Here is a 54,954-nt window from a genome sequence, read left to right as displayed (position 1 = left end):
ACTGCGCCGGCCCGTCGCTGAAGGGAACGATGCCCTGCTCCTCCGGCCGCCCCTCCAGCCAGGTTTCGGGCGCGAAGCGGTCCGCCTGCGGCAGGCGCGTGGCGTCGCGGTGGAAGAAGGGCGCGTAAATGATCAGGCCGGTGCCCTTCCGGATGGTACCGCCCTCCCATTCGACGGAGCTGGTGGCCTGGCGCAGCACGACCGGCGTGGTGGGCCAGAGCCGCAGCGTGTCGAGCAGGCAAGCGCGCAGGAACGGCAGTTCGGACGGGCCCTGAGCGGCCGCGGCTTCCTGGGTTGCCTTCGCGCCCTGGGCCGGATGCGTACCCAACAGGGCGAGTGTCCGGAAGCTCGCGCGGGCCGGGGCATCCAGAGCAAAAAGCCACTGCGGCACTTGCCCAGAGGGGTCCGTGAGCTTGGAGGACGGGGTGGATGCCATGATGGCGGCCAGGCTGCCCGGCTCGGCCTGACGCAGCCGGTCGTTCAGCTGCTCCATGAAGCGCGCCCGCAACTGCCGGCGGCGCGGCTGCAGGAAGGCCCAGTTCGCATCGGCACGCAGACGCGCGATGGTGTCAGTCAGCGCGTGATCCTCACGGGCCCCATCACCAAAGACGACGCGACGCGCCATGCGCCACCAAGCGGGGGCGTAGAGGCCCCAGTCCAACTCGCCTTTCGCCTCCGCAGCGGCGATCAGCTCCGCCGCTTCCTCCTGAACCACCTCGTAAAAGCGCGCGGCAAAGCGATGAAGTGGGCGGGGAAAATCCAGCACCGCCTCGTTGTAGGGACGACGAGCCGCGCGTGCCGCGCTGTCGGAGACGAGTACGCCATGCGGCTCGAAATGTGCGAGCGCAGCACGCTTCTCGTCGCTCGCGGTCGCGAAAGGCTCGGGGGAGCGCGCCAGCACGCGGGAGACATGCTCGGGTGAGAGGATGAGCGCGTAGGAATGGAAGGGAATGGGCAACAGCACCGGGCCGGGGCCGTGGCGGTCCCGCAGGCGCTGCACGGTCCGCACCGCGCCGCGATCCAGGCCGAGCCGCTGCGCCATGCCCACAACGGAAGGGCGCCGGAGGATGACACCCTTGGCAAGGAGCGGCAGCACCACCGAGGAGAGAAAGCCGAGGGCTTCCCCCAGGCTCGCGCGGGAGAGCGCGCCTCTTCTTTCTGCCCTGGCTACCGTCATGTCCTTCCGCACCCCGCCGTCCGTCCAGATCGTGCGGGCAGAGCGCGGGGCAAAAGGGCGGGTTGCACCGGACTCATCAGGCGGTCCCGGGTAACCAGATGCTTAGCCCAGGGCAGTGCAGGACGTTTCCGGCGGCATGCGGGCGGCAAGCTGGCCTCGGTGGGAAGTGGCTGACTGTTTCCGATTCCGCGCCGGTGTCCCGCCCGGCTGAGGCCCGCTGGTTCAGCCCCGGGCGCGGCGTGTGGCGATCATCTGCACCAAGAGGCGCAGCGCCGCACGCCCCGCAGGTGTCATGCCGCGCGAGCGCCGCGCGCGGAAAGGCTGGTGGGGCCTGTCTGCCATGATCCCTCTCCCTCGCTTAACCGGTATCGAGCCGGCCTGGGGCGAAGCGTTGGCTCTTCAGGCGATAAGAGCAAAGATAATGGTATTCTCAACTCGATAGGCGTTGCTTATGAAGGCCGCATGTCACTCGCTGGTCTCTCCCTCCGTGACCTTGAATACCTGCTGGCTGTGGCTGAACATCGCCATTTCGGGCGGGCGGCCGAGCAATGCGGTGTTTCTCAACCTGCGCTCTCCGCCCAGCTGAGAAAGCTCGAAGGGTTGCTCGGCACGCCAGTTTTCGAGCGGCTGCCCGGGCGCGTGCTGGTGACGCCGCGGGGCGAGGTATTGCTCGCCCACGCGGCGGCGGTGGTGCAGGCGGCGCGTGCACTCCTCCTTGCGGCACGGGCGGAGGAGGCGCCACTGGCCGGCCCGTTCCGGCTGGGCGCCATCCCGACGCTCGGGCCCTATCTGCTGCCGCACCTGCTGCGCCCGATGCGGGAAGCCTTTCCGGCGATGCGTCCCGTCCTGTCGGAGGCCCGCACGGCGGAACTGCGCGCCGCCTTGCGATCCGGTGCGTTGGACGCCGCGCTCTGCTGCTCTGGCTCGGCCGATGCGGCACTGCGGGCCGTACCACTCTTCACCGAACCCTTTCTCCTGATGCACGCGCCCGGCCGCGCGCCCTCCATCCCGGCGGCCGAGGAGCTGCTGCTCCTGGAGGAGGGGCACTGCCTCCGCGACCAGACGCTGGCCGCATGCGGCGTCGACACGCCGCGCGGCGCGCGCCATGCCACCGGGCTGGAGATGCTCCGGCACATGGTGGCGGCCGGGGAGGGGGTTTCCCTGATGCCGGCGCTCGCGGCGGCGGCTCTCGGGCCGGTGGGGGGCCTGGTCGCCTACACCCCGCTGCCCGGAGGAATCGGCCGGGATGTCGTGCTGCTGGTCCGCGCTTCGGATCCCCGGGCGGCGGCGCTGGACTCGCTCGCTGCCCTTATCCGCGACAAGACTCCGCATCCGACGCTCGCCGCATGATGGCAGGCTGTCACCCACGCCCGCCCGGCACGCTGCGCATCAGGAGCGGCGTGAGGCGCGTGGCCAAGGGGATGGTCATGGTACGATAGGCGTCCAGGCCGCGGCCGCGCTCGCCCGATGATCCGGTACCGGGCGTGGTGCCGGGCATGCGGATGACGGTCGGCGGCGGCGCGCCACGGATGCTCAGGCCGGGCATCGCGGCCGCGAAAGCCGGGCGGGGTGGGTTCGACCAGCCAGGCTGCCAGGCCGGCGCCGATCCGGCCCGGCGCTGCTCCTCCGGCCAGCGCAGCGCGACCTGGGCGCGATAGGTCTCGGCACGCCCAGGGGTCTGGCTGTGATAGTGCCCCGCCGCAACCATCCAATCGCCGCTCGCCGCCTGCAGCTCTTTCAGGAAGCGGGCAGCATACCGGGCATTCGCCAGGGGATCGAAGGCCTGCTCCAGCGAGGCGAAGGCGTCGGGGTGGTGGTGCAGGTTGATCTGCATGCAGCCCACATCGATCAGCCGCATGCCCCCGGCACGAAGCTGCCCCACGGCGGCAACCGCTTCCGCCTTGGTCGGGAAAAACTTGCCGGTTCCTTCCGCGTTCATGGTCCAGGGCCAGGATCCGGCCTCCCCGGTTTCCGGATCGCGCCGCCCCGATTCGACGCGCCCGATGGCGGCCAGAAGCCCTGTCGGAAGCCCATATTCCCGCTCCGCTGCGGCTATTGCGGCGCGGCACATTGCCACTGGCGTGGCCTGCGCCAGGGCGATGCCGGGCAGGAGTAGCAGGAGGAAGGCGATGAGGGGCATGGCCCGACTTGCTCAAGTGCCATGCCAGCCAGAGCCATCGCTTTTCCGTGATGGTGCATTGCAAAAAGGGGCTTGCAGAACCGGGGCGGGGTGACTAATTTGTGCATCGCAGCAACGCGATGTTGTCGCGCTGCTGTCTTTCTTGGACGTTTCCTCCCTAAACTCGGCGGTGCCTCTGGCACCGCCTCTTTTTTTGCCCGGATGCCAGCGGTCAGCTGGTCAGGCGCGGAGGAAGGACCAGTCCACCCCGACCAGCCCCGCCAGGAGCCGGTCCATATCCGCCCGCAGCGTGGTGAGGCCGGGCAGCCGCTGGATCTTTTGCTCGTCCATGTAGAGGCTGCGCGCGATTTCGAGCTGGATCACATGCACGCCTTCCCGCGGGCGGCCGTAGTGGCGGGTGACATAGCCGCCGGCATAGGGGTCGTTCCGTCGAAGCCGGTAGCCGAGCCGGCTCAGCGCTTCCTCCAGCAACCGCGTGGCGCGCGGCGCGGCTGCCGTGCCATGGGCGTCGCCCAGGATCATGTCGGCTGACCGCCCGCTCTCCCCGGGCAGGGTCGGCATGGAGTGGCAGTCGATCAGGAGGCAGGCGCCGAAGCGGCCCGTCGTCTCCTCGATCAGTCCGGACAGCGCGTTGTGATAGGGCTCCCAGAGCGCGCGGATTCGGGTCGCGGCCTCGTTGAAGGAGAGGCGGCGGCGATAGACTGCCTCGCCACTCGCGACCACCCGCGCAATCGTCCCGAGGCCGGCGCCCACACGCGGCGAGGCGCTGTTGACGAAATCCGGCAGCGGCCCATCGAACATGCCGGGGTCCAATTCCCACGGCTCGCGGTTCGCATCGCAATAAACGCGGGGGAAGGTCGCGGCCAGCAGCGGTACCCCGTGGGCGGGAGCGTCGGCGAAGAGCTCCTCCACAAAGCCGTCCTCAGAGCGCCGGAGCGACACGGGATCGAGGCGGCTGTCCGCAAGGAAAGCCGCGGGATAGTGGCGGCCCGAATGCGGAGAGGCGAGGACGATCGGCACAGTCTGCACGACGGGCCGCTGAAGGAAGAAGGGCGGCGGAGAGTCGGCCTCGGCGGGGGCGGAGATCGGAAGGTCCATCTGCGTGCGAATCACCACAGCGGCGCACGGCTGTCACGCGCATACGCGAAGGATTAAGACCGAAACGGTGCTTAGGGCGCACTCCGAGGGCTTGTCTGCGCCTGGGGGCCGCGCTAAACGGGCCGCCCAGCCACGACGTGGCTGGGAACCCGGCGGATGGGCGCATAGCTCAGCGGGAGAGCACCACCTTGACACGGTGGGGGTCACAGGTTCAATCCCTGTTGCGCCCACCATCCGCCTGCCTCGATCAATCACCGCGGCCGCTCAGCGACCCTCTCTTTCGCTCCGACGAGGCCTCGATGTCCCGATCGTCCGGCCAATCAAACTGATGCTGTTCCGTCGGAAGCTACGAATCCCGTCTTCTTCTGCAGACGGCCGGCTTCCGCGCGAAGCTGTCGCATGGGCCTTCCGCCTTCTGCTGGACCGCGAGCCAATAAATGAGGCGGAGCTCGAACGGCACCGAGATCATCCAACCCTCGAAGCGCTTCGCCGCGCGCTGCTGCCGGATCGCTATGCCGCGCCACTCTGGCTGCTGGCTCCGCCGGCCTCGCCGCTGATACCCTGGCGGCTGGAAACGCCACTTCTCGCACGCCCTATGAGCCAGCTCTGCACCGCCGGCCAGTTCGACGAACCGGACTACGGCGCCTGGTGCGCCGCCATCGGCGAGGCCCCAAGGCGGCACCGCAAGCAGTGGGAATTCTGCTGGATCCTATCTGTGCTGCGTGCGGCGGACCTGATCCGGCCGGGCCTGCGCATGCTGGGCTTTGGCGTCGGACAGGAGCCGCTGCCCTCGATGCTGGCCTCCCACGGGGTCTCCGTCCTGGCGACGGATGCGCCGCCGGAGGTGGTGGACGGAATGGGATGGGACAGCACGGGGCAGCACGCCGCCGGGCTGATGCAAATCCACCATCCGGCGCTGCTGGACGAGGAGAGCTTCCGCGCGCGCGTCGCCTTCCGCCCAGTAGACATGAACGCCATTCCGCCGGACCTGCGTGGCTTCGACGCCTGCTGGTCCTCCTGCTGCCTGGAGCATCTGGGCAGCCTGGAACACGGGCTGCGCTTCATCGAGAACAGCCTGGAAACGCTGCGCCCCGGCGGGCTGGCCGTGCACACCACCGAGTTCAACCTCTCCTCCAACGAGAGCACGCTGGAGACGCCCGGGATTTCCTTCTTCCGCCGTCGCGACGTCGAGGCGGTGCTGGAGCGCCTGGCGGTGCAGGGCCATGTGATCTGGCCGCTGAACCTGCATCCCGGCCACGCAACGCTGGACGCCCATGTGGATGCGCCGCCCTATGCGCTGCCTCATTTGAAGATCGAGGCGGCGGGCTACGTCACCACCTCGATCGGGCTCGTGGTCCAGAAGGCGGCGGCCTGATCCTCAGGCTGCGCGCACAAGAACGTGGCGCTTGCGGCCGGCGGAAAGCTTCGCCGCCCCATCCCGCAGATCCGCCGTCGTCACCTCCCGCGCAATGTCCGTCACGGGCTCATCGTTCAGCCGCAGGCCGGACTGCGCCACCAGGCGCCGCGCCTCCGCCTTGCTCGTCGCCAGGCTTGCCGCCACGGCAAGGTCCAGAATGCCCGCCGGCAGGCTGGCGGTGATCGAGGGGAGCGTTTCCGCCGCCTGACCCTGCTCGAAAGTGGCGCGGGCGGTGGCGGCGGCGGCCTCGGCGGCCTCCCGCCCATGCAGCAGGGCGGTGGCCTCGGTCGCCAGGATCTTCTTCGCCTCGTTCACCTCGGCGCCCTGAAGGGCGGCAAGGCGGTCCGTCTCTGCGATCGGCAGTTCCGTGAAGAGGCGGAGGAAGCGGCCGACATCGGCATCCTCGGTGTTCCGCCAGAACTGCCAGTAGTCATAGGGGGAGAGCCGGTCGGGATTCAGCCAGACGGCGCCGGAGGCGGTCTTGCCCATCTTCGCACCGGAGGCGGTGGTCAGCAGCACCGTGGTGGCGCCGAAAACCTCCGCATGGTCGGCGCGGCGGTTCAGCTCCACCCCCATGATGATGTTGCCCCACTGGTCGCTGCCGCCCAGCTGCAGCGCCACGCCGTGGCGCCGCCGCAGTTCCAGGAAGTCGTAGGACTGGAGCAGCATGTAGTTGAATTCGAGGAAGGAGAAGGCCTGCTCCCGCTCCAGCCGCATCCGCACGCTATCCAGCGTCAGCATGCGGTTCACGCTGAAATGCCGTCCCACCTCGCGCAGGAAGGGGATGTAGGCGAGCCCGTCCAGCCACGCCGCATTGTCCAGCATGATGGCGTCGGAAGCGCCGTCGCCGAAGGTCAGGAAGGGGGCGAAGCTGCGGCGGATGCCGGCCTTGTTCACCTCGATCTGCTCGTCGTTCAGCAACGGGCGCTGCGTGTCGCGGAAGGAGGGATCGCCGATCTTGGTCGTGCCGCCACCGAGCAGCGCGACCGGCTTGTGCCCGGTCTTCTGCAGCAGGCGCAGCAGCATGATGGGCAGGAGATGGCCAACATGCAGGCTGTCGGCCGTGCAGTCGAAGCCGCAATAGGCCGGAAGGACGCCCTGGGCCATGCGGGCGGAGAGGGCGGCCTCGTCCGTCACCTGGTGGATATAGCCACGTTCCCGGGCAAGGTGGAGGAAGTCATTCATCAGGGGTTACTCGGGCCTTGCAAAGCGCTCCGCGCCTAGCACAAGTGCCGTCATGCTGCGAACCATCGGGTTGATGAGCGGCACCTCCCTGGATGGGGTGGATGCCGCCTATGTCGAAACGGATGGGGAGCGGATCGGCCGTTTCGGCCCCTCCGTGACCATTCCCTATCCGCCCGAGTTGCGGCGGGACCTGCGTGCGCTCCTCTCCGCCGCGCCTGCGCTGCATGCGCAGGGCCAACTGGCCGAGCACCCGGCCGTGCTGGACTGCGCCCGGCGTCTGACTGAGCGCCATGCCCAGGCTGTGGAGAAGCTTGGCCTGCCGGCGGACCTGATCGGCTTTCATGGCCAGACTATCCTGCACCGCCCGGCCACCCGCCCAGGGGAGACCGGCTTTACCTGCCAAATCGGCGATGCCGCCCTGCTGGCGCGCCACACGGGGATGGAAGTGGTGCATGACTTCCGGTCCGCCGACGTGGCCGCCGGGGGGCAGGGGGCGCCGCTGGTCCCGGTCTTCCACCAGGTTCTGGCCGAAGCCCTGCCGAAGCCGGTGGCAATCCTCAACCTGGGCGGGGTGGGCAACGTCACCTGGATCGGCCCGAACGGGGAGTTGCTGGCCTTCGACACAGGACCGGCCAACGGCCCGCTGGATGACTGGGCCCGGCGGTCCCTTGGCCAGGATTACGACCGAGACGGCAAGCTCGCCTTGGCGGGCACCGCGGACGGTGCGGTGCTGGGCCGGCTGATGGCGCACCCGTATCTGGCCGCACCGCCGCCCAAATCGCTGGATCGGCTCGATTTTGAGGAGGCGCTGCGGGAAGCCGGCGCTGGCGACCTCTCCCCGGCTGATGGGGCCGCGACGCTGGCGACCTTCTGCGCCGTCTGCGTGGGCGCGGCGGCCCGGCATTTCCCCGATCCGCCCGTGCAATGGCTCGTGGCCGGTGGCGGGAGGCGCAACCCGGCCCTGATGAGGGGCCTGGCCAGCATGCTGGAGGCCCCGGTCCGCCCAGTGGAGGTGGTAGGCTGGGATGGCGACGGGCTGGAGGCGCAGGCCTTCGGGGTGCTCGCGGCCCGGGTGGTGCGAGGCCTTCCGCTGACCTTCCCTGGCACGACCGGTGCGCCCCATCCGCTGACGGGCGGACGGCGGGTTCCGGCCTACGCCTGAGGAACAACCCCGTTCCGTCCCAATGCTGTGGTTCGGTGCCGCGGCCGTCCTGTCGGGGCGGCGCAGCGGCAAGGGGCATGACCGGGATGAAGATGATCATCGGCGGCTTAAAGTCGTCGATGTGGCTGGGCCGGACTAAGCGGATATGAAAAAGGCGGCGCCCCTTTTGGGGGCGCCGCCCGTGTGATCGCGTCGGGGAAGCGGTCAGTCCGCCGCCATGGACATCCGCGCGCGGTTCAGCACCGTCATCACATGGTCCTCAGTGGCTTCGGCCACCTTCTCCGTCTGTTCCGGGGTGAAGACATGGCCCGCGCCTTCCATCACCCGGTAGTCGATCTTGATGCCCTTCTGGGTGTTCAGCTTGTCCACCAGCTTCCGTACCGAAGGCTCCGGCACCAGCTCGTCCGCCTCTCCGTGCAGGATCAGGCCGGAGCAGGGGCAGGGGGCCAGGAAGCCGAAGTCATAATGGCTGGCCGGGGCCGCGATCGAGACGAAGCCGCCCATTTCCGGCCGCCGCATCAGCACCTGCATGCCGACATAGGCGCCGAAAGAGTAGCCGGCGACCCAGAGCATGGAGGCGGCGGGGTTCACCGCCTGGAGGAAGTCGAGCGCAGCTGTCGCGTCGGAGATCTCGCCGATGCCGCCGTCATAACGGCCCTGGCTCTTGCCCACGCCACGGAAGTTGAAGCGCAGGGTGGAGAAGCCCATGCCGCGGAACCGCTCATACAGCGCATGCACCACACGGTTGTTCATGGTGCCGCCATGCAGCGGGTGCGGATGCAGAATTAGAGCGGTAGGAGCATTGGGCTGCTTGGCGTGGTGGTAGCGACCCTCGAGCCGGCCGTCAGGGCCGGCGAACATTACCTCGGGCATCATCACCTTCTGCCCCGTGGGGCATTCTTCTGGGGCGGGCCAGCCCCTGGGAAGGGGCCGCCCCGCCTGTTTCATCATTCACGGCATTCCGCACCGGCGGAACGGGTTCAGCCCGTGATCCCGAGGATCGGGGGCGGGCGGAACCCGTTCCGCCGGACGGAGGCGGCAGGAACCATCTGGTGCCGTGGGCCTCCCCGTGCGAAGGGAGGGCCTCGCGACGGCCGTGACGTTTCCGAACCGAAATCCGGGGATGCCATTTGTCCCGAACAGCCTTCCGGAGCACGAGACCGTGCCAATATAAGCGCCGCTGGGCGGATTTCATAACCAAATCATGGCATGGCCTCACGTTTCAGCACGCATGGCTGCCGGATGCACCGGCTCCGGCGTCCCTCCCGGTGCGATGGGACTAGGTTGAAATGCGCCTATCGACCCGGAGCCGCTACGCGGTGAAGGCACTGACAGAGATCGCGAAGCGGGAGGGCCAGGGATCGGTGACCGTGGCTGAGATCGGCGCGGCGCAGATGCTCTCCGTGGCATATCTGGAGCAACTGCTTGGCCGGCTCCGGCGGGCCGGGCTGGTGCGCTCCGCGCGGGGACCGGGGGGCGGCTACCGCCTCGCGCGACCGGCCGCCGCCATTACCGTGGCCGAGGTGGTGGATGCGGTGGACGACAGCATCGGCAATCCCACCTCGGAGTCGTCCGAGGTGGGGCCGGATCAGCGCGACCTCTGGCGGGAATTGGGGGAACAAGTGCGGCTCTTCCTTGCTGCCATCACCATCGCAGATGTGGTCGAGGGGCGGACCCTCGGCCGGGCCGTGCCAGTGCCCGGGGCTTCCAGCGGACCCGGAGAGGCCGCGGAATGAGCCTCTATCTCGACGCAAACGCAACAGAGCCCTTGCGGCCCGAAGCGCGCGCGGCGGCGATCGCCGCGATGGAACTCCTGGGCAATCCCTCCTCCGTTCATGCCGAGGGCCGGGCGGCACGGCGGGTGCTGGAGGAGGCGCGGGGCCGCGTCGCCGCCCGCTTCGGGGGAACGGCGCGGGATGTGGTCTTCACCTCGGGCGGCACGGAGGCCAATGCGCTGGCCATCGCTTCGCTGCGCCGGGGGAGGCGCGTCCTGGTAGGGGCGACGGAGCACCCGGCGGTCATGCGCGCTGCCGAGGGCGCGGCTGTTCTGCCTGTTTTGAAGGATGGAACTCTGGACCTTGCGGCGCTGGATTCGGCGCTGGCGGAAGGGGAGCCCGCCATGGTCTGCCTGATGGTGGCCAATAATGAGACCGGGGTGGTCCACCCAGTTGCCGAGGCCGCCGCCATTGCCCGGCGCCATGGCGCGGTCCTGCATCTGGATGCCGTGCAGGCAGCCGGGCGCATGCCGCTGGACTTCGCGGCCCTGGGGGCGGAGAGCATGGCGATCTCCGGCCATAAATTGGGCGGGCCCAAGGGGGCCGGGGCGCTGCTGCTGCGGCAAGGCGTGGATCTGGCGCCGCTGATTGCCGGCGGCGGACAGGAGCGTGGCCGGCGCGGCGGGACGGAGGCGCTGCCCGCCATCGCCGGGCTGGGTGCGGCGGCGGAAGCGGCGGAGCCCGGTGCTTCGGCACGACTCGCGGCACTACGCGACGCGATTGAGGCCGGGCTCGGCCTGCCGGTCGTGGGCCAGGGTGCGCCGCGACTGCCCAATACAAGCTGCGTCGTGCTTCCCGGGGCGGCAGCCGAGACGCAGGTCATCGCGCTGGACTTGGCGGGAACGCGGGTTTCCGCCGGCGCGGCTTGTTCCTCCGGCAAGGTTGCGCGAAGTCCGGTGCTGGAGGCCATGGGGCTCGGGGCAGCCGCAGGGGAGGCGATTCGCATTTCCCTGCCCTGGAACGCACCTGCCGATACCTCGGAACGCTTCCTGGTGGCCCATCGGGCGATGCGGGACCGGCTGTTCCGTGCGGCGGGCTGAACAGAACGCGGGCCGGACCTGCGGATGACGCCCTCGTCCGGGCGGCTTCGATCCCCCATCTTGGCGGCATGAGGGATGCCGCAAACCGCCCTGCCTATCTGGACAATCACGCGACGACACCGGTCGATCCGCGGGTGATCGCTGCCATGCGCCCCTGGTGGGAGGCGAATTTCGCCAATCCCGCCAGCATCGAGCACGCCATGGGCCGCGAGGCCGAGGCGGCGGTGGAGGAGGCGCGCGCCCATGTGGCCACGCTGATCGGCGCGGATGCGCGCGAGGTGGTCTTTACCTCCGGGGCGACCGAATCGAACAACCTGGCCATCAAGGGCGCGGCACGCTTCGCCGCCTCTCAGGGCACGGAGCGCCGCCGGGTCGTGACTGTGGCGACCGAGCACAAATGTGTCCTGGAAAGCGTGCGCGATCTGGCCGCTGAGGGGTTCGACCCCGTGATCCTGCCGGTGGGCCGGGACGGGCTGCTGGACCCTGAAGTTCTGCGGCAGGCGCTGCAGATCCCCACGCTGCTGGTCAGCATCATGGCCGTGAACAACGAGATCGGGGTGGTGCAGGACATTGCCGCCCTGGCCGCCATCGCGCGCGGGGCGGGTGCGCTGTTTCACACGGACGCAGCCCAGGCCGCCGGGCGCATCCCGCTGGATGTGGCGGCCATGGGGTTGGACCTTGTCTCCATCACCGCTCACAAGATCTATGGTCCCAAGGGAATCGGTGCACTCTATGTCCGCCGCCGCCCGCGGGTGCGGCTGGCTCCACTTCTCTCGGGCGGCGGGCAGGAGCGGGGACTGCGCTCCGGTACCCTGGCCGCCCCGCTGATCGTCGGCTTCGGCGAAGCGGCGCGGATCGCGCGCCTGGAAGCGACCCTGGATGAGGGGCGGATCGCTGGTCAGCGGAACCGGTTCCTGGCGGCGCTGGAGGCCGGTATCCCCGGGCTGCGGGTGAACGGCGACCGGGCGCGGCGGGTCGCTGGAAACCTCAATATTACTCTGCCCGGTGGGGTGGACGCCCAGGACGTGATGAAGGCCGCCCCGGGGGTCTGTGTCTCCACTGGCAGTGCCTGTTCCTCGGCCAGTGTGGAGCCTTCCTATGTGCTCCGCGCCCTCGGCCTGCCGGAGGCGGAGTCTCGCGCGACCTTGCGGATCGGGATCGGTCGCTTTACCTCGCCCGCCGAGGTGGACCGGGCGGCAGCCGAATTGGCGCGCGCCTGGCAGACGGTGCGGCAGCGGGAAGCGGCCGAGTAGGAGAGATCATGCCGAAGATGACCTTCGTCGAGCGGGACGGCACGCGCCGCGAGGTGGAGGCGCCGCTCGGGTTGTCGGTGCTGGAAATCGCGCACAAGCACGGGGTGGATATCGAGGGCGCGTGCGAGGGAAGCCTCGCCTGTTCCACCTGCCATGTGATTGTCGATTCCGACTGGTTCAACAAGCTGGAAAGCCCGACCGAGGACGAGGAGGACATGCTCGACCTCGCCTTCGACCTGCAGGAGACGAGCCGGCTGGGCTGCCAGCTGATCATGACCGATAAGCTGGACGGCCTGGTGGTGAAGCTTCCCGCCGGTAGCCGTAACGCGAGCTGATGGCCGGCCTGCCCGACGCCCTGGGCTCCGGTCCCTATGGGCGCGAGGGCGGGCTGTTCCGCGCCCTGCGCTCGGCCGCGGCGCGGGAATGGGATGCCTATTGCTGGCATCCCTTCGTACAGGGGCTGGCTGACGGAACGCTGCCGCTCGCGGCGTTTCGCCGCTATCTCGTGCAGGATTACCTCTTCCTGGTGCAGTTCGCCCGCGCCCAGGCACTGGCCGTGGTGAAGGCGGAAAGCCTGGAGGCCATGCGCGCCAAGGGCGCCGTGGTGCAGGCGATCCTCGATGAAACAAAGCTGCACCTCGTCTACTGCCGGGAATGGGGGCTGGACGAGGCGGCGGTGCTGGCTGAACCCGAGGCGCCGGAAACCGTCTGCTACACGCGCTGGGTGATGGATCAGGGCTATCGCGGCGATATCCTCGACCTTGAGGTCGCCCTGGCGCCCTGCACAATCGGCTATGGCGAGGTCGCCATGCGAATCGAGGCGCATCCCTCCCGCCGGCGCGACGGCAATCCCTATGAGAACTGGATCGTCCAGTATGCCAGCGCCGAGTATCAGGCCGTGGCCCGTGGGGCCGCGGATCGGCTGGACGCGCTGGGCGAGACCCATGGCGGCGCGGCGCGCCTGGCGTCATTGACGAAGCTGTTTGCCGAGGCGTCCCGGTTGGAGGCTGATTTCTGGCAGATGGGGCTGAATGCAGCCCGGAGCGACGCACGATGAGGATCATGGTCGCCATGTCCGGCGGCGTGGACAGCAGTGTCGTCGCCGGCCTGCTGGCGGAGCAGGGGCATGAGGTGATCGGCGCCACGCTCCAGCTCTATGATCACGGCGCCGCCGTGCAGAAGAAGGGCGCCTGCTGCGCTGGCCAGGACATCCATGACGCCCGTGACGTGGCGGACCGGCTGGGCATCCCGCATTACGTGCTGGACCGTGAGAGCCGCTTCCGCGAGGCGGTGATCGGCGACTTCGCCGACAGCTATGCCCGCGGCGAGACACCCATTCCCTGTGTCCGCTGCAATCAGACCGTGAAGTTCCAGGATCTGGTAGCACTGGCGCGCGACCTGGGCTGTGAGGCGCTGGCCACCGGCCACTACGCCCGCCGCGTGGAGGGGCCGGACGGGCCGGAGCTGCGCCGTGCGGCCGATCCGGCGCGCGACCAGTCCTACTTCCTCTTCGCCACGACGCGGGAGCAGCTCGCCTTCACACGCTTTCCCCTGGGTGACATGCCGGACAAGGCTGCGGTGCGGCGGGAAGCGGCACGGCTCGGGTTGGCCGTGGCGGAGAAGCCGGACAGCCAGGATATCTGCTTCGTGCCCGCCGGCCGCTATCACGACCTGGTCGCGCGCCTGCGGCCCGAAGCCGCTGAGCCCGGTGAGATCGTGGATGAATCGGGCCGTGTGCTGGGCCGACACCAGGGACTGGCGCGCTACACGGTGGGGCAGGCACGGGGACTCGGCCTGCCCGGCGAGGCAGGGCTGCGCGTGGCCGCGCTGGATCCGGTGCGGCGGCGGGTGGTCGTCGCGCCAGCGGCCGCGATTCCCGTGCCGGCGGTGCCGGTAGGGGAGGTGAACTGGCTGGCCGAGCCACCCGTTGGTTCCTTCCGGGCCGCAGCGAAGTTCCGGGCGAGGGAAGTGCCGCAGGCCGTGACGGTGGAATGGGATACGGCGACGCGGCGCATGACCGTGCGTCCGGACGCACCGGTAATCTCCGCGCCCGGCCAGGGCTGTGTGCTCTATGACGGGGACCGCGTGCTGGGTGGCGGTTTCATTCGCGCGGAGCGTCCGGCCCCCGTTGACGCGGAGGCTCCGGCAGCCTAATTCGCGCCTCCCGGCAGGCAGCCTCGCCCATGGCGACGTAGCTCAGCGGTAGAGCAGGGGAATCATAATCCCTTGGTCGGCGGTTCAAATCCGTCCGTCGCTACCATCTTTCACGGGGTTGCCTGCCGGTTCCCCGCCCTCCAGTGTCTAACGCGGCCCAGCGCTGGAAAGCTACGTACTCTGCCTGTTCACGGTGGGCATCTTCAGCCGCGTTGCGGCGTGAACTCCTTTCCGGCCTCCCGGCCGCGGTCGTACGGCGTCGCCGGTGCTCCTGCCGAGCCAAAGGACGCCGCCCCGGCGACCACAGCCTGCCCCGTAGAGCACGATCCGAATACCGCCCTCGTCCAGCTGTGGCGAGGACTGCTCAAATCCACCATTCACTCATCGGTCAGTATGCGAGGATGGTGTCGGGCTGATAATCGGCCGGCCGTGTTCGCTCTGACAGTGCCAGCAGCTTTCTCAAGACCGCCCTCAGCAACTCGAGAGAAGCAGTCTGGCCGAGCATGATCTTTATGGCCTTACGCCGGCCCGACAGGATTGCCGCCATTCGGCATGCCGTTCCTGCTCCATGACCGAGAAGAAATCACAGGTCCATGAGGAGGGCGGAAGGTAGAACGGATAAGCAAAGCGGAAATTAGAGGACTTCTGACCAGGGGACGAGAAGTTACGCATCGCACAGGATCATATGAAAGCCGCGTAATCAGGCCGATCAATTTTCCTGTGAGGCTCCCGGTCCGGGCTTCGAATGTCAGCCAGTTGTAATCTTCTGGGCGGAAATTCGTCTCATGCATTTGCCCATGCCTGTTCTCATGCTTGGCGCTGGCGCCATTGGCTACGTGGTCGGCAATCTCGCGGGAAATTCCTTCCTGCGAGACCTGGAGAGGTGGCTGTCCTCCCCCCCGAACCACCGGCCCGATTGGAACGATCGATAGGTCCGGCAGCCCCGCGATAGGGCGAGCATGTCCGGAAAACGGATGAACCTTCAGTAGCGGCGCCCCCGTCTCGTGGCCGAGGTGGGGATTGAGCGGCCGGTGGGCGGGATGCCCGCATACCAGCCGCTCTACGTTCGGAGCGGGACATCGGGGCCGGAAGCGTTCCCACCTCCGGGCGACATGCCCTCCGCCCCGAGTCTTACTCCGGGGAGCGTCGACTCAGCCGATCGACGCGATCCAGGCGAAGACGGCGAAGCCGCCGATCACCAGGACGCTGATGAGCCCCAGCACAAACATGGCCTCGGGCGCCCGCCTGACCGGTGCGCCCGTGCTGTCCGCGCGGCTGCTGCTCGTGTTTCCAGTCGCCATTTTTGCCTCCTCGGCTCGCTTGCGAACGGGCTAACGCGCGAACGGGCCGCCCGTTCGGGGGCTGACACCTCTCTCTTCGAGCGGCGTCGCGCTTGGCAACCGGCAGGAATCAAGCAAGTTCGGGGTAGGTGCCTCAGGGGAAGCGGCGGATGAAGGTTCTGGTTCTCGGCAGCGGCGTGATCGGGGTGACCACCGCCTGGTACCTGGCCCGCGCCGGGCATGAGGTGGTGGTGGTCGACCGGCAGGACGGGGCCGGGAAGGAGACGAGCTTCGCCAATGCGGGGCAGCTCTCCTATGGCTATTCCTCGCCCTGGGCGGGACCAGGCGTGCCGATGAAGGCGGTGAAATGGCTGCTCATGCATCACCGCCCCTTCGTCTTCTGGCCGCGGCCGGACTGGGAGATGCTCTCCTGGCTCGCCCGCATGGCGGCGAACTGCACGGAGGGCGCCTATCGCCGCAACAAGGGGCGGATGGTGCGTGTGGCGGATTACAGCCGCATCGCCCTTGCGGAGCTTCGGGCGGAGACGGGCATCGAGTTCGACCACCGCGCGCGGGGCACGCTGCAGCTTTTCCGCACGCAGAAGCAGCTAGACCATGTTGGCGACGATACGGCCGTGCTCGACCAGTATGGCGTGCCCTGGGAATTGCTGGACCCCGCAGGCTGCATCGCGGCAGAGCCGGCGCTGGAGCGGGTGAGGGGGCGTTTTGTCGGCGGGCTGCGCCTGCCACAGGACGAGACGGGAGATGCCTTTCTCTTCACGCAGCGCCTGGCGGAGCTGGCGCGGGCAAGGGGGGTGGAATTCCAACTCGGCGTCAGCATCGCCGCGATCCGCACCGAAAACGGGCGCGTGACCGCTGTGGAGACGGATCATGGCGACCTCACTGCCGATGCCTATGTGGCGGCGCTGGGCAGTCACACCCCGGCTATGCTGCGGCCACTCGGGCTGCATCTGCCCGTCTATCCCATCAAGGGTTACTCTCTGACCCTGCCAGTCACGGAGGAAGCGGCAGCGCCCGTCTCCACCGTGATGGACGAGACCTACAAGATCGCGATCACCCGGCTTGGCGACCGCATCCGTGTCGGCGGCACGGCGGAAATCGCGGGCTTCAGCACCAGCCTCCGCAGGCCGAGGCGGGAGACGCTGGAGCATTCGGTGCGCGACCTCTTCCCAGACGGCGGCGATGTCGCCGCCGCGCGCTTCTGGACGGGGCTGCGGCCCATGACGCCGGACGGCACCCCGGTCATCGGGAAGACGCCGTTGCCGAACCTCTTCACCAATACCGGCCATGGCACGCTGGGCTGGACCATGGCCTGCGGCTCCGGTCGCGTGCTGGCCGACATCGTCTCCGGCCGCCCGACGGAAATCGACACCACCGATCTGGGGATGGCCCGCTACGGATAGTGCCCCCTTGGCAGGCGGGCGGCGGCTGCCGACATGCCCTCTGAGGACGTCCAGAACCGCGTCAGCCGTGGGTGGAACCCCCTTCTACCCCGTGCTAGCGTCGTGAAATAGCCATAACATGGAGGACTGTCACATGACGCTGCAACTCGGGCAGACCGCCCCCGATTTCGAGGCTGAGACGACCCAGGGTCGCATCCGCTTCCATGAATGGCTTGGTGATTCCTGGGGTGTGATCTTCAGCCATCCGAAGGACTACACGCCCGTCTGCACGACGGAACTGGGCTACGCCGCCAAGCTGAAGCCCGAATTCGATCGCCGCGGCGTCAAGGTGATCGGCCTGTCCGTTGATACGCTGGACCGGCACGAGGGATGGAACGCCGACATCGAGGAGACGCAGGGCACTGCGGTGAACTTCCCGATGATCTCCGACCCCGACAAGAAGGTGGCCAATCTGTACGGCATGATCCATCCCGAGGCGGATGCGGCCGTGACGGTGCGGACGGTTTTCGTGATCGATCCGAAGAAGAAGATCCGCCTGATGCTAATCTATCCGCCCAGCGCCGGGCGTAATTTCGACGAGATCCTGCGGGTGATCGACAGCCTGCAACTGACCGACAAGCACAAGGTAGCGACGCCGGTGAACTGGAAGCCGGGCGACCGCATGATTGTCGCGGGAAATCTCTCGGACGAGGACGCGAAGGAGCACTTCCCGCAAGGCTTCACAGCCGAGAAGCCCTATCTGCGCTGGGTCGATCACCTGGAATGGACCTGAACTCCTGATGACCTCCGTTGCCACCGACTTCTGGGATGCGGTCGGAAATACGCCGCTGATCCGGCTCCGCCGTGCCTCGGAGGAGACGGGTTGCGAGATCCTCGCCAAGGCCGAGTTCATGAACCCCGGCGGCAGCGTGAAGGACCGTGCCGCCATCGGCATCCTGGGGGAGGCCGTACAACGCGGCCTCCTCACCCCCTTCCAGCCCGGGACAGTGGTGGAGGGAACGGCCGGAAACACCGGCATCGGCCTGGCGCTCGCAGCGAACGCGCGGGGGTGGAAGTCGGTCATCGTGGTGCCGCGTACGCAGAGCCAGGAGAAGCTGGATTTCCTGCGCATGATCGGTGCCGACCTGCGGCTGGTCGATCCGAAGCCGCTCGCCGATCCCGGCCACTACGTGAACTTCTCCCGCCGGCTCGCGGAGGAAATGGGCGCGGTCTGGGCTAACCAGTTCGGCAATCTTGCGAACGCCATGGCGCATGAGATGACGACGGGGCTGGAGATCTGGGACCAGACGGACGGCAAGGTCGATGCTTTCACCTGCGCCTGCGGCACGGGCGGCACCCTCGCCGGCACGGCGCGCGCGCTGAAGGCGAAGAACCCAGGCGTGAGGATCGTGCTGGCTGATCCCTACGGATCCGGCCTCTATTCCTGGGTGAAGACCGGCACCGTCTCGGCCGAAGGAAACTCGATCACCGAGGGCATCGGACAGGCCAGCAAGGTGCCGGGTAATTTGGAGGGGGCGCCGATCGACGACGCGGTGCGCGTCTCCGATCCCGAGGCGCTGGAGCAGTGCTTCGCCCTCTTGCAGGAGGAGGGGCTGAGCGTCGGCGGGTCGAGCGGGATCAATGTGGCAGCGGCCATCCAGGTCGCGAAGTCGCTCGGGCCCGGGCACACGGTGGTCACCGTGCTCTGCGATAGTGGCGCGCGCTATCAGTCCAAGCTGTTCAACCCGACCTTCCTGCGCGAGCGGAACCTGCCAGTGCCGCCCTGGCTGGCATGATCGGCGAGGCGCTGGAGATCGCGCGGAGCATCCGGGCGCGCGACCCAGCGCGGCCGACTTTCGCGGAATCGATCCTCTGTTATGCCGGGCTGCATGCGGTGGTCTGGCACCGGCTGGCCCACCGGCTCTGGCGCGCCGGCTTCCGCGCACCGGCACGTTGCGTCTCCCATTTCTCGCGCTTCCTGACGGGGATCGAGATCCATCCGGGCGCCCGGATCGGACGACGCCTTTTCATCGACCACGGCATGGGCGTGGTGATCGGCGAGACGGCGGAGATCGGCGACGACGTGCTGATCTATCACGGCGTTACCCTGGGCGGGCTGACGACGAAGCCGGGCAAGCGCCATCCGACGGTGCTGGACGGCGCGATCATCGGTGCGGGCGCCCAGGTGCTCGGCCCCATCGTGATCGGGCGGAACGCGCGGGTGGGGGCGAATGCCGTCTGTGTTGATCCGGTGCCGGATGGCGTCACTGTGGTCGGCATTCCCGCCCGGCCGCCGGGGAAGCCATGCGCGGATCAGACGGCTGGTTATGGAATTTCGCCCGGCGCCTTGGAGCCGGTGACGGAGCAGATCGCCGCCCTTCAGAGCGAGATCGCAGCGCTCCGGGAGCGCCTTTCCCTCCGGGCCTGATCTCGTAAAGGGCCGGGTGCTCCATATCGGCAACCGTCGAGGCGGAGCGCTGAGCGCGGTGAATGCCGAAACCATAAAAATCCGCGGCACGCGTGAACTGGAGGGCGAGCCGCGCCCTATCTACGTCCCGCCCTAGGGCGCCTTCACTTGGCTGGCCTGGTCCTCAAAAGCCTTATTCTGCTGCGGCCGGACATGGGCGAGATCTGGCGCATGGCGTTGGACACGGCGCCCGAGGTGACGAAGTTGCTGACGGCCTGATCTGCCAGGCGAAGCCAAGCCTGGTCCGCAACCTGCGCGGCCGGTGACAGCGGCGGCACCGTATGTAGAAAAAGGGCGGGACCTTTCGGCCCCGCCCCGTTCTGTACCTCGTGAGAGGTCCTGCGGGATTAGCGCAGAACGATCTCGACGCGGCGGTTCTGCGGCTCGCGCACGCCATCGGCGGTCGGGACCAGCGGACGGCTCTCGCCGAAGGCCTGGATCGACATCTGATTGCGGGCGATGCCCCGGCGCGCGAGCTCGGCCGCAACGGCCTCGGCGCGGCGCATGGACAGGCGCTGGTTGTACTGCGGCGTGCCCGAGCGGTCGGCATGGCCGGCCACCTCGATGCGGGTCGTGCCGGTGCTCTGCACGGCCTGGGCGGCCTCGCCGATGATCTGGCGGGCGCGGTCCGTCAGGTCAGCGCGGTCGAAGTCGAAGAACACCAGGTAGGTGCGGGCCGGAGCCGGAGCAGCAGCGGCCGGAGCCGGAGCAGCGATGGGGGCCGGGGCCGGACGCGGCTGGTTAAACGCGTAGCGCAGGCCGATCATGATGGAGTGGTTGTAGTTCTCGGACTTGGTGCCGCCACGACCCACCGTGAAGCTGCCGCCGCTGCTCGTCGTGTCGATGCTGTGCTCGAGCGTGCCGAGGAAGCGGTACTCGGTCGTCAGCGTCAGGCCGGGCACGCCGAAGCGGGTGAGCGGGAAGCCAAGGCCGGCGATGCCCTGATAGGCGAAGCGGCCATCAGTGCCGCTGTCGCGGATCCGGGCGTTGCTGAACCCGGGCAGGCTCAGGCCGACATCGTCGAACTCACGCCAGATATAGCCAACGCCGGCACCGATATAGGGCTGGACGTAGCTCGGCATGCCCCACTGGGAGAGGTCGAGGTCGTAGAGGACATTGCCCATCACGCCATAGCTACGCGAGGTGCCCTCGACGCGGCTGGTCGTGATGCCGTTGAAGCCGCGGATCTTGTCCACGTCATTCTCACGGTAATTACCCTCGACCTCGAGGCGCAGGCCGTTGCCGAAGCCCCAGCCGATGCTGGCGACAACGCCCCAGCCGGGTTCGAAGCCGACCTTACCGCCGGGGTTGATGCCGCCGGCGCGAAGCTCCTGGGCCAGGGGACCGGTGGCGGCGATCTTGGCATCCTGCAACCAGTTCACGCCGGCGCCAGCGCCGATGTAGAGGCCAGTGACGGGCTGGGCCTGGACCGCGACCGGGAGAGCCAGAGGCAGGGCCAGCGTGGTCGCGGCGAGCAGTGCCTTGCGGAACGACATAATTAAAAATCCTTCGTGCTGGGGCGAAACCCGCGGTTCAGCCGGGCTCGTTGTTGCGTCACGTTCGAACGCGCGGAAATCACCTGTGTTGAGGCTTGCGGGGCGCGGTTTCCTCGGAATTTTCTGCTGTTGCAGAAATGCCTCAGTTCTGCGCCACGCTCGCTTCGAGTGCAAAATGAGGCGGAGCCACACAGTTTCGCCTCCTTTGCATCCTTCGGCGGCATGGCGGGCCCGCATCGCTTCCTGGTGCGCTGCAGCCCCGCCGCTTCCGCTACCCCGCCTTCGCCTCACGTCGCCGGGCGTGGAGGATGAATTCGGTGTAGCCATTCGGTTGGGTCGTACCCTTGAAGATCAGGTCGCAGGCCGCTTTGAAGGCCACGCCATCATAGTCCGGCGCCATGGGCTTATAGGCGGGGTCGTTCGCGTTCTGCTTATCCACCACCTTGGCCATGCGACGCAGAGTCGCGTCCACCTGGGCGCGGTTCACGATCCCGTGGTGAAGCCAATTCGTAATGTGCTGGGCAGAAATGCGCAACGTTGCGCGGTCCTCCATCAGTCCGACATCATGGATGTCCGGCACCTTGGAGCAGCCGACCCCCTGGTCGATCCAGCGTACCACATAACCGAGGATGCCCTGGGCGTTATTGTCCAACTCCGCCTGGATGTCCTCGGGCGACCAATTCGTGTTTTCAGCCAGCGGAACGGTCAGCAGGTCGGACAGCTTCGCGCGTGGCCCGCCTGCGGCGAGTTCAGCCTGGCGCGCGGCCACATCCACTTGGTGATAGTGGAGCGCATGCAGCGTGGCTGCGGTCGGGGAGGGCACCCAGGCCGTGCTGGCGCCGGCCTTCGGATGCCCGATCTTTTGCTCCAGCATCGCGGCCATCGCGTCTGGCGCCGCCCACATGCCCTTGCCGATCTGCGCATGCCCGCGCAGCCCGCAGGCCAGGCCGACATCGACATTATTGTCCTCATAGGCGGCGATCCAGGCCGCCTTGCGCATGTCGTTCTTGCGGACGACGGCGCCGGCCTCCATTGAGGTGTGGATCTCGTCGCCCGTACGGTCGAGGAAGCCGGTATTGATGAAGAACACCCGCTCCTTCGCCATCATGATGCAGTTGGCGAGGTTGACGGTCGTACGCCGCTCCTCGTCCATGATGCCCATCTTCAGCGTGTTGCGCTCGAGGCCAAGCGCGTCCTCCACCTCGCCAAAGAGCTGAACTGCCCAGGCGACCTCGGCGGGCCCGTGCATCTTCGGCTTCACAATGTAGACGCTGCCGGCGCGGCTGTTCATCCGCTTGCCGCGCAGGTCGTGCAGCGCGATCAGCGAGGTGACATAGGCGTCAAGGATCGTCTCGGCCGTCTCCGCACCGTCCAGCCTCACCGCATCCGTCATCATGTGGTGACCGACATTGCGGATCAGCATGAGGGAGCGGCCGTGCAAGGTGACCTCGCCACCGCCCGGCACAGTATAGGTGCGGTCAGGGTTCAGGCGGCGTTCCAGCACCTGCCCGCCCTTCTCGAAACTGGCAGCCAGGTCGCCGCGCATCAGGCCAAGCCAGTTGCGGTAGACGCCGACCTTGTCCTCGGCGTCCACTGCTGCCACTGAATCCTCGGCATCCATGATCGTGGAGAGCGCTGCCTCCAGCACCAGGTCCGCTACTCCAGCCTTGTCGGTCTTGCCGATCGGATGGCGGCGGTCGATCACGATCTCGAGGTGCAGCCCGTTCTTCGCCAGCAGGATGGCGGTCGGCTCATCCTCGGTGCCATTGAAGCCGCGGAACTGGGCCGGATCGCGCAGGCCGGTGCTGGCACCACTCTCCTGCAGAACGCGAAGCTGGCCGCCCTCGACCCGGTAGGAGGTGGCAAAGGCATGGCTGCCGGAAGCCAGGGGCGCCGCGGCGTCCAGCACGGCGCGGGCGCGCTCGATCACGGCGGCGCCGCGCTTCGCGTCATAACCCGACGCGCGCGGGCCTTCCTGCGGGATGGCGTCGGTGCCGTAGAGCGCGTCATAAAGGCTGCCCCAGCGCGCATTGGCCGCATTCAGCGCGTAGCGGGCGTTGTTCACGGGCACGACGAGCTGCGGGCCGGCGAGGGTGGCGATCTCCTCGTCCACATTTGCCGTCGTGACCTGGAAGGGCGGCGGCGGATCGAGCAGGTAGCCGATGCCACGCAGGAAGGCCTCATAGGCCTCGCGGTCCACGGGGCGCGTCGGGTTGGCGCGGTGCCATTCGTCGATCCGGGCCTGGAGCGAGTCGCGCTCGCCCAGCAGGTCGGCATTCTTCGGCCCCAGGTTGCGCAAGGTCCGCTCCATGGCGGACCAGAAGGCGGAAGCTTCTACCCCCGTGCCGGGCAGGGCCTCCTCCTCGATGAAGCGACGGAGGATCGGCGCGACCTCCATACTTCCTGTTCCGGCCATCCCGCATCCTCCAGCTGGCTTTGCCCGGCCAGATAAGCCGCCCCGGGGCATCGGGCAAACGGGGATCGGTCCGAAGCGGCTCTTGCCGGGGCGGGGCTCCGGCGCGACGCTCCGTGCCCCCGCCCCGCAGCAGGTGCTCGATGCCCGACCTTCATGCCTCCCGGACTGCCACGCCCGAGCTCGCGGCCTATGCGCCGCCACCGCATACCAGCCAGCACTGGGCGCTGAGCAAGCCGGCGGCTTCGGGGAGCGGGGGCATCGTCGCCTCCCAGTCACGCGCTGCGGCAGAGGCCGGGGTGGCGGTGCTCGAAGCCGGTGGCAACGCGGCCGACGCGGCCGTGGCGGCCGCTTTCGCCCTCGCGACGGCCGAGCCCTGGAACAGCGGCCTGGGCGGAATCGGTTTCGCCCTGGTTCACAAGCCCGGCTCGAAGCCGCAGGTCGTGGATTTCGGACCGGTGGCCTCCCGCAACGTCGATCCCTCGGCCTATCCGCTGACGGGAAAATGGAAGCAGGACCTCTTCGCCTGGCCGGAGGTGGTGGGCGACGTGAACATCCACGGGCCGCTCTCCTTCCTTATCCCTTCCTCGGTGGCAGGCTATGACCTGTTGCGGGAGCGCTTCGGGACGGGGATGGGGCTGGACGCGCTGCTCGGGCCGGCCATCGCACTGGCCCGCCGCGGGCTGCCGCAGGATTGGTACACGCTGCTGAAGATCTCCGCCTCGGCCAAAGTGCTGCGGCTCTATGAGGAGAGTGCGCGGATCTACCTGCCGGACGGGCTGCCACCTAACCCGCCCTACCAGGGCGCGCCGGGTTTCCTGCCGCAGGGCAAGCTGGCCGACACGCTGACGCGGCTGCGTGACCACGGGCTGCGCGACTTCTACGAGGGCGGGCTGGCGGCCGACCTCGTGGCGGACATGAAGGCCGTGGGGGGCTTCATCGATGCGGCGGACCTCGCGGGCTGCCGCGCGGTGGTGCGGGAATCCATGCCGATCGCCTGGCGCGGCACCCACACCATTCACACGGCGGGCGGCCTGACCGCCGCGCCGACTATGGCGCGGGTCATCGCGGAGATGGAGCGCGTCTCCACCGCCGGTGGCCTCGACGCAGACTGGTATCGTGGCTTCGCCAGGGCGATGCGTGGCGCCTATGCGGAGCGCCTTGCGGGACTTGGGGCCGGGGCGAAGGAGAACGCTGAGACCTGCACCACCCATCTGACCGTCTGCGACAAGGACGGGATGATGGTTTCCGTCACCACCACGCTGCTCTCCTCCATGGGTAGCCGCGTGGTGCTGCCGGGGACGGGCGTGCTGATGAACAACGGGATGATGTGGTTCGACCCGCAGCCCGGCAGTGCCAATGCCATCCGCCCCGGCGCGCGGCCGCTTTGCAATATGAGTCCGGTGACGGTGACGCGCGCGGGCGACGACACCCAGCCGATCCTGGCCGGCGGTGCCTCCGGAGGGCGCCGTATCCTGGCCAGCGTCTGCCAGATGCTGGCCTTCCAGCTCGACTTCGGCATGGGACCGGAAGAGGCGGCGCATACGCCCCGCATCGACGTTTCCGGCCCGGACGGGGTGACGGCGGACCGGCGCCTGGCGCCTGACGTGCTGGGCGGGTTGGCAGAGGATGGCGGGCTGGAGGTGGTGGAACACGCCGTTCTGCCGGTGAACTTCGCCTGCCCGAACTTCATCGCGCGGGATGGCGGTACGGCGACGGGGATCACCGACGTGATGTCGCCCTGGTCGGCGGCGTTGGCGGCGCAGGCCTGACGGCACGCCTTTTGCGACACCCGCGGAATGACGGGGCCGCCGGCCCTGCCTTTCCCTGGGGTCGCCTATGCCGCATCGACGTTCCCTTCTCCTGTCCGGCCTCGCAGCCGGCCTGGCCATGCCGGCCATTGTCCGCGCGCAATCCGCCTGGAAGCCGCGCCAAGCAATCCGCCTGATCGCCACCTTCCCGCCCGGCGGGCTCGCCGATGTGGTTGCCCGGCTGGTCGCGCCGGCCATTGGCCAGAACCTGGGCGGAACCTTGGTGGTGGAGAACCGCCCGGGGGCCGGCGGCACGATCGGCGCCGATGCGGCGGCCAAGGCGGCGCCGGACGGGCAGACGCTGGTCATCAGCCATGCCTCGCCGCACGGCATCGCGCCTGGCATCTACCCCGCGCTGCCTTACGACCCCGTGGGCGACTTCACGCATATCGCCATGCTCTGCGACACGGCGAATGTGCTGATGGTGAACAAGGGCTCGGCCACGCCGACGCTCGACTCCTTCATCACCAAGGCGAGGACCACGGGCGCGCGCTACGGCTCCTCCGGCATCGGCTCGATCACCCATCTGATGGGAGAGGTTCTGACGCGTGAGGCCCGTGCGCCGAAGCTGGACCACGTGCCATATCGCGGCAGTGCCCCGGCCATGCAGGATCTCTTCGCCGGTCATATCGAAAGCGTCTTCGATCCGCTGACCACGAATGTCGCGATGATCAAGGACGGCACGGTGCTCGCACTCGCCGTCTCCTCGGCCGAGCGCGTGCCGGCGACGCCGGAAGTACCCACCTTCGCCGAGCTGGGCCTGCCAGCCCTGACCGCCACCACCTGGATCGGCATCTCCGGCCCCAGGGGGCTGCCCGCGGCAGTGGCGGATACAGTGCGGGAGGCAGTGCTGGCGGCCATCGCGCAGCCCGAGATCAAGGCGAAGATGGCCGATCTTGCCTCCTACACCCCGCCTAAGCCGCTGGTCGGGCCCGAGTATACGGCCATGATCGCGAAATTCGCCTCGGAATGGACCGCAGTGGCCAAGGGGGCGGGGATCACCGTCTCCTAGCCGCGCAGGATCCCGCTCCTCGGCCCGGCGCGTGATCCACCGCGCGGTCATGGGCGTCATGGGTGAGGTAAGTCAGGCCATAGTGTCCCGGGGCGGCAATCCGGCTTGCTTACCTCGTTATCGGGGCGGAGGAGATCCATTCCGTCCGGTCCGAAGGGCTTGTTTAGTTGCCGGGCCGGGCGGGCGGACGTTGCGCGGGCGGTGCGGTGCAACGGCTGGGGTTTCTCTGCTCGCCCGGCGGGTCCATCCTCGCCGGATACTGCCGTCAGGACCCGCATGACCACCACTGATCCCGCGCTGATGAATGCGGAAACGCTGCTCGCCCTCTATGCCCGCCGCGCGCTCAGCCCGGTCGAGGTGCTGAAGGCAGTGACCGAGCGCGTGGCCCGGAACAATCCCTCCGTGAACGCCTTCGCCGTGATGAACCCCCATGCGCTGCGCCAGGCTGGGGAGAGCGAGGCGCGCTGGATGGCCGGACGCCCGCTGGGCCTGCTGGACGGCGTGCCCTGCACGGTGAAGGACCTGCTGAACATGGCGGGCTTCCCGACGCGCCGGGGCAGCCGCACCACGGATCCGCGCCCGGTGGCGGAGGATGCGCCGGCCGTGATGGGGCTGAAGTCGGCCGGCGCTGTCATCATCGGCAAGACCACCACCACTGAATTCGGCTGGAAGACGCCGGGCGACTGCCCGCTGCACGGCATCACCCGCAATCCCTGGGATTTCAAGCGCACCACCGGCGGCTCCTCCTCCGGCGCCGCCGCGGCCGCGGCGGGGGCCTTCGGCGCGCTGCATATCGGCACCGATGCGGGCGGCTCGATCCGCATTCCCGCAGCCTATTGCGGCATCGTCGGCTTCAAGCCGAGCTATGGCCGCGTCCCGCAATGGCCACACGGCGCCTTCAGCGCGGTGGCCTGCGCCGGGCCCATGGCACGGAGCGTGCGCGATGCCGCGCTGATGCTGAACGCCATCGCCCGCGCCGATGCGCGCGATCCGCTCTGCCTGCCCGATGAGCCGCGCGAGTGGCGCGCGGGGATCGAGGACGGGGTGCAGGGGATGCGGATCGCCCTCGTCCGCCGCTGGGGCTATGAGCCGCCGCTGGATGCGGATGGCGAGGCCGCCCTGCAGCGCGCCGCCGAGACGCTGCGGGCCGAAGGTGCCCTTGTGGAGGAGGCGGACCCGGATCTGCCGGACACCCGCCACATTTTCGGCCGCGTCTGGGGCGTGGCCCTGGCGAAGCTCGTCGCCTCAGTCCCCGAAGCGCGGCGTGGCGAGCTGGATGACGGGCTCGCCGAGGTGGCGCGCCGCGAGGGCGGGCTTTCCGCCATCGACTTCCTGAACGCGGATGCGTTGCGGGTGGAGGCCGCGCACCAGATGAGCCTTTTCCACCTGCGCTACGACCTCGTGTTGACCGCCGCGACGCCGACCGCGGCCTTTGCCGCCGACCAGCCCACCCTGAAGCCCACGGAGGCGCTGTGGCGGGACTGGGCGCCCTGGACCTTTGCCCAGAACCTGACCCGCCAGCCCGCCATCGCCCTTCCGGCGGGGCTGGACCAGGAGGGAATGCCGCGCGCTGTGCAGATCGTGGCGGCGCAAGGCCGGGACGATCTCTGCCTGCGCGGCGCGCGGGCGCTGGAGCGGGCCCTGGCCATGCCCGAGGCCAATCCGATGGCCTGAAGGGGGAGGGGCGCCGGTCCCCGGCGCCCCGCCCTCAGGCGGCCAGGATCGCCTCGACGATTTCCTGGACTTCCAGCGCTTCCCGCAAGGTGGCCAGGGTCTGGGGCGCGCCGCGCGTCATGGCAACGACCTTCTCCATCTGCCCGCGCAGCACCAGGGGCCGCATGCGCTCATTGGGCAGGGCATCCGGGGCTGTGGCCCAGCCGGAGGGCGCCTCGCGTTCCGCGATCGACCAGTCCCGAAGGCGGACCGCGCCGGCCGTGCCGCGCAGGGTCCAGCTATTCGTGTCGTCACGCTCCGTGGTCCCGACGGAGCCACGGAGGGTGACGGGGATGCCCCCCGCAGTCAGCCGGGCCTCGATGGCGGTCTCTGCCGCATCGCCGCCGGGATAGGTTGCGCGCGCTTCCTCCAGCACCAGCGGGCCAAGCATCCGGCGGGTGAGAAAGAGGAAATGGGAGACCACCTCCCGCGTGAAGCCGCCCTCCGCCCGGCGGGAGAGCCAGCTTGCCGCATCATGCTGCCAGCCGCGGGGCCAAGTGGCGAAGGCGACCTCGATGGCAAGTTCCCGAGGCATGCCGACCACGCCCTCATCTCGCCAGGCAGCCAACTGCGCCACGGCGGGGGAGGAGGCCATGGGGAAGTTCACCCCCGCCCTTTGCCCAGCCGCCTCGGCCCGGGCCACAAAATCGCGGGAAGCGGCAGTGTCGTGGGAGAGCGGCTTTTCCAGCAGCACGGAACGGCCGGCCGCGAAGGCTTCCTCGGCGAGCGGCAGATGGGCGGCGGGGGGAGCAGCCACATAGAGGCAGTCGCAGGCCTGGATCACCGCCTGGGCGTTGGGCAGCATCGGAAGCTCGGGAGCAATCGCGGATAGCCGGGCCGCGGCGGCCGGGGAGGGGTCCCAGACGCCTGCGATGGCCAGGGAGGCCGGGGCATGCTCCAGCGCCGCGCGCAGCAGGCGCTCCCCCATGATGCCGAAGCCGACGATGCCCAGCCGGACCTGATCCGGGCTGGCGGTATCGGGACGCGTGGAAGGCACGATCAGAAATTCCCCGTTCCAAAGGCGGCGGACCATGGCGGCAGGCGCCTCGCCGCGCCAGCCCCTTGCGCCTGCCAGGCGGCCGGTTCATGCGGGGCCATCGCTGCGATGGAGTGATCCGATGAGCCCCACGACCGAGAGCCGTGTGCTGGACTGGCTGGCTGGCCGCCAGGACGAGATGCTGGCCCTGCTGGAAGCCATGGTGAACACCGATGGCGGTTCCTATGACAAGCCAGGCGTCGACGCGGTGGGGGAGCAGGTGAAGGCCTTCTTCGCGACCCATGGTATCCCCGTGGAGACCCTGCCGCAGTCCCGTTTCGGCGACTGCCTGCGCGCCACCATCGCCGGGGAGGATGGCGCCGGGGCCGAGGGCAATGCCCGCCGCAACATCGTGCTGATGGGCCATCGCGATACCGTTTTCCCGAAGGGCGAGCCGGAGCGCCGGCCTTTCCGGGTGGAGAACGGCATCGCCTATGGCCCGGGCGTGGCCGATATGAAGGCGGGGCTGGTGATGAACATGTTCGTCATGGCCGCCTTCCAGGCCGTGGGCGGCGCGCCCGGCCCGATGGTCGCGCTCTTCACCGGCGATGAGGAGATCGGATCGCCTGAGGGCCGCCCGGTGATCGAGGCCGAGGCCCGGCGCGCCCGCGTGGTGTTCAATTCCGAGCCCGGCCGCGCCAATGGCGGGGTGGTAACGGGCCGCAAGGGCGGCGTGTTCATGGCCGTGGAGATCGAGGGCCGCGCCGCCCATTCCGGCGGCAATTTCGAGGCCGGGATCAGCGCCATCGGCGAACTGGCCGAGAAGGTACGCGCCATCCACGCCCTGACCGACCTGGCACGTGGCATCACGCTGAATGTCGGCCTGGTCAGCGGCGGGCAGAGCGTGAACACGGTCGCGCCGCGTGCGGAGATGCAGATCGACCTGCGCTACGTGCAGCCCGAGGACCGCGAGGAGGTCATGGCCAAGATCCACGAGATCATCGCGAAATCCTATGTGCCGGGCACGCGCGCCTCGCTGACCATCCGTGGGGAGTTCGTGCCCCTGACCCAGACCCCGGCCGCCGCGCGCGTCTTCGAAATGTACAAGGAGGCCGCGGCCGAGAGCGGGCTTGCCATTACCGGCGACTTCTCGGGCGGTTGTGCCGATAGCGGCTTCACCGCGGCCGTGGGGGCGCCGACGCTCTGCGCGGTCGGACCCGTGGGCGGCAAGGCACATAGTCCAGAGGAATATCTGGAGGTGACGAGCATGGTGCCGCGTGCCCAGGCCCTGGCGCGGGCCATCCTGCGGCTGGATCGGGCGGGGCTGTAGGGCGCGGTCCATGCACGCCGGGTTGCGGGCGCTCGCCGCGCCCCTGCTCCTGCTCGCCATGGTGGGGCAGGGGCCGTCGCCCGCCTGCGCAAGATCGGAGGCCACACCCCTGGTGCAGTCGCGCCCGGACCAACCGCGCCGGAGCTGCGCCGGAGGGCGCGACACCGTGGCCTTCGGGCGGCTTCTCCTCGATTACGGCGTGGCCACGCTGAAATACGGTGTCGGGATTGTGCTGATCTTCCTGGGGCTGGTGGTTATGGCCCTTGGCTACCTGTTGATGCTGATCGATCTGCTGTTCTGCTGGTAACGGATTGCCCACAGGCGGGGGCGAGGGCATTTGCGGCGCATGACCGGCCATCCTTTCCGTCTCTTTATGAACCCGCGGCATGGCGTGCCTGGCGTTGTCGTCCTGCCCGAGGGCGGCTGGCGCCGGGCCCGGGCGGCGATCACGGCCTGGCCGGGCTATGCGCCAACGCCTCTCCTCGCGCTGGAGGAGGTGGCGGCGGCGCTCGGGCTGGCGGCGGTGCATTACAAGGACGAAGGGCCGCGCTTCGGCCTCGGCTCCTTCAAGGCGCTGGGCGGGGCTCATGCGGTCTCCCGCGTACTGGCTCAGGAACTGGCCCGGCGGGGGATCTCGGCGGATGCCTCGCCCGCCGATCTGGAGTCCGGGCGCTTCGCGGCGGAAACCTCCGCCATCACCGTCACCTGCGCGACGGATGGAAATCACGGCCGCAGTGTCGCCTGGGGCGCCGGGCGCTTCGGCGCGCGCTGCGTGATCTTCGTCCATCCCGGGGTGAGTGAGGGGCGGCGGGCCGCCATGGAGGCCTTCGGGGCGGAGGTCCGGGAGGTGCCCGGCAACTACGATGATTCCGTCCGCGCTTCTGAGGTAGCGGCGCGGGAGGGTGGGTGGCTCCTCGTCTCCGACACCTCCTGGCCCGGCTATACCGAGGTTCCGCGCGAGGTCATGCAAGGCTACCGCCTGATAGCGGAGGAGGCGCTGGACGCGCTGCCTGCGCCGCCCACCCATATTTTCATTCAAGGCGGGGTAGGAGGCGTTGCCGCCGCCGTCTCGGTGGCGTTGCGGGCACGCCATGGGCGCGGGCCACGCCTGGTCGTCGTGGAGCCGGACAAGGCTGCCTGCCTGCTCGCCAGCGCCGAAGCCGGGACGCCAACCACCATCGCGGGGGAACTTGACACCATCATGGCCGGGCTCGCATGCGGGGCGCCGAGCCTGCTCGCCTGGCAGGAACTGGAGCGCGCCGCCTTCGCCTTCATGGCCATTCCCGATTCGACCGCGGTCGCCGCCATGCGACACCTGGCGCATCGCGCGACGCCGGTCGAGGCGGGGGAAAGCGGCGTGGCCGGGCTCGCCGCCCTGGCCCTGGCCGCGCGGGAACCGGGCGCGAGAGGACCGCTGGGGCTGGGACCGGAGAGCCGTGTCCTGCTGTTCGGAACCGAGGGTGCAACGGACCGCAAGCTTTATGAGCGGCTCGTGAGCGCGCAGGTCGTTGACACGACCGGCGCGGCACCCCTCTTTGGGTGAAGATTTATCCATTCGCTAGGGAATAAGTTCTGATGATCCAGCGCCGCTCGCTTATCGCCGGGGCTGCGGGCCTTGCCGCCGCGCCGCTCGCCGCTCCCGCCGTGCTCGCGCAGACCAGCTGGCCCACCGCGCCCGTGCGCCTTGTGGTTCCTTTCGCCGCCGGCGGCCCGACCGACGTGCCCGCCCGCCTTATCGCTGATGAACTTTCCAAGCAGCTGCCCCAGCGCGTGATCGTGGAGAACCGCACGGGCGCCGGCGTCGTCGTCGGCTCTGATGCCGTGGCGAAGGCACCGAAAGATGGGCAGACGCTGCTCTACACCACCATCGCCCATGCGGCCCTTCGGTCGATCTTCCCCAAGCTGCCCTTCGACCCCATCGGCGACTTCACACCGGTCGCGCTCACGGGCGTGATCCCGATGCTGATGATGGTGAACAAGGACCTGCCCGTGAATTCGCTGCCGGAGCTCATCGCGCTCCTCCGGGCAAATCCCGGCAAGTACGACTATGCCTCCACCGGCAATGGCGCGGCGTTGCATCTGGCGACGGAGCTCTTCCTGCGTCAGGCCGGCGAACTGAAGGTGAACCACGTGCCTTATCGCGGCTCGGCGGCGGCCATGCCGGACCTGCTGAACGGCACAGTGGCGATGATGCTGGACGTGGCGAACTCGGCCCTGCCTTTCGTCACGCGCGGCGAGGTGAAGGGGCTGGCCATTTCCGGCGCGCACCGTATCCCGCAAGTGCCGAATATCCCGACCTTCAACGAGGCCGGCGTGCCGGGCTACGAGGCCTATACCTGGCACATGATCCTGGCGCCCGCGGGCACGCCGGAGCCGATCGTGAATGCAATCAATGCGGCGACGAACAAGGTCATGGCGATGGAGAGCGTGAAGCAGCGCCTCTCCGACCTCACGCTGGAGACCCGTTCCGACACCACGCCGGCCACGGCGAAGAAGTGGCTGGACGACGAGATCGCCAAGTGGGAGCCGATCATCAAGGCAGCCGGCATCAAGGCGGACTGATCAGGCGCGCCAACGAAAAGGCGGCGGGTGGAAACCCGCCGCCTCTTTTTTGCCTGTGGCGGGCAGTCGGAGCTCCCCGCGCTTCGGCCTCTCAGACCCCTTGGCCCATCGCCTTGATCGGCGGGGAGAGATCCTTCGGCAGCGGCGATTCATAGGGTCGCCCGCCCGTGCGCTCCTTGAACTCCGCCTTGGCGCGCTCGATCAGCGCGGGGTCGCGCAGCGCGTCCACCGCCGTGCCCGCCATCACCTTCGCCACATGCACCATGCCCTTATGGGCGTGGGGCGACTTGCCCTGCGCGGTGAGCTGCCAGGAATGAAAGGGCGTGCCGATGGCGCAGGTGGCACCGCGCGCCTGCACGGTCGGCACGGCCCAGGAGACATCGCCCACATCGGTGGAGCCAACGCCGCCGCCATCACCCTTGCTCTCCAGCGGCACGATGATGTCGCAGAGCACCTTGCCCTTCTCCACCTTCAGCCCGTGGCGGCGATGCGCGGAGACGATGTCCTCCTCCGTCAGCGTCGCCTGGATCTGCGCGGCGTATTCGCGGTCCTTGTCATCGAATTGCGGCGGGCCGAGGCGCAGGAAGTTGTCGTACATCGCCTTCTCGAGCGGTGTGTTGCCGAGCAGGTTGGAAACGGCGCTCACAACGCTCGTCTCGACCCGCGTCTCCGTCATCAGCGATGCGCCCTCGGCGATCTTCTTCACGCGGCCGACCAGCGTGTTCAGCTCCGGCAGGTCGCGCGCGCGGATGAGGTAGCGAACCTTCGCGCGGGACTGCACGACATTTGGCGCGATGCCGCCGCCATCCAGCATGGCGTAGTGGATGCGCGCATGGTCCGGCATGTGCTCGCGCATGTAGTTCACGCCGACATTCATCAGCTCCACGGCATCGAGCGCGGAGCGACCCAGCTCCGGCGCGGCGGCGGCGTGGGAGGCGCGGCCGTGGAAGGTGAAGTCGATGCGTGTATTGGCGAGGGAGACAGGATCGTTCACGCCGGAGAAGGAGGCCGGGTGCCAGGAGATGGCGATGTCCACATCATTGAAGATGCCGTCCCGCGCCATGAAGCCTTTGGCGGCACCACCTTCCTCGGCCGGGCAGCCATAATAGCGCACGCGGCCCGGAATGTTGTTCTCCTTAAGCCAGTCCTTCACCGCGGCGGCGGCGAGGAGCGATGCGGCGCCGAGCAGGTTATGCCCGCAGCCATGGCCGTGCCCGCCCGGCTCAACCTCCTTGTGCTCGGCGATACCGGCCACCTGGGAAAGGCCGGGCAGGGCGTCATACTCGCCAAGGATGGCGATGACCGGCCCGCCCTCGCCCCATTCGCCCATGACGGCGGTCGGAATGCCCGCGAGGTTCTTCTCGATGCGGGCCCCTTCCTTCTCCAGCATCGCCAGGTGCTCGGCCACCGAGCGCGTCTCGGTATAGGCGATCTCCGGCATCTCCCAGACGCGGTCGGAGAAGGCCGCGTACTCGTCCTTCCGTTCATCCACCGCGCGCCAGACGCGTTCGTCGTTCTGCATGGGTATGCTCCTTCAGTCGTTCCCGAGACGGGCGCGAGGCGCCGCGACGGCGGCCGCCCCGGGATGGATGGTCACGAGGCGCCCGTCCTGCCATTGCGTCAGCCAGGGGCGGGCCCTTGTGTTCTGGCCGCGCTCATCGAAGGCTGCGCCCCAGCCAGTGGGGGTGGTGCCTTCGGCCACATCCGTGGCCAGCATGGCGGCGCGGATCTTCTCCTTCTCGGTGCCGCCAGCGCGCTGGATGGCGTCGAGGGCGAGCTGCGCGCCGAAATGATTGGCCAGGCTGTGGCCGGAGCGCGGGTCGGAGCCGTAGCGGCGCTTATAGGCCTCGGCGAAGGCCGCATTCCCGGGCGCGACGCGTTCGGCGATGGCGAACTGGGTGAAGTCCACATTCATCACCCCCTCGAAGGCATTGCCAACCGAGCGGGCAGTGTCGGTCAGGCTGTATCCGGCACCGCTGCCAATAATCATGCGGGGCCGCCAGCCGGCTTCCCGCAGGTTACGGAAGAGCAGGACCACATCATTCTGCTGCGCGGCGTGGAGCAACACATCCACCGAAGCCTCCCGCAGGCGCTGCACGGCCGGGGCCAGGTCGGCGCTGCGCACGGGATAGGGGATCCGCTCGGTGACCTGGATCCCGGCCTCGCGCAGACGGTTGGCCTGGAACTCGGCGAGGGCGGTGCCGTAGAGGCCGTCCTCGTGCAGCAACCCGGCACGGAGGGCAGGGCGGGCCAGCTTCAGCAGGCCCGGCAGTACTTCGGCCACGGCCATGGCCGCCACGGCCGCGAAGTCGCTGGCGCGCGGGCAGGTGCGGAACAGGTTGCGGAAGCCGCGCTCGGTGATGCTGTCGGCGATCGCGCCCAACTCGAAAAAGGGAATTCCCTGCGCTTCGCTCACCTGCGTGGCGGCGGTGGAGAGGGAGGAGCCATAGCTGCCGAACAGGATGGCCGCCTTCTCCGCACCCATCAGGCGGCGTGTCTCAGCCACTGCGGCGGCCTCGTCGGGCACGTCTGCGCGCAGCAGGCGGATGGGGCGACCGAGCAGCCCGCCAGCGGCATTGCGCTCTTCCACCGCCATTTCCAGGCCGCGGAAGGATTCATCCCCCAGCAGGGCCGGGCCGCCGGACAGGGGATAGAGGGCGCCGAAGCGCCATTCCGCCGGGGCGGGCTGGGCATTGCCGCCCGTCGGGGCGCCGGCGGTCTGGGCGCGGGCGCCATGGGGCAGGGCGCCCATGCCAAGCGCGGCGATCAGGCTGCGGCGCGGCGTGGCCGGGCGCATGGTCCCTTCCGTTCCTCTCGCGTTCCGTGGGGCGCTCCAATGGTCGCGCCTGGGGCGCCTCGGCGCAAGACCGCCCAGTCTCCCGGATTCCGCCGCACCCTGGGCTGCCTATTGATAAACAATCGCAATGTTGGGCCAGAGGCAGCCATGCTACTCTGACCTATGGTTCCGGGCGGTTCCGTTCGGAGAGTGCCATCCTTCGTCGGGAGAGCCGACCCCCATGCCTCATCGCCGTTCCCTCTTCCTGGTCGCGCCGTCGCTTCTCCTTCTGGCCGGCCGCCGGGCCGAGGCCTTCCAACTCATCACACCGGAGGAGGCCGCGGCCAATCGGGACGATTCCGGGCCGTCCCGGACGCGTGGCTTCCCCAATCCGGACCTTCCGCAGATCGAGGTTATCTCGCCCGACGAAACGCGCCCGCTACCGGCGCCGGTGACCATCAGCCTCCGTTTCCGGACGCGTCCGGGCACCACCATCCTCCCCGGCAGCTTTCGCGCCACCTACGGCATGCTTGGGATCGACATCACCAACCGGCTGCTGGAGCACGCCCAACTCACCCCGGCCGGGCTCACGGTGCACAACGCCGCCATTCCCGCCGGCCGCCACCGGGTGGACCTGCGGATCGCGGATGCACAGAATCGCGTTGGCGAGCGCACCTTCCGTTTCACCGTGGCGGGCTGACGTCTCGCGCTTGACGGGCGCGGCCCTCGCGACGACCTTCCGCGCCCGTTCGGAGGACGCCGCATGCCCAACCTGCCTGAGTCCATGACCTATATCGCCCATGGCGAGGGCGGCGGGCCGGAGGTGCTGGTCCCGGCCAGCGCTCCCCTGCCACAGCCCGCAGCGGATGAGGTGCTGATCAGGGTCATGGCGGCAGGGGTGAACCGGCCCGATATCCAGCAGCGCAAGGGGCTCTATCCCCCGCCCAAGGGGGCCAGCCCCATCATCGGCCTGGAGGTGGCTGGTGAGGTCGTCGCGACCGGTCCGGACGCGACGCGCTACAAGCCGGGCGACCGGGTCTGCGCCCTGGCCAATGGCGGCGGCTATGCCGAGTTCGCGGCGGTGCCTGAGGCGCAATGCCTCCCCTGGCCCGCAGGCTATGACGCGGTCCGCGCCGCGGCCGTGCCGGAAACTTATTTCACTGTCTGGGCCAATCTGTTCGGCCATGGGCGCCTTGCGGCGGGTGAGGTCATGCTGGTGCATGGGGGCACCTCGGGCATCGGCTCCACGGCGCTGCAGCTCGCCCGTGAATTCGGCGCCCGTCCCTTCGCCACCGCCGGCAGCCCGGAGAAGGTGGCGGCCTGCCTGGAATTCGGGGCGGAGGAGGCCTTCGACTACAAGACGCAGGACTTCGCCGAGGAGATGAAACGGGTTACGGGCGGAAAAGGGGCCGATGTCGTTCTCGACATGATCGGCGCCTCCTATTTCCAGAAGAACCTGCGCGTGCTTGGCACGGATGGGCGCCTGGTGATCATCGCCCTCATGGGTGGTCACGAGGTGGAGAAGGCCGATATCCGCCCGATCATGCTCAAGAGGCTGGTGGTCACCGGCAGCACCATGCGGCCCCGCACCACTGCCGAGAAGGGCGCCATCGCTCGCGACCTCGAGGAGAAGGTCTGGCCGGCGCTCTCCGCGGGGCGCTGCGGGCCGCGCATCCACGCGACCTTCCCGCTGGACCAGGCAGCCGAGGCACACCGGCTGATGGAGAGCAGCACCCATATCGGCAAGATCGTCCTGACCCTTGGCTGACGCGGCGCGGTTCAATCCGCGCGACCTCTGGCTGCTGGTCATCGCCATCCTGCTTTTCGGCGGGGCCTGGCCGATCACGAAGGACGCGCTGCGGGACGCAACGCCGCTCTGGTTCGCGGTCAGCCGCGCGGGGCTCGCGACCCTCAGCTCGGGCCTTGTGCTCCTGATGCTCGGCCGGCTGCGCTGGCCGGGGCGCCGGGACTGGCTAACGGTGCTGGTCCTGGGCGTACTGCAACTCGGTCTCTTCTTCGCGCTGTCGCATCTGGCCCTGGCCGTCCTCCCGGCTGGCCGGATCGCGGTGCTCGCGAATGTGGTGAGCTACTGGCTCGTGCCGCTTTCGGTGGTGCTGCTCGGGGAGAAGGTGTCCTCGCGCCGCTGGGTCGCCTCCGGGCTGAGCCTCGCCGGCGCGCTGGTGCTCATGCAGCCCTGGACCTTCGACTGGTCGCAGCCCGCCGTCATCATGGCGAACGGGCTTCTGGTCACCGCCGCGCTGCTATGGAGCCTCGCCATCATCTACGCGCGGCGCCGGCCGCCGACGCGCGCGATGGCGGAGCTGCTTCCCTTCCTCTTTGCTGTCGCCCTGCTGGTGCTGCTTCCCCTCGCGTTCCTGCGGGAGCCAAGCGGCGGGATCGGCACCGGCTCCTGGATCCACGCCCTCTTCATCGGTGCCGTCGCGGCGCCGATCGGCACCTGGAGCGTCATCGAGGCCGGCCGGCGCCTGCCTTCCGCCGTCGCTTCGGTCGGGTTCATGCTCGTGCCCGTCCTGGGCGTAGCGGCAGGCGCGCTCTGGCTCGGGGAGGCTCTGGGATGGGATGTGTGGCTGGGCGGTGGGCTGATCGCGGCCAGCATCCTGCTGGCCCTGCGGGGATGACGACGCGATGATCCTGAACGCGATCGAGAGCGGGGAGGGGCGCCCCCTGGTCCTGCTTCACGGGCTGTTTGGCCAGGCGCGCAACTTCGGTGCCCTGCAGCGGCGCCTGGCCGCGCAGCGCCGCGTCATTGCCTTCGACATGCCAAATCACGGCGCCAGCCCGCACGCCCCGGCGATGAACTATCGTTCCATGGCCGCGGATGTCGCGGAAAGCCTCGCCGCGCGCGGGGTGGCGGCTGCCGATGTCATGGGTCATTCCATGGGCGGCAAAGCCGCGATGATGCTGGCGCTAACCGAGCCCCAGCTTGTCGAGCGGCTGGTGATCTCCGACATCGCGCCCGTCACCTATCCGCCCCGCTGGGAGGAGTTGGTGGAAGCGATGCGTGCCATCCCGCCCGGTACCCTGCGCGCCGCGGCGGATGCCGCGCTCGCCCCGGTCGAGCCGGATGCCGGCGTGCGCGCCTTCATCCTGACCAACCGCAAGCCTGATAGCTCCGGCTGGAAGATCGGATTGGAGGGAATCGCCGCATCCCTGCCGGCCATCATGGGGTGGGACGGTCCGAAGGGGGCGCGCTTCGAGGGACCCACCCTTTTCGTCTCCGGGGAGCATTCGCATTACATCCGCCCGGAGAACCGGCCTGCCATCCGGGAGGCCTTTCCGGCCGCGCGCTTCCTGGCTGTGAAGGGCGCGGGCCACTGGGTCCATGCGGACCAGCCTGAAGGCTTCGCGGCGGTGCTGGAAGGCTTCTTCCGGCTGTAGCGACAAACCTTAGATCGCCGCGGGCGCCTTGAAGCGGCCTTCCTTGTTCAGGTCCGCGGCGCGCCAGAGATACCAGGCCGCCGCGGAACGGAAGGGCGCCCAGCGCTCCCCGATCGCGGCCAGTTCCTTCGGCTTCGGCTGTGTCTCCAGCCCGGCCGCGATGCGGTAGCCCTCGCGCACGCCGAAATCGTCGACCGGCAGGATGTCCGGGCGACCCAGGGTGAAGATCAGCAGCATCTCCACCGTCCAGCGCCCGACACCTCGCAGGGCGACCAGGCGTTCGATCAGCGCGGCATCGGACAGGCGCGCGGCGGCGCGGCGCGTGGGCACCCAGCCCGCGGCGGCCTTATGCGCGATATCGAGGATCGCGGCCTGCTTGGCGCCAGAGAAGCCGCAGGCACGCAGCGCGCCCTCTGGCAGGGCCAGCACCTGTTCCGGCGGCGGGAATGGGTGATGGGGAGTCAGCGCGATCAGGCGGTTCAGCATCGCCTCCGCCGCGCGGCCATGCACCTGTTGATGTGCGATGGCGCGGACCAGCGCCTCATAGGGTTCCCGGTCCTTCACGGGTTTCAGGCGCATGGCGCCGACCTGCGCAATGACGGGGCCGAGGACCGAGTCGGCGGCGAGGTGCTGGCGGGCGGCGCGGGCGCTCATGATCTCGCGATTACGCCAGGGCGTTCAGGATCGCTACCGCCGCCCAGCCAATGGCGAAGACGGCCAGGATCACGGGCAGGGCGGCGCGCCAAAGGGCGGGCGGGCGCGTGCCGTCCGAGAGGAGGCCGCAGATCATGGTCGTCATGGAGAAGGAATAGGCCGCCCCGGCACCGCTGGCATAGGTGTGCAGACCTGGCGCGAGCCAGGATGGCAGCCCGGCGGCGATGCCGAGATGGGCCTGTACCGGCATCATGGCCGACGCCGCGCCGACGCCGCTGCCTGTTATCAGCCCGCCAAGGAAGCCCAGAGGTGGGATAGCGTAGGGCGCGAGAGGGCCAAGGGCGAGGGCAATGGCACCCGCCAGGGCAGTGGCGGCGCCGGAGCCCGCCAGCCAGCGCCCGAGCAGAACATAGAGCACCATGGCGCCGGCTGGACGCCGCATCCGGGCCAGGGCATCGCGCAGCCGTCTCGGCGCGTCGGATCGGAAGGCGAGGAAGCCGAGCGAGACGATCCAGAGCACCACCGCCACATGGGTGATGGGCAGGGCGGGCAGGTCGGCGAAGGGACGCCAGGCGGGGGCCCCACGCCAGGCCCGGGCCATAAGGAGGCAGAGCGTCAGCAGCGCCCAGGGGCCGATGGCGGCCAGGGCCCGCTGCCGGGCAGCGGAATCGCGCGGAGGAGCGAAATGCCAGAGGGCAGGGAGCAACACCGCCCCGGAGGAGAGAAAGCCCACCGTCTCCGCCGGCATGAAGCGGCTGGCGAGCAGAAGGAGACAGGCGAAGGCGAGCTGCATGCCCATCTGCGCCAGGCGCTCGGCCCGCGCCACCCGAAGGCCCGCACGCCCGAGCAACGCCCAGAGCACGGGCGGCACGGCGAGCAGCCAGGCTGCCTGGGGCAAGGCGGTGATGAAGGAAACCTCCGCCAGCGGTCGGTGGGCCAGCGCCGCGCCGAGCGCGAGGCCCGGTCCCAGCCCGCCCCAGGGCGCCAGCCAGAGCGAGAGAAGCGCAATGGTTCCGGCCGGTGCGCCGCCGATTCCCATGGCCCGCAGCGCGCCCATGGTGAAGACGGCGCCCACTCCGAAGCCTGTCACACTCTCGACAAAGGAACCGGCGAGAATGGTCAGGTAGACGCGACGTGGCGAGGGCGGCACCGGCTCCGTCGCGCGCGGCGCGACGGCGATGCTGAAGAGCAGCCCGCCCGAGAGGGTGGCGACGGGAAGGATACCCAGGAAAGCGGCGCGAAGTGATTCGGTGGCGAGGAAGTGCGGAAGGGGCAGTTCGGGCGGCAGGGAGACGGCGATGCCGGGCAGGGCGCTTGCGAGGGCAATGAGACAGGCCGGGATCGGTGCAACCCGGCCCGAGCCCAGCAGCGCCAGCAGGATGACCAGCGGCAGGGCCTGGAGAACAATGCTCATACGCGGGTCCGCAACTCCTCAACCATCACCATCCAGCCTTGGCTTCCTGGCGGAACACGGCCCTGGCATATCGCAACGCAGCAGGAAACCATCCCCGCCCGGCCCGTTCTAGGACCACACGATGCAACCTTTGATAACTTGCTGGAGAATCTCTTGAACCGCCGCGCCATGCTCGCCGGGCTCGCCTCGGCCGGGCTGCTTCCCGTCTTCCCCGGCACCTTCCTGGGGCGTGCCGAAGCGGCCGAGGACCCTGTGCGGCCGTTCGACGACACCACGGTGCGCCAGATGGCGCGCGATCTGGCAGCGAAGCCCTATGCACCGCCGGAGGAGCGGCTGCCCGGCAAGCTGGCCGATATCGGCTATGACGAGTATCGCAGCATCCGCTACGACTCCCAGCGCGCGCTGTGGCGGGCGGAGAAGCTGCCCTTCCAGATGCAGCCCTTCCATCGCGGTTTCCTGTTCAAGCAGAAGGTCGCGCTGTTCGAGGTAGCGGAGGGGAAGGCGACGCCGATCCCCTACGATCCCTCCGCCTTCACCCTGGCGGAAGTCGGCGGGCCGCCCGGTGGGGATCTCGGCTTCGCGGGCTTCAAGCTGACCAATCCGATGAACCGGCCCGACCATTACGACGAAGTCGCGTCCTTCGTCGGCGCCTCCTATTTCCGCGCGGTCGGGAAAGGGCATGTCTACGGCCTCTCCGCGCGCGGGCTGGCGATCGCAACCGCCGAGCGGTCCGGGGAGGAATTCCCGCTCTTCCGCGCCTTCTGGCTCCAGCGCCCGCAGCCAGGCGGCAATTCCATGGTGGTGCATGCGCTGCTGGACAGCCCGAGCACGACCGGCGCCTACCGCTTCACCATCCGCCCGGGCGAGGAGACGGTGTTCGACATCGAAGCCCGCCTCTACCCACGCGTGGACATGCCGACAGCCGGCATCGCGCCGCTGACGAGCATGTTCCTGCTCTCGCCTCTCGATCGCGGCGGCATGGATGACTACCGCACGGCCGTGCATGATTCCGATGGGCTGATGCTCTCCACCGGGCGCGGTGAGGCGATCTGGCGGCCGCTGGCCAATCCGCGGGAACTGCAGATCAGCGTCTTCGCCGATGCCAATCCGCGCGCCTTCGGCCTGATGCAGCGTCGCCGCGCCTTCACCGACTACAACGACCTGGAGGCGCATTACGAGAAGCGCCCCGGCGCCTGGGTGGAGCCGATCGGCGACTGGGGCGAGGGCGCGGTGCATCTGGTCGAGATCCCGACGCAGGAGGAGATCCACGACAACATCGCCGCCTTCTGGCGCCCGAAGGAGCCGCTGCGGAAGGGCCAGGAATACAGCTATGTCTATCGCCTGCACTGGTCAGGCGGCGCCGCCTTCGGCAATTCCGCCAGCCCGCCGCCGGCGCAGTTCGAAGAGGCGCGGCAGGGCGGGAAACCGCAGGCTCCGGGCACGCGGCTCTTTGTTCTGGAGACGAAAGGTGGGCGCCTCGCGGCTCTGCCGGAGAATGCGCAGCCCGTGCTGGACGTCTCCGCCAGTGTAGGGCGGATCGACAATGCCGTTCTTCAGCGAAATCCGGAGACAGGCGGCTGGCGCGCCAGTTTCGAGCTGGTGCCGGGCAATGAGCGTCTGGTGGAGCTGCGCGCCCTGATCAAGACGGATGAACGGCCGCTGACCGAGACATGGTTGTTCCGTTGGACACCCTGACCCGCGCGGCGGATTCACCGCTCGCAGCCTTGCCGGCGATGCCGGATGAGGCGCCACTGGATATGCCGGTGCAGGATTTCCGTGCGCATCCCGGCCGGGTGCCGCGTCCGGAAACCACGCCGCGCGGCATCACGTGGCGCCGGGCCTTCGTGCTCGGTGCCTCCATCCTGCTGACGCTGTTCGGCGTGCGGGAGATGGCGCTGGTGCTGGATATCAGCAGCATCGCGACGCCTGGCGTGGTGGTGCTGGCGCTCTTCGTGCCGCTCTTCGCCTGGATTGCGCTCTCCTTCGTCAGCAGCCTCTGCGGCGTGGCGAGCCTGGCGCTGCGCGGCGGGCGAGGGCTGGGAGTCGATCCCGACGGGCCGCTGCCACGCCTTTCCGGCCAGACGGCGCTTCTTATGCCCGTTTACAATGAGGATCCGCGCCGTGTGCTGGCGGGCCTGGAAGCCATGCACCGGGAACTGCGCGAGGCGGGTGTCGCGGATCACTTCGACATCTTCATCCTGAGCGACACGACCGATCCCGATGCCTGGGCGCGGGAGGAGGAGGCCTTCCTCGCGCTGCGTGCCCGGGCCGGGCAGGGCGCGCGCATCTTCTATCGCCGCCGCGCGAAGAACATCGACCGCAAGGCCGGCAATATCGCGGACTGGGTCCGGCGCCATGGCGGCGCCTATCCGCAGTTCCTGATTCTGGATGCGGATAGTGTGATGTCCGCCGATTCGCTGATCCGCCTTGCTGCTGCGATGGAGGCGCATCCGCGCGTCGGGCTGATCCAGAGCCTGCCGGTGATCGTGAACGGGCGCTCCCTCTTCGCGCGCCTCCAGCAATTCGCCGGCCGCCTCTACGGCCCGGTGATCGCGCATGGCATTGCCTTCTGGCACGGGTCGGAGGGAAATTACTGGGGCCATAATGCGATGATCCGCACGGCCGCCTTCGCCGAGGCGGCGGGGCTGCCGCATCTGCCGGGGCGCAAGCCCTTCGGCGGCACGGTCATGAGCCACGACTTCGTGGAGGCCGCCCTGATGCGGCGGCGCGGCTGGGCCATCCATTTCGTGCCGGCTCTGCCCGGCAGCTATGAGGAAAGCCCGCCAGCCCTCTCCGACCTCGCCATCCGTGACCGGCGCTGGTGCCAGGGCAATCTCCAGCACATGGCCGTGCTGCCCGCGCGCGGGCTGCACCCGATCAGCCGCAGCCACCTGCTGGTCGGCATCGGCTCCTACATCACCGCGCCGCTCTGGCTGCTCTTCCTTATCTGCGGCGTGCTGCTCGCGCTTCAGGCGCGCTTCGTGCTGCCGGTCTACTTCCCCCAGGGCCCGGCGCTGTTCCCGGACTGGCCGGTGGTCGATCCCATACGCGCGAAATGGGTCTTCTTCGGCACCATGGCGCTGCTGCTGGTGCCGAAGCTGCTGGCCTGGTGCGTCATGCTGGGCGACCGCGCCTGGCGGCGTGGGCATGGCGGCGCGCTGCGTGCCTTGGTCAGCGTCATCGTGGAAACAGTCGTGGCCGGGTTGCTGGCGCCGGTGACCATGCTGACGCAGTCGGTGGACGTCGTGTCCATCCTGTTTGGGCGCGATTCCGGGTGGTCCGCGCAGACCCGCGACGATGGCAGCCTGCCTCTGCGGCAGGTGGCGCGGCTCTACTGGCGCCACACGGCCTTTGGCATCTTCTTCGGCATCGCCGCTTTCCTCGTCTCGCCCTATCTTGCGGCCTGGATGTCGCCCGTCGTGATCGGACTGGCTTTGGCCATTCCGTTGGCAGCCTGGACAGCGCGGCGGGATGCGGGACAGGCACTGCGCCGCGCCGGGCTGCTGCTGATCCCGGAGGAGCGAGACCCGCCCTCCATCCTCCGCCACACCCTGGCGCTGCGGACGGAATGGGAAGCCCTGGCGCCCGAGGGTGAGGCGCTGGCGCGGCTGCGCACCGATCCCGCATTGCTGGCGGCCCATCGCGCGATGCTGCCGCCGCCCCCACCTGTGCGGCCGGACGCCCTGGATCCCAATCTGGTCATGGGCCGCGCGCGGGTCGCCGCCGCGGCCTCGGCAGAGGAGGCGCTCGCCGCCCTCTCGCGCGCCGAGAAGGCGGCGCTGCTGGCGGATGCGGACGGGCTCGATGCCCTGCTCGCCCTTCCGGCACGGTGATGATGTGGACCCGGCGCCGCTCATCCTGACGCTGCGCTTCGATGCTAAGAGCTTTGCGCGGCTGGACCGGCTGCGCCGAGCCCATTTTCCGCCGGAACGGAACCACATCCCCGCGCATCTGACGCTGTTCCACGCCCTGCCGGGCGCGGCGCTGGAGGAGATCGTCTCTCATCTGCGGGGAACCTGCGCCGCCACTCCTCCGCTGCCGCTGCGAATCGCGGGCCTGCGCTTCCTCGGGCGTGGGGTAGCGCTGGAGATCACAGGGGAGGAACTGAGTGCACTCCGGCGCGACCTGTCCCGGCACTGGAGGCATTGGCTGACGCCGCAGGACGCTCAGGGCTGGCGACCACACGTCACCATTCAGAACAAGGTGGCGCCCGAACTCGCTCGGGGCCTGATGGACTCGCTGGCCCGGGACTTCATCCCCTGGGAGGCGCGCGGCGAGGGCCTGTTGCTCTGGCATTACCGTGGTGGCCCCTGGGAAGCCGCCTTGGATCTCGCCCTGGCCGGCTGAACCGTCCGCCGCAGGCCTTGGGCGGGCCAGCGCCGGTCAGATGCTCGCAAGCAGCCCGGCGAGCAGGCGTGCGCGCGGGACCAGGCTGTCCTCGCGGATGTACTCGCCGAGCGTGTGATAGCCGGCACCCAGCACGCCAAGCCCGTCCAGGGTGGGGATGCCCAGCGCGCCGGTGAAGTTGCCGTCCGAGCCGCCGCCCGCGCTGTCATGCGGCAGGCTGTGGCCGAGGCGGTGGGCGATCGCCTCCGCGCGGGTATGCAGTTCCAGCGTTCCGGTATCCGGTTCCCAGACCGGGCGCGTGACGCCTCGCCGTACCTCCAGCGTCACCTCAGGAGCAGTGGCCGTGAGGGCAAGCATCCGCTCCACCGCCCGGTCCAGGTCAGGCTGGCGCTTCGCCATGCTCAGCGCTTCCGCGTCGCAATGGGTGGCCACGCAGTTGACCCATTGCCCGCCATGGACCACGCCGACGGAGAAGGTGGCGGCGTCGGTCGTCATCGCCTCGATCGCCAGGACCTGCCGGCACATCTCCCGAATGGCAGAGCGGCCGGCGGCGAGCTGAGCGCCCGCATGGCTGGGCCGGCCGGTGGTGCGCAGGTTGAAGCGGGCAATGGCGTAGCGGCCCGTCACCACCCCGCCCATGGCAGAATCACCGGACACCGGCAGGCCCGGTTCAGGCACCAGCACCACGGCGTGGCGCGCTGCCTCCGCCTCGATCAGGTCGCGGGTGGAGGGGGTTCCGACCTCCTCGTCCGGTGTCAGCAGCAGCGTCACGGGCCGGGAGGTCGCGATGCCCGCGCGGGCCAGTTCCCGCAGCGCCTCGAAGGCCAGCAGCGTGCCGCCCTTCATGTCGCAGATACCCGGGCCGTAGCAGCGCCCCTCCTCGCGCCGGAAGGGCAGGGCGGCCAGGGTGCCGATGGGGTGCACGGTGTCGAGATGGGCGAGAATGAGGATTCCCGGCGTTTCCTCGGGCGCCGCATGCGGGAAGTGGGCCCGCACGCAGTCGCCGAAGCCCATACGGCCGGGGATCCGCTCTACCCGCGCGCCCATTATCGCCAGGTCGCGCGCTGCCAGGTCCATCATGCGGTTCACCGCGGCAGCGTCGAAGGTTGGGCTCTCGCATTCCACCCAGGGGCGCAGCCGGCCGAGGATCGCCTCCGCGTCGAAGGGAAGGTCCAGAGCGGCGGAAAGGGAGTCGGGCAGGGCGTCCACGGGGGCCTCCTGGCTATGCTGGGGCAGCCTGCGCGATCACGGCTTCGGGGTGAAGGGCGGCCGGGCTTTGGCGTGGCCCTTCCGGTCGCGCTACCCTGGGCGGGATGAGTGATCCCCTGAACATCACCCCGCGCCGGATGGTGCCCCTGGTCGGACCAATTGTCTGGTCCGCTGGCGACCTGACGCCCAACGAGCAGATGATCCCGCTGGGCGCGGAACACGCCGCCGAGCTGGAGACGCAGCGCGGCCCGACGCCGCGGCTCGATGAGCTGACGGATGAGCTGCGCGGCCGGTTGGACCATGGGCGTGGCTTCGCCCTGCTGCGCGGCCTGGCGCTTTCGGGCGAGCCCGCCGCGCCGCTGCGCATCATGGCGAGGCGGCTGGGTGAGCTGGTTTCCCCGGCGCCCATGACCGGCAGCCGCCATGTGGAAGCCTGCGACATGCTGCTTTTGCGGGCAACGGAGCCGGCGACGGCACGTCTTCGCTCGGCCGCCGCCATCCACAATGCGCTGCTGCGGACCGACCGTGCGGCGCTGGCGGCCCTCTACGAGGCGCGAGGGGAGCCGCCCCTGCCGATCTTCTGCCATGACGGTCTTTTCGCCGCGCGCTGGGATGATTCCGTCCTGCCGGCAGACCACCTGCCGGCCGCCCTGGCCGAAGCGCTGGGTGAACCGCTGGTCCTGAGTCTGCGGGCTGGGGACATTCTGGCGCTCAACCCCTTCCTGATCTGGGCGGACCGCCTCGCCGGGGCTCCGTCGGTGGCATGCCTGGAGACGCCGTCCCGCCTGGACATTCCCGGCTTCGCGGCGCTCCGTCCGCAGCCATGAGAATCCTGGTCGCCAACGCCAACACCACCGAGGCCATCACAGCGCGCTGTGCGGAGGCGGCACGCCTCGCCGCCGCCCCGGGAACCGAGATCCTGCCGGGCACCCCGCGTTTCGGGCCGGCCGTTATCTCCTCCGGGCTGGAGAATGCGATCGCGGCCCATGGCATCCTGGATCTGCTGGCGGAGCATGCCGGGCGGGTGGATGCGGTGGTGCTGGCCGTTTCGCTCGACACTGCCCTGAGCGCGGCGCGGCAGCTCATGCCCTGTCCGGTCGTGGGAATGACGGAGGCCGCCTGCCTGACCGCCTGCATGCTGGGCCATCGCTTTGGCCTGGTCACATTTGGCGGGACGGAATCCTACCGGCAGCTCATCGGGCAGTACGGGCTGTCCTCGCGGCTTTCCGGCCTGGTCGGCGTGGATTTCACGCCGCAGCGCGCGCTGAGCGATCCCGAGGGCGCGGCGCGCGCCGTGGCAGAGGGCATCGCGGAGCTGGTCGCGGGCGGGGCGGACAGCGTGGTGCTGGGTGGCGCCGCCCTTGCGGGCATGGAACCGGCATTGCGGGAAGCCTCGCCCGTGCCGCTGCTGGACGGGATGCTCTGCGGGGTCCGGATGGCGGAGGCGCTGGTGGCCCTGGCGCCGCCGAAGCCGCGGGTCGGACCCTCCGCGGCGCTCCGCGGGCGCGAATCGGTCGGGCTCTCGCCCGCACTTGCCGCGCTCCTCCGCGGCGACGGCTGAGGGCGGGCCGGCGAAGCTGCGGCCGGCGCAGGCTCCGGTGCTGATGGCGGTTCCGGGTCGGTTCCGACAGCTATGACGGCGTGGCCGACTGGCGGCCGCGGACCACGGCGATGCAGTCAGCGTAAAGACCAAGGGCCTCCTCGCGCCGGGAGCGGGGCTTCGGGGCCGAATCGCCCGGGGCGGAGCTCTTTCTCTCCGCCATTAGGATTTTCTCCATCAGCTTGTAGGCAACTTCCTCCGGGGACGAGGGGAAGTGGCTGATTTTTAGCTTTTGCTTCTGCATGGTGCGACCCTCCTGATCGCTGGGAGCTAGGCCCTGCCGGGCAGCCTGTGAACCGATCCGGGCGCCGGAAGACACCTCCTGGACAGTAAGAGGTTCGCCGCCGGCCTGTGTCTCATTTCGCTCAATAGGCCTTGTTCAACTGATTGCCTTTCACCGCCGCGATGCACTGCGTGTAGAGCTCCAACACCTCTTCCCGGGTGATTGTCGTGGTCCCAACTTCGGTTGGATGGGGAAGGAAGGTCTTCTTCTCGGCCGTCATGATCTTTTCCATGAGCCTGTAGGCCACTGCCTCAGGAGTAATCGCATTCTTGCCGGTTTCAGACATTTCTCGTCGGAGTTCCTTACGGCTGGGCGGACTGCCCAAAATTCCAGCCAGGAGGCTAGATCACCTGAAAAGAGGTTGCGATGCCTATCAAACGAATTTGCGCCTCCTTCCGCTCACTGCCCTGTGACAAGGCTGCACGCTATGTCGTGGGGCGGAATGTGCCCGCGATGAGGACACCGGCATCAATCCGTGGGAAGCGCGTCCAGCGCCCGGACCAGAAGCGCGAGGTCCTGCGGACGGGAGAGACGGTGGTCGCCGTCCTTGATCAGGGTCAGTTCCGCATCCGGGCCCGGCAGTGCCTCCATGATCCGCAAGGCGTGCTTCCAGGGCACATCCGGGTCCGCCATTCCCTGGAGCAGCCGGACCGGGCCGGCATAGGGGATGGGACCGGGCAGCAGCAGATGGTTCCGGCCCTCGGTCAGCAGGCGCAGCGTGATGGGAATTGGGTCACCATATTGGGAAGGACGGCGTAGGACCCCGTCGCGGGCCAGGGCGGCGCGTTCGGCCTCGCTGAACTCTCCGGGCATCAGCGCCTCCGTGAAGTCGGGCGCGGCGGCGATGCCGATCACGGCGCGTACCCGTGCCTCGCCCCAGCGGCGGGCGAGCAGCAAGGCGATCCAGCCGCCCATGGAGGAGCCGACCAGCACCACTGGGCCAGGGGCCTGACTCTGGATGACCAGGGCGGCGTCCTCGGTCCAGGCGCCGATCGTCCCTTCCTCGAAGGCTCCACCGCTGATGCCATGCCCGGAATAGTCCAGCCGCAGGAAGGCCCGGCCCCGCTCGGCGCAGGCATCGCGAAGATGGAGGGCCTTCGATCCCTCCATGTCCGAGCGGAAGCCGCCGAGGAAGACCACCGTGGGGCCTGTGCCGGGCAGGGCGGCCCAGGCGAGGGTCACGCCATCGGGACGGGGGAGGGTGCCGCGCATCTCGTTCATCCCGCCGGCCTAGCCCTGCTGCAGCCCCATGCACAAGCACCGGGGCGCCAGCGTGACGCGCCGGGCCGGGGCCTGTAAGGGGCACCGCCATGCCGACCCCCCCGCCCACCGTTCTGCAGGTGCTTCCCGCTCTCGGCTCGGGCGGGGTGGAGCGCGGCACGGTCGAGATAGGCCGCGCCCTGGTGGAGGCGGGCGGCCGCGCGCTGGTCGCTTCCGCCGGCGGGCCGATGGTGGCGGAGCTGGAAGCCGCCGGCGTCCGGCACCTCACCATGCCGCTGGACCGCAAGACCCCGGCCGCGCTGCTCGCCAATGCCGCCGCGCTGCGACGGATCGCACGCGAAGAGGGGGTGGCGATCATCCATGCCCGCAGCCGCTTTCCCGCCTGGTCGGCGCTGATGGCCGCGCGCGGCGCCGGAGCGCGCTTCGTCACCACTTATCACGGCAGCTACAACGAGGGCTTCCCGGGCAAGCGGTTCTACAACTCCGTGATGGCACGGGGTGACCGGGTGATCGCGATCAGCGAGCATATCGCGGCGCTGGTGCGGGACAGGTATGGCGTCGGGCCCGACCGACTCCGGGTGATCCCCCGTGGTGTCGATTCCGCGCGTTTCGACCCCGATGCCGTGTCGCCGGAGCGGATCGAGGCGCTGCGCCGCGATTGGGGGCTGCAGCCGGGCTGTCCCGTTATCTTTCTTCCCGCGCGGCTGACCCGTTGGAAAGGCCAGGCAGTCCTGCTGCGTGCCGTGGAGGCCCTGCCGGAGCCGCGCCCGCTGGTCGTCCTGGCCGGCGATGCCCAGGGGCGCGACGCCTACCGCGCCGAGCTGGAGGCGCTCGCCGCGCGGATCGGGGTCACCATGCGCCTCCCTGGCCCTGTCTCTGACATGCCGGCAGCACTGATGCTTGCCGATGTGGTCGTGCACGCCAGCACTGATGCGGAGGCCTTCGGACGCACCATCGTGGAGGCCCAGGCCATGCGTCGCCCGGTGATCGCCTCCGATCTCGGCGCCCCAAGGGAGACGGTGGAGGAGGGCGTGACTGGCTGGCGCGTGCCGCCCGGTGATGCGCCGGCCCTGGCCGCCGCCATTACTCGTGCGCTGTCGCTGGCCCCGGAGGCCCGTGCGGCGATGGGCGGGGCGGCGAGGGCGGCGGTGCTGGCGCGCTACACCACCCGCGCGATGCAGGACGCCACCCTGGCCGTCTATCGGGAACTGGCATGAGCGCACGCATCCTCGTCATCAAGCTGGCCGCACTGGGCGACTTCGTGCAGGCCTTCGGCCCTTTCGCGGCCATTCGCGCCCATCACCCCGGTGACACCATCATCCTGCTCACCACTCCTCCCTTTGCAGAGTTGGCGCGTCGCAGCCCCTGGTTCGATGAGGTGTGGGAGAATGGCCGGCCGCGCCACGCGGATTTGCGAGGGACCCTGGCGCTGGTCCGCCAGCTCCGCGCGGGGCGCTTCGACCGGGTTTATGATCTGCAGACTTCCGGCCGCTCCTCCCGCTATCGCCTCTTCACGGGTTTCAGGCCGGAATGGTCGGGGATCGCCTGGGGGGCCAGCCACCCGCATGCCAATCCTAACCGCGACCACATCCATACGCTGGAGCGCCAGCGCGACCAGCTGGAGATGGCGGGCATCAAGCACTTTCCGGAGCCTGACCTTTCCTGGCTGGATGCGGATCTATCGGAATTCGCTCTGCCGCCGCGCTTCGCCCTGCTAATCCCCGGCGCCAGCGCGACGCGCCCCGGCAAGCGCTGGCCCGGTTTCCCGGCGCTCGCCACCCGGCTCGGCATGCCTTGCGTGGTCGCGGGCACCGCCGGCGAACGGCATCTGGCGGAGGCCATCCGCGCCGAGGCGCCGGATGTGCTGGACCTGACAGGGCGGACGAGCCTGTTCCAACTGGCGGCCATTACCCGTCGGGCCGCGCTGACCATCGGGAACGACACCGGCCCGACCCATTTGGCCGCGCTCGCATGCCCGACCCTTGCCCTATTCGGCGGGGAGAGCGATCCAGCGCTCTGCGCTCCGCGTGGACCGTCCGTCACCGTGCTGCGGCACGACCCGCTCGCGGCGTTGCCGCCCGATCGGGTGGCAGAATCCGCGCGGCGCCTGATGCGGATGCCCCCTTAGGCGGCAAACTGGAGCAGTGCGACCGAGATTGCTGCGCAGGCCGCCCTTGCACCGCCGGTGCCGGGATGCCGATGATGCGCCCCGGAATCGGCAGCCGACCCCGTCGGCATAGCGGAGCAGGGCACATGGTCTTCACCCGTCGGAATCTTCTTGCTGCGGGCGCTGCCGGGACTGCCGGTCTCGCAGGCTCGGGCGCCGCGCGCGCGCAGGGAACGCGTTGGCAGTTCGCCACCCCCTACCAGGACACGAATTTCCACACGAAGAACATCAAGGCCTTCGTTGAGGACATTCAGAAGGCCACCAACGGTGCGCTGCAGATCCAGCTGCACACGAACGCCTCGCTGCTGCCCATGGCGCAGATCAAGGGCGGCGTGCAGCGTGGGCAGGTGCAGCTCGGGGAGATCCTGCTCTCCAATTTTGGGAATGAGGACCCGTTCTTCGAGGTGGATGGCGTACCGCTTCTGGCCGGGAGCTTCGACGGGGCCGTGAAGCTTGCCCGGCTGGCGCAGCCCTATATTGAGGCACGCTTCCAGCGCACGGCCCTCACTGCTCTCTACAATGTGCCCTGGCCCCCGGGCGGCTTCTACAGCAACGCGCCGATCGAGAACCTGGACGTGCTGAAGGGTACGCGTTTCCGTACCTTCAACACGATGACGAACCGCTTCGCGGCGCTGGTCGGGGCGAACCCGACCCTGGTCCAGGCCACGGAGGTGCCGCAGGCCTTCGCGACCGGCGTGATCAATTACATGGTCACCAGCGCCGCCACCGGCGTGGACACCCAGGCCTGGGACTACTGCAAGGTCTTCACGCCCGTGAATTTCAGCTACACCAACAACTACATCTTCGCGAACCGCCGCGCCTTCGAGGCGCTTCCGGCCGCGCAGCGCAACGCCGTGACGGAGGCCGCCAAGGCTGCCCAGGCCCGCGGGCTTGAAATGTCGAGGGCGGCCGAAAAGGAAGCCCAGGACACACTCGCCGCGCGCGGCCTGAAGGTGGAGCAGCCGAGCCAGGCTCTGAAGGATGGCCTGTCCCGGATCAGCGCGACGATGACAGACGAGTGGGTGGCCAAGGCGGGCGAGGACGGAAAGAAGCTGATCGGGGCGTATCGCGCCGGCTGAGGGCCAGACCGTGAGGCGGGCGCTGGACGCCCTCTATGCGGCGGGCGCGGTGCTGGCCGCGCTCTCCCTGCTCGGTATTTTTCTGGTCATGGTGGGGCAGATTGCGCTGCGCTTCGTGGGCCTGTCTTTTCCCGGGGCCGATGACATCAGCGCCTATCTCTGTGTTGCCACCACCTTCTTCGCCCTGGCCCTGACCTTCCGGCGGGGCGAGGTGATCCGCGTAGGGCTGGTGCTGGAGCGGGTTCCGCCTCGTCCGCGCCGGATCATGGAAATCATCGCCCTGGTGCTCGCGGCGGTCAGCACCGCCTATGCGGTGTGGTGGACGTTGGACGACGTGCTCTTCTCTTACGAGATCGGCGATCTCGCCCAGGGCACGCTGCCGGTTCCGCTTTGGATCCCGAAGCTGGCCATGCCGCTTGGCGCCGGACTCCTGCTCGTGGCCGTGCTGGACGAGCTGATGACCGTGCTGCGGGGTGGACGGCCAAGCTACGTCCTTGCAGCCGAAGAACGCGCCGCGCGGCAAGATTACTCGGCCGAGGTTTAGCACCATGGGTATCCTGGAACTTTCGGGGCTGCTGCTCCTGGTGCTGATCCTGCTGCTGGCGGGCGGGCTCTGGATCGCGATGAGCCTGGCCGTGGTTGGCTTCGTCGCGGTCAGCTTCGTCCATCCACAGCCCGGAACCTATCTCGCCAGCTCCTTTTGGGAGGCGACGGGATCATGGACTCTCGCCGCGCTGCCGATGTTCGTGTGGATGGGCGAGATCCTGTTCCGCACGCGGCTGTCCGAGGAATTATTCAACGGGCTGGCACCCTGGGTCCGTCGCGTCCCCGGGCGGCTGCTGCATGTCAACATTCTGGCCTGCGGCATCTTCGGGGCAGTGTCCGGCTCGTCGGCCGCCACCTGCGCGACCATCTCGAAGATCGCGCTGCCAGAACTGAAGCGGCGCGGTTATGACGAGCATCTGGCGATTGGCAGCCTTGCCACTTCCGGCACGCTCGGGATCCTGATCCCGCCCTCGATCATCATGGTGGTCTACGCAGTGGCCGCCAATGTATCGGTGGTCCGCGTCTTCCTCGCGGGCTGCGTGCCCGGGCTCGTGGTGATGGGGCTGTTCAGCCTCTACATCGCGGGCTGGGCCCTGCTGAACCCGAGCCGGCAGCCAGCGCCCGAACCTTCCATGCCGCTGCGGGAGAAGCTGCGGCAATCAGCGCAGCTCATCCCCTGTGCCTTGCTGATTATTGCTGTGATCGGCTCCATGATCACGGGCATCGCGACAGCGACCGAGGCAGCGGCCTTCGGCGTCCTCGGCTCCCTGGTGCTGGCGGCGCTCACTGGATGCCTCACCTGGGAGAGCTTCCGGGACAGTCTGACAGGCGCGACGCGCATGTCCTGTATGATCATGTTCATCCTGGCCGGCGCCGCCTATCTGACCAAGGCCATGGCGCTGACCGGAATTCCCTCCGCTTTGGCTGCCGCCGTGGCTTCGCTCGAACTCGGCCCCTATGGGCTGATCGCCATGCTGACGGTCATCTACATCATTCTCGGCACGGCGCTGGACGGTGTGTCGATGATTGTGCTCACCACCTCCATCGTGGTGCCCATGGTGCAGCAGGCCGGCTTCGACCTCGTCTGGTTCGCCATCTTTATTGTTCTGCTGGTTGAAATCGCGCAGATCACGCCGCCTGTCGGCTTCAACCTGTTCGTCATGCAGGCGATGACCGGGCGCGAGTTGACTACGGTTGCAAGGGCCGCGCTGCCCTTTTTCCTCATGCTGGTGGTGGCGGTGGGAATTATCACGGTGTGGCCGGCCGTTGCGACCTGGTTGCCGGATGTCCTGCTGAACCGTTGAGGCACAGACGGAAAGCGGCGCCCGGCGGGGCCCCCCGCGGCGCGGGTGTGGGGTATCCCCGCCCCCCCCACCCCCCCCGCCCCCGGTAAAA

The 54,954-nt window shown here is 69.0% G+C and carries 51 protein-coding genes and 2 tRNA genes (1 of these 53 only partly in view); 36 read left to right on the top strand and 17 right to left on the bottom strand.

The genetic code is table 11. From position 1 onward, the window contains the following. A protein-coding gene (locus ACO1BU_RS06305) for a cytochrome P450 (RefSeq protein WP_424135068.1) crosses the window boundary here: on the bottom strand, window positions 1–1,177 show its 5' portion. Its footprint begins 155 nt before the window's first position; only the first 1,177 of its 1,332 coding nucleotides appear in the window; the start codon lies at window positions 1,175–1,177; the stop codon falls past the left edge of the window. Window positions 1,178–1,639: 462 nt separating this feature from the next. Here ACO1BU_RS06305 and ACO1BU_RS06300 point away from each other — a divergent pair, with 462 nt between their 5' ends. Continuing rightward, on the top strand, window positions 1,640–2,527 hold the full coding sequence (locus ACO1BU_RS06300; protein WP_424135067.1) for a LysR substrate-binding domain-containing protein: 888 nt from the start codon (window positions 1,640–1,642) through the stop codon (window positions 2,525–2,527). A 10-nt stretch (window positions 2,528–2,537) separates the two neighbouring features. On the opposite strand, the gene ACO1BU_RS06295 is transcribed toward ACO1BU_RS06300, so the two are convergent. Together ACO1BU_RS06295 and ACO1BU_RS06290 are read right to left on the bottom strand one after the other, a co-directional pair. Continuing rightward, a complete protein-coding gene (locus ACO1BU_RS06295; RefSeq protein ID WP_424135066.1) occupies window positions 2,538–3,317 on the bottom strand; it encodes a lytic transglycosylase domain-containing protein in 780 nt (259 codons plus the stop codon). Window positions 3,318–3,536: 219 nt separating this feature from the next. Continuing rightward, window positions 3,537–4,415 carry an N-formylglutamate amidohydrolase gene (locus ACO1BU_RS06290; protein WP_424135065.1) on the bottom strand — a complete coding sequence of 293 codons (879 nt, stop codon included), beginning with the start codon at window positions 4,413–4,415 and terminating at the stop codon, window positions 3,537–3,539. A gap of 158 nt (window positions 4,416–4,573) precedes the next feature. Between ACO1BU_RS06290 and ACO1BU_RS06285 the strand changes: the two genes are divergently transcribed. Together ACO1BU_RS06285 and ACO1BU_RS06280 are read left to right on the top strand one after the other, a co-directional pair. Beyond that, window positions 4,574–4,648, top strand: a tRNA-Val gene (locus ACO1BU_RS06285). Window positions 4,649–4,743: 95 nt separating this feature from the next. Then, complete coding sequence (locus tag ACO1BU_RS06280) at window positions 4,744–5,790, top strand: SAM-dependent methyltransferase (RefSeq protein ID WP_424135064.1); 1,047 nt, start codon at window positions 4,744–4,746, stop codon at window positions 5,788–5,790. 3 nt (window positions 5,791–5,793) lie between these two features. Here ACO1BU_RS06280 and tyrS read toward each other — a convergent pair whose 3' ends face one another. Continuing rightward, window positions 5,794–7,017 carry a tyrosine--tRNA ligase gene (gene tyrS / locus ACO1BU_RS06275; protein ID WP_424135063.1) on the bottom strand — a complete coding sequence of 408 codons (1,224 nt, stop codon included), beginning with the start codon at window positions 7,015–7,017 and terminating at the stop codon, window positions 5,794–5,796. A gap of 55 nt (window positions 7,018–7,072) precedes the next feature. Between tyrS and ACO1BU_RS06270 the strand changes: the two genes are divergently transcribed. After that, window positions 7,073–8,179 (top strand): anhydro-N-acetylmuramic acid kinase, encoded by a 1,107-nt coding sequence (locus ACO1BU_RS06270; RefSeq protein WP_424135119.1) that lies wholly within the window; start codon window positions 7,073–7,075, stop codon window positions 8,177–8,179. 204 nt (window positions 8,180–8,383) lie between these two features. Here ACO1BU_RS06270 and ACO1BU_RS06265 read toward each other — a convergent pair whose 3' ends face one another. Then, complete coding sequence (locus ACO1BU_RS06265) at window positions 8,384–9,052, bottom strand: alpha/beta hydrolase (protein ID WP_424135062.1); 669 nt, start codon at window positions 9,050–9,052, stop codon at window positions 8,384–8,386. Between the two features lie 416 nt (window positions 9,053–9,468). Here ACO1BU_RS06265 and ACO1BU_RS06260 point away from each other — a divergent pair, with 416 nt between their 5' ends. From ACO1BU_RS06260 to ACO1BU_RS06230, 7 genes are all read left to right on the top strand, one after another. Beyond that, complete coding sequence (locus ACO1BU_RS06260) at window positions 9,469–9,915, top strand: Rrf2 family transcriptional regulator (RefSeq protein ID WP_424135061.1); 447 nt, start codon at window positions 9,469–9,471, stop codon at window positions 9,913–9,915. Continuing rightward, window positions 9,912–10,994 (top strand): cysteine desulfurase family protein, encoded by a 1,083-nt coding sequence (locus ACO1BU_RS06255; RefSeq protein WP_424135060.1) that lies wholly within the window; start codon window positions 9,912–9,914, stop codon window positions 10,992–10,994. The genes ACO1BU_RS06260 and ACO1BU_RS06255 overlap by 4 nt, the downstream gene beginning before the upstream one ends. Window positions 10,995–11,062: 68 nt before the next feature. Then, window positions 11,063–12,247: a cysteine desulfurase family protein gene (locus ACO1BU_RS06250; protein WP_424135059.1), complete on the top strand. Its 1,185-nt coding sequence runs from the start codon at window positions 11,063–11,065 to the stop codon at window positions 12,245–12,247. An 8-nt stretch (window positions 12,248–12,255) separates the two neighbouring features. Continuing rightward, window positions 12,256–12,582, top strand: coding sequence for a ferredoxin family 2Fe-2S iron-sulfur cluster binding protein (locus ACO1BU_RS06245; RefSeq protein WP_424135058.1), 327 nt, complete (start codon window positions 12,256–12,258; stop codon window positions 12,580–12,582). Beyond that, window positions 12,582–13,304, top strand: coding sequence for a thiaminase II (tenA, locus tag ACO1BU_RS06240; RefSeq protein WP_424135057.1), 723 nt, complete (start codon window positions 12,582–12,584; stop codon window positions 13,302–13,304). The genes ACO1BU_RS06245 and tenA overlap by 1 nt, the downstream gene beginning before the upstream one ends. After that, the gene (mnmA, locus tag ACO1BU_RS06235) at window positions 13,301–14,401 is read left to right on the top strand and encodes a tRNA 2-thiouridine(34) synthase MnmA (RefSeq protein WP_424135056.1); all 1,101 of its coding nucleotides are present in this window, start codon (window positions 13,301–13,303) and stop codon (window positions 14,399–14,401) included. Before tenA ends, mnmA begins: the two co-directional genes overlap by 4 nt. A 31-nt stretch (window positions 14,402–14,432) precedes the next feature. Beyond that, a tRNA-Met gene (locus tag ACO1BU_RS06230) sits at window positions 14,433–14,507 on the top strand. Window positions 14,508–15,552: 1,045 nt separating this feature from the next. Here the strand turns inward: ACO1BU_RS06230 and ACO1BU_RS06225 are convergent. Further along, on the bottom strand, window positions 15,553–15,702 hold the full coding sequence (locus ACO1BU_RS06225; RefSeq protein WP_424135055.1) for a hypothetical protein: 150 nt from the start codon (window positions 15,700–15,702) through the stop codon (window positions 15,553–15,555). Window positions 15,703–15,851: 149 nt separating this feature from the next. Between ACO1BU_RS06225 and ACO1BU_RS06220 the strand changes: the two genes are divergently transcribed. The 4 genes from ACO1BU_RS06220 to cysE all read left to right on the top strand — a co-directional run bounded on the left by ACO1BU_RS06220 (window position 15,852) and on the right by cysE (window position 19,512). Further along, window positions 15,852–17,105: a D-amino acid dehydrogenase gene (locus ACO1BU_RS06220; protein ID WP_424135054.1), complete on the top strand. Its 1,254-nt coding sequence runs from the start codon at window positions 15,852–15,854 to the stop codon at window positions 17,103–17,105. A gap of 133 nt (window positions 17,106–17,238) precedes the next feature. Continuing rightward, the gene (locus ACO1BU_RS06215) at window positions 17,239–17,877 is read left to right on the top strand and encodes a peroxiredoxin (protein WP_424135053.1); all 639 of its coding nucleotides are present in this window, start codon (window positions 17,239–17,241) and stop codon (window positions 17,875–17,877) included. Between the two features lie 7 nt (window positions 17,878–17,884). Further along, the gene (locus ACO1BU_RS06210; RefSeq protein WP_424135052.1) at window positions 17,885–18,880 is read left to right on the top strand and encodes a cysteine synthase A; all 996 of its coding nucleotides are present in this window, start codon (window positions 17,885–17,887) and stop codon (window positions 18,878–18,880) included. After that, a complete protein-coding gene (gene cysE, locus ACO1BU_RS06205) occupies window positions 18,877–19,512 on the top strand; it encodes a serine O-acetyltransferase (protein ID WP_424135051.1) in 636 nt (211 codons plus the stop codon). The genes ACO1BU_RS06210 and cysE overlap by 4 nt, the downstream gene beginning before the upstream one ends. Before the next feature lie 386 nt (window positions 19,513–19,898). Here cysE and ACO1BU_RS06200 read toward each other — a convergent pair whose 3' ends face one another. Together ACO1BU_RS06200 and ACO1BU_RS06195 are read right to left on the bottom strand one after the other, a co-directional pair. Continuing rightward, the gene (locus ACO1BU_RS06200) at window positions 19,899–21,047 is read right to left on the bottom strand and encodes an OmpA family protein (protein ID WP_424135050.1); all 1,149 of its coding nucleotides are present in this window, start codon (window positions 21,045–21,047) and stop codon (window positions 19,899–19,901) included. A 271-nt stretch (window positions 21,048–21,318) separates the two neighbouring features. Next, window positions 21,319–23,463 carry a malate synthase G gene (locus ACO1BU_RS06195; RefSeq protein WP_424135049.1) on the bottom strand — a complete coding sequence of 715 codons (2,145 nt, stop codon included), beginning with the start codon at window positions 23,461–23,463 and terminating at the stop codon, window positions 21,319–21,321. A 140-nt stretch (window positions 23,464–23,603) separates the two neighbouring features. On the opposite strand from ACO1BU_RS06195, the gene ACO1BU_RS06190 reads away from it, so the two are divergent. The 3 genes from ACO1BU_RS06190 (at window position 23,604) to ACO1BU_RS06180 (ending at window position 27,957) form a co-directional block, all read left to right on the top strand. Continuing rightward, the gene (locus ACO1BU_RS06190) at window positions 23,604–25,232 is read left to right on the top strand and encodes a gamma-glutamyltransferase (RefSeq protein WP_424135048.1); all 1,629 of its coding nucleotides are present in this window, start codon (window positions 23,604–23,606) and stop codon (window positions 25,230–25,232) included. A 67-nt stretch (window positions 25,233–25,299) separates the two neighbouring features. Beyond that, window positions 25,300–26,283 (top strand): Bug family tripartite tricarboxylate transporter substrate binding protein, encoded by a 984-nt coding sequence (locus ACO1BU_RS06185; protein ID WP_424135047.1) that lies wholly within the window; start codon window positions 25,300–25,302, stop codon window positions 26,281–26,283. Window positions 26,284–26,559: 276 nt separating this feature from the next. Continuing rightward, window positions 26,560–27,957, top strand: coding sequence for an amidase (locus ACO1BU_RS06180; RefSeq protein ID WP_424135046.1), 1,398 nt, complete (start codon window positions 26,560–26,562; stop codon window positions 27,955–27,957). Window positions 27,958–27,991: 34 nt separating this feature from the next. Here ACO1BU_RS06180 and ACO1BU_RS06175 read toward each other — a convergent pair whose 3' ends face one another. Continuing rightward, window positions 27,992–29,029 (bottom strand): Gfo/Idh/MocA family protein, encoded by a 1,038-nt coding sequence (locus ACO1BU_RS06175; protein WP_424135045.1) that lies wholly within the window; start codon window positions 29,027–29,029, stop codon window positions 27,992–27,994. An 85-nt stretch (window positions 29,030–29,114) separates the two neighbouring features. On the opposite strand from ACO1BU_RS06175, the gene ACO1BU_RS06170 reads away from it, so the two are divergent. From ACO1BU_RS06170 to ACO1BU_RS06155, 4 genes are read left to right on the top strand one after another with little or no spacing between them, the layout of a single operon-like run. Then, entirely contained in the window at window positions 29,115–30,302 is a 1,188-nt protein-coding gene (locus tag ACO1BU_RS06170; protein ID WP_424135044.1) for a M20 family metallopeptidase, read from the top strand. Between the two features lie 10 nt (window positions 30,303–30,312). Next, window positions 30,313–30,609 (top strand): hypothetical protein, encoded by a 297-nt coding sequence (locus ACO1BU_RS06165; RefSeq protein ID WP_424135043.1) that lies wholly within the window; start codon window positions 30,313–30,315, stop codon window positions 30,607–30,609. Between the two features lie 39 nt (window positions 30,610–30,648). Further along, window positions 30,649–31,845, top strand: coding sequence for a diaminopropionate ammonia-lyase (locus ACO1BU_RS06160; protein ID WP_424135042.1), 1,197 nt, complete (start codon window positions 30,649–30,651; stop codon window positions 31,843–31,845). Window positions 31,846–31,877: 32 nt separating this feature from the next. Further along, entirely contained in the window at window positions 31,878–32,864 is a 987-nt protein-coding gene (locus tag ACO1BU_RS06155) for a Bug family tripartite tricarboxylate transporter substrate binding protein (RefSeq protein WP_424135041.1), read from the top strand. Between the two features lie 91 nt (window positions 32,865–32,955). Here the strand turns inward: ACO1BU_RS06155 and ACO1BU_RS06150 are convergent, their stop codons facing one another. Beyond that, the gene (locus ACO1BU_RS06150; protein WP_424135040.1) at window positions 32,956–34,386 is read right to left on the bottom strand and encodes a M20 family metallopeptidase; all 1,431 of its coding nucleotides are present in this window, start codon (window positions 34,384–34,386) and stop codon (window positions 32,956–32,958) included. 12 nt (window positions 34,387–34,398) lie between these two features. After that, window positions 34,399–35,661 (bottom strand): ABC transporter substrate-binding protein, encoded by a 1,263-nt coding sequence (locus ACO1BU_RS06145; RefSeq protein ID WP_424135039.1) that lies wholly within the window; start codon window positions 35,659–35,661, stop codon window positions 34,399–34,401. A 220-nt stretch (window positions 35,662–35,881) separates the two neighbouring features. Here ACO1BU_RS06145 and ACO1BU_RS06140 point away from each other — a divergent pair, with 220 nt between their 5' ends. From ACO1BU_RS06140 to ACO1BU_RS06125, 4 genes are all read left to right on the top strand, one after another. After that, complete coding sequence (locus ACO1BU_RS06140) at window positions 35,882–36,340, top strand: hypothetical protein (RefSeq protein ID WP_424135038.1); 459 nt, start codon at window positions 35,882–35,884, stop codon at window positions 36,338–36,340. Window positions 36,341–36,403: 63 nt separating this feature from the next. Further along, window positions 36,404–37,408 carry an NAD(P)H-quinone oxidoreductase gene (locus ACO1BU_RS06135; RefSeq protein ID WP_424135037.1) on the top strand — a complete coding sequence of 335 codons (1,005 nt, stop codon included), beginning with the start codon at window positions 36,404–36,406 and terminating at the stop codon, window positions 37,406–37,408. Further along, the gene (locus tag ACO1BU_RS06130; protein ID WP_424135036.1) at window positions 37,401–38,279 is read left to right on the top strand and encodes a DMT family transporter; all 879 of its coding nucleotides are present in this window, start codon (window positions 37,401–37,403) and stop codon (window positions 38,277–38,279) included. Before ACO1BU_RS06135 ends, ACO1BU_RS06130 begins: the two co-directional genes overlap by 8 nt. Window positions 38,280–38,286: 7 nt before the next feature. Beyond that, the gene (locus ACO1BU_RS06125) at window positions 38,287–39,039 is read left to right on the top strand and encodes an alpha/beta fold hydrolase (RefSeq protein ID WP_424135035.1); all 753 of its coding nucleotides are present in this window, start codon (window positions 38,287–38,289) and stop codon (window positions 39,037–39,039) included. Window positions 39,040–39,048: 9 nt separating this feature from the next. On the opposite strand, the gene ACO1BU_RS06120 is transcribed toward ACO1BU_RS06125, so the two are convergent. Beyond that, entirely contained in the window at window positions 39,049–39,693 is a 645-nt protein-coding gene (locus ACO1BU_RS06120) for a DNA-3-methyladenine glycosylase family protein (RefSeq protein ID WP_424135034.1), read from the bottom strand. Between the two features lie 10 nt (window positions 39,694–39,703). After that, on the bottom strand, window positions 39,704–41,107 hold the full coding sequence (locus ACO1BU_RS06115) for a hypothetical protein (protein ID WP_424135033.1): 1,404 nt from the start codon (window positions 41,105–41,107) through the stop codon (window positions 39,704–39,706). Between the two features lie 138 nt (window positions 41,108–41,245). Here ACO1BU_RS06115 and ACO1BU_RS06110 point away from each other — a divergent pair, with 138 nt between their 5' ends. The 3 genes from ACO1BU_RS06110 to ACO1BU_RS06100 are packed head-to-tail and all read left to right on the top strand — an operon-like array spanning window position 41,246 to window position 45,454. After that, entirely contained in the window at window positions 41,246–42,802 is a 1,557-nt protein-coding gene (locus tag ACO1BU_RS06110) for an OpgD/OpgG family glucan biosynthesis protein (RefSeq protein ID WP_424135032.1), read from the top strand. After that, on the top strand, window positions 42,778–44,940 hold the full coding sequence (mdoH, locus tag ACO1BU_RS06105) for a glucans biosynthesis glucosyltransferase MdoH (RefSeq protein WP_424135031.1): 2,163 nt from the start codon (window positions 42,778–42,780) through the stop codon (window positions 44,938–44,940). The genes ACO1BU_RS06110 and mdoH overlap by 25 nt, the downstream gene beginning before the upstream one ends. After that, window positions 44,912–45,454, top strand: a complete 543-nt coding sequence (locus ACO1BU_RS06100; protein ID WP_424135030.1) for a 2'-5' RNA ligase family protein — start codon at window positions 44,912–44,914, stop codon at window positions 45,452–45,454. The genes mdoH and ACO1BU_RS06100 overlap by 29 nt, the downstream gene beginning before the upstream one ends. A 36-nt stretch (window positions 45,455–45,490) precedes the next feature. On the opposite strand, the gene ACO1BU_RS06095 is transcribed toward ACO1BU_RS06100, so the two are convergent. Continuing rightward, window positions 45,491–46,663: a M20/M25/M40 family metallo-hydrolase gene (locus ACO1BU_RS06095; RefSeq protein WP_424135029.1), complete on the bottom strand. Its 1,173-nt coding sequence runs from the start codon at window positions 46,661–46,663 to the stop codon at window positions 45,491–45,493. Window positions 46,664–46,767: 104 nt separating this feature from the next. Here ACO1BU_RS06095 and ACO1BU_RS06090 point away from each other — a divergent pair, with 104 nt between their 5' ends. Both ACO1BU_RS06090 and ACO1BU_RS06085 read left to right on the top strand, forming a co-directional pair. Continuing rightward, on the top strand, window positions 46,768–47,490 hold the full coding sequence (locus ACO1BU_RS06090) for a hypothetical protein (RefSeq protein ID WP_424135028.1): 723 nt from the start codon (window positions 46,768–46,770) through the stop codon (window positions 47,488–47,490). Continuing rightward, a complete protein-coding gene (locus ACO1BU_RS06085) occupies window positions 47,487–48,224 on the top strand; it encodes an aspartate/glutamate racemase family protein (protein ID WP_424135027.1) in 738 nt (245 codons plus the stop codon). The genes ACO1BU_RS06090 and ACO1BU_RS06085 overlap by 4 nt, the downstream gene beginning before the upstream one ends. A 70-nt stretch (window positions 48,225–48,294) precedes the next feature. On the opposite strand, the gene ACO1BU_RS06080 is transcribed toward ACO1BU_RS06085, so the two are convergent. From ACO1BU_RS06080 to ACO1BU_RS06070, 3 genes are all read right to left on the bottom strand, one after another. Next, complete coding sequence (locus ACO1BU_RS06080; protein WP_424135026.1) at window positions 48,295–48,507, bottom strand: hypothetical protein; 213 nt, start codon at window positions 48,505–48,507, stop codon at window positions 48,295–48,297. A 121-nt stretch (window positions 48,508–48,628) separates the two neighbouring features. Next, on the bottom strand, window positions 48,629–48,832 hold the full coding sequence (locus ACO1BU_RS06075) for a hypothetical protein (RefSeq protein ID WP_424135025.1): 204 nt from the start codon (window positions 48,830–48,832) through the stop codon (window positions 48,629–48,631). A 182-nt stretch (window positions 48,833–49,014) separates the two neighbouring features. After that, entirely contained in the window at window positions 49,015–49,758 is a 744-nt protein-coding gene (locus tag ACO1BU_RS06070) for an alpha/beta hydrolase (protein WP_424135024.1), read from the bottom strand. A 98-nt stretch (window positions 49,759–49,856) separates the two neighbouring features. On the opposite strand from ACO1BU_RS06070, the gene ACO1BU_RS06065 reads away from it, so the two are divergent. The 5 genes from ACO1BU_RS06065 (at window position 49,857) to ACO1BU_RS06045 (ending at window position 54,863) form a co-directional block, all read left to right on the top strand. Further along, window positions 49,857–50,984, top strand: coding sequence for a glycosyltransferase family 4 protein (locus tag ACO1BU_RS06065; RefSeq protein WP_424135023.1), 1,128 nt, complete (start codon window positions 49,857–49,859; stop codon window positions 50,982–50,984). Then, entirely contained in the window at window positions 50,981–51,895 is a 915-nt protein-coding gene (locus ACO1BU_RS06060) for a glycosyltransferase family 9 protein (RefSeq protein WP_424135022.1), read from the top strand. Before ACO1BU_RS06065 ends, ACO1BU_RS06060 begins: the two co-directional genes overlap by 4 nt. A 125-nt stretch (window positions 51,896–52,020) precedes the next feature. Continuing rightward, a complete protein-coding gene (locus ACO1BU_RS06055) occupies window positions 52,021–53,013 on the top strand; it encodes a TRAP transporter substrate-binding protein (RefSeq protein ID WP_424135021.1) in 993 nt (330 codons plus the stop codon). A 10-nt stretch (window positions 53,014–53,023) separates the two neighbouring features. Continuing rightward, window positions 53,024–53,557 carry a TRAP transporter small permease gene (locus ACO1BU_RS06050; protein ID WP_424135020.1) on the top strand — a complete coding sequence of 178 codons (534 nt, stop codon included), beginning with the start codon at window positions 53,024–53,026 and terminating at the stop codon, window positions 53,555–53,557. Window positions 53,558–53,561: 4 nt separating this feature from the next. After that, a complete protein-coding gene (locus ACO1BU_RS06045) occupies window positions 53,562–54,863 on the top strand; it encodes a TRAP transporter large permease (RefSeq protein ID WP_424135019.1) in 1,302 nt (433 codons plus the stop codon). Window positions 54,864–54,954 lie beyond the last annotated feature (91 nt).

Origin of the sequence: Roseomonas chloroacetimidivorans, assembly GCF_049629625.1 — a bacterium.
GTDB classification, from domain to species: Bacteria; Pseudomonadota; Alphaproteobacteria; order Acetobacterales; family Acetobacteraceae; genus Roseomonas; species Roseomonas chloroacetimidivorans.
This window is presented reverse-complemented; position numbering and strand designations above follow the sequence as displayed.

Bases quoted from the DNA above. Each gene is read 5' to 3' on its own strand.
- ACO1BU_RS06300 (WP_424135067.1), top strand. From the start codon at position 1,640: ATGTCACTCGCTGGTCTCTCCCTCCGTGACCTTGAATACCTGCTGGCT.
- mnmA (WP_424135056.1), top strand. From the start codon at position 13,301: ATGAGGATCATGGTCGCCATGTCCGGCGGCGTGGACAGCAGTGTCGTC.
- ACO1BU_RS06210 (WP_424135052.1), top strand. From the start codon at position 17,885: ATGACCTCCGTTGCCACCGACTTCTGGGATGCGGTCGGAAATACGCCG.
- ACO1BU_RS06170 (WP_424135044.1), top strand. From the start codon at position 29,115: ATGAGCCCCACGACCGAGAGCCGTGTGCTGGACTGGCTGGCTGGCCGC.
- ACO1BU_RS06145 (WP_424135039.1), bottom strand. From the start codon at position 35,661: ATGCGCCCGGCCACGCCGCGCCGCAGCCTGATCGCCGCGCTTGGCATG.
- ACO1BU_RS06280 (WP_424135064.1), top strand. From the start codon at position 4,744: ATGCTGTTCCGTCGGAAGCTACGAATCCCGTCTTCTTCTGCAGACGGC.
- ACO1BU_RS06045 (WP_424135019.1), top strand. From the start codon at position 53,562: ATGGGTATCCTGGAACTTTCGGGGCTGCTGCTCCTGGTGCTGATCCTG.
- ACO1BU_RS06115 (WP_424135033.1), bottom strand. From the start codon at position 41,107: ATGAGCATTGTTCTCCAGGCCCTGCCGCTGGTCATCCTGCTGGCGCTG.
- ACO1BU_RS06155 (WP_424135041.1), top strand. From the start codon at position 31,878: ATGATCCAGCGCCGCTCGCTTATCGCCGGGGCTGCGGGCCTTGCCGCC.
- ACO1BU_RS06195 (WP_424135049.1), bottom strand. From the start codon at position 23,463: ATGGCCGGAACAGGAAGTATGGAGGTCGCGCCGATCCTCCGTCGCTTC.
- ACO1BU_RS06150 (WP_424135040.1), bottom strand. From the start codon at position 34,386: ATGCAGAACGACGAACGCGTCTGGCGCGCGGTGGATGAACGGAAGGAC.
- ACO1BU_RS06290 (WP_424135065.1), bottom strand. From the start codon at position 4,415: ATGGACCTTCCGATCTCCGCCCCCGCCGAGGCCGACTCTCCGCCGCCC.
- ACO1BU_RS06120 (WP_424135034.1), bottom strand. From the start codon at position 39,693: ATGAGCGCCCGCGCCGCCCGCCAGCACCTCGCCGCCGACTCGGTCCTC.
- ACO1BU_RS06225 (WP_424135055.1), bottom strand. From the start codon at position 15,702: ATGGCGACTGGAAACACGAGCAGCAGCCGCGCGGACAGCACGGGCGCA.
- ACO1BU_RS06075 (WP_424135025.1), bottom strand. From the start codon at position 48,832: ATGTCTGAAACCGGCAAGAATGCGATTACTCCTGAGGCAGTGGCCTAC.
- ACO1BU_RS06140 (WP_424135038.1), top strand. From the start codon at position 35,882: ATGCCTCATCGCCGTTCCCTCTTCCTGGTCGCGCCGTCGCTTCTCCTT.
- ACO1BU_RS06200 (WP_424135050.1), bottom strand. From the start codon at position 21,047: ATGTCGTTCCGCAAGGCACTGCTCGCCGCGACCACGCTGGCCCTGCCT.
- ACO1BU_RS06175 (WP_424135045.1), bottom strand. From the start codon at position 29,029: ATGGTCCGCCGCCTTTGGAACGGGGAATTTCTGATCGTGCCTTCCACG.
- ACO1BU_RS06100 (WP_424135030.1), top strand. From the start codon at position 44,912: ATGCCCTGCTCGCCCTTCCGGCACGGTGATGATGTGGACCCGGCGCCG.
- ACO1BU_RS06060 (WP_424135022.1), top strand. From the start codon at position 50,981: ATGAGCGCACGCATCCTCGTCATCAAGCTGGCCGCACTGGGCGACTTC.
- ACO1BU_RS06135 (WP_424135037.1), top strand. From the start codon at position 36,404: ATGCCCAACCTGCCTGAGTCCATGACCTATATCGCCCATGGCGAGGGC.
- ACO1BU_RS06295 (WP_424135066.1), bottom strand. From the start codon at position 3,317: ATGCCCCTCATCGCCTTCCTCCTGCTACTCCTGCCCGGCATCGCCCTG.
- ACO1BU_RS06260 (WP_424135061.1), top strand. From the start codon at position 9,469: ATGCGCCTATCGACCCGGAGCCGCTACGCGGTGAAGGCACTGACAGAG.
- ACO1BU_RS06220 (WP_424135054.1), top strand. From the start codon at position 15,852: ATGAAGGTTCTGGTTCTCGGCAGCGGCGTGATCGGGGTGACCACCGCC.
- ACO1BU_RS06080 (WP_424135026.1), bottom strand. From the start codon at position 48,507: ATGCAGAAGCAAAAGCTAAAAATCAGCCACTTCCCCTCGTCCCCGGAG.
- ACO1BU_RS06245 (WP_424135058.1), top strand. From the start codon at position 12,256: ATGCCGAAGATGACCTTCGTCGAGCGGGACGGCACGCGCCGCGAGGTG.
- ACO1BU_RS06085 (WP_424135027.1), top strand. From the start codon at position 47,487: ATGAGAATCCTGGTCGCCAACGCCAACACCACCGAGGCCATCACAGCG.
- tenA (WP_424135057.1), top strand. From the start codon at position 12,582: ATGGCCGGCCTGCCCGACGCCCTGGGCTCCGGTCCCTATGGGCGCGAG.
- ACO1BU_RS06265 (WP_424135062.1), bottom strand. From the start codon at position 9,052: ATGCCCGAGGTAATGTTCGCCGGCCCTGACGGCCGGCTCGAGGGTCGC.
- ACO1BU_RS06125 (WP_424135035.1), top strand. From the start codon at position 38,287: ATGATCCTGAACGCGATCGAGAGCGGGGAGGGGCGCCCCCTGGTCCTG.
- ACO1BU_RS06070 (WP_424135024.1), bottom strand. From the start codon at position 49,758: ATGCGCGGCACCCTCCCCCGTCCCGATGGCGTGACCCTCGCCTGGGCC.
- ACO1BU_RS06255 (WP_424135060.1), top strand. From the start codon at position 9,912: ATGAGCCTCTATCTCGACGCAAACGCAACAGAGCCCTTGCGGCCCGAA.
- ACO1BU_RS06180 (WP_424135046.1), top strand. From the start codon at position 26,560: ATGACCACCACTGATCCCGCGCTGATGAATGCGGAAACGCTGCTCGCC.
- ACO1BU_RS06065 (WP_424135023.1), top strand. From the start codon at position 49,857: ATGCCGACCCCCCCGCCCACCGTTCTGCAGGTGCTTCCCGCTCTCGGC.
- ACO1BU_RS06055 (WP_424135021.1), top strand. From the start codon at position 52,021: ATGGTCTTCACCCGTCGGAATCTTCTTGCTGCGGGCGCTGCCGGGACT.
- ACO1BU_RS06190 (WP_424135048.1), top strand. From the start codon at position 23,604: ATGCCCGACCTTCATGCCTCCCGGACTGCCACGCCCGAGCTCGCGGCC.
- ACO1BU_RS06165 (WP_424135043.1), top strand. From the start codon at position 30,313: ATGCACGCCGGGTTGCGGGCGCTCGCCGCGCCCCTGCTCCTGCTCGCC.
- ACO1BU_RS06250 (WP_424135059.1), top strand. From the start codon at position 11,063: ATGAGGGATGCCGCAAACCGCCCTGCCTATCTGGACAATCACGCGACG.
- ACO1BU_RS06185 (WP_424135047.1), top strand. From the start codon at position 25,300: ATGCCGCATCGACGTTCCCTTCTCCTGTCCGGCCTCGCAGCCGGCCTG.
- cysE (WP_424135051.1), top strand. From the start codon at position 18,877: ATGATCGGCGAGGCGCTGGAGATCGCGCGGAGCATCCGGGCGCGCGAC.
- tyrS (WP_424135063.1), bottom strand. From the start codon at position 7,017: ATGAATGACTTCCTCCACCTTGCCCGGGAACGTGGCTATATCCACCAG.
- ACO1BU_RS06215 (WP_424135053.1), top strand. From the start codon at position 17,239: ATGACGCTGCAACTCGGGCAGACCGCCCCCGATTTCGAGGCTGAGACG.
- ACO1BU_RS06160 (WP_424135042.1), top strand. From the start codon at position 30,649: ATGACCGGCCATCCTTTCCGTCTCTTTATGAACCCGCGGCATGGCGTG.
- ACO1BU_RS06090 (WP_424135028.1), top strand. From the start codon at position 46,768: ATGAGTGATCCCCTGAACATCACCCCGCGCCGGATGGTGCCCCTGGTC.
- mdoH (WP_424135031.1), top strand. From the start codon at position 42,778: ATGGTTGTTCCGTTGGACACCCTGACCCGCGCGGCGGATTCACCGCTC.